The 57,186-nt window shown below is 72.5% G+C and carries 50 protein-coding genes, 1 tRNA gene and 1 pseudogene (1 of these 52 only partly in view); 21 read left to right on the top strand and 31 right to left on the bottom strand.

Annotated features, from left to right (window positions below; genetic code table 11):
- The 3 genes in view from EF918_RS01485 to EF918_RS01475 are tightly spaced (each overlapping or abutting the next) and all read right to left on the bottom strand, a layout consistent with a single transcriptional unit that may run on beyond the window.
- Positions 1-1,569, bottom strand: the 5' end (the start) of a protein-coding gene (locus EF918_RS01485) for a helicase-related protein (RefSeq protein ID WP_125639241.1). The gene continues 1,695 nt to the left of window position 1, outside the view; the window shows 1,569 of its 3,264 coding nt (coding positions 1-1,569); its start codon is at positions 1,567-1,569; its stop codon lies off the left edge, out of view.
- Positions 1,566-3,482, bottom strand: coding sequence for a UvrD-helicase domain-containing protein (locus tag EF918_RS01480; RefSeq protein WP_185921550.1), 1,917 nt, complete (start codon positions 3,480-3,482; stop codon positions 1,566-1,568). Before EF918_RS01480 ends, EF918_RS01485 begins: the two co-directional genes overlap by 4 nt.
- Positions 3,479-8,245 carry a sacsin N-terminal ATP-binding-like domain-containing protein gene (locus tag EF918_RS01475; RefSeq protein WP_125639235.1) on the bottom strand — a complete coding sequence of 1,589 codons (4,767 nt, stop codon included), beginning with the start codon at positions 8,243-8,245 and terminating at the stop codon, positions 3,479-3,481. Before EF918_RS01475 ends, EF918_RS01480 begins: the two co-directional genes overlap by 4 nt.
- A 593-nt stretch (positions 8,246-8,838) precedes the next feature.
- On the opposite strand from EF918_RS01475, the gene EF918_RS01470 reads away from it, so the two are divergent.
- From EF918_RS01470 to EF918_RS01460, 3 genes are read left to right on the top strand one after another with little or no spacing between them, the layout of a single operon-like run.
- Positions 8,839-10,986 (top strand): helix-turn-helix domain-containing protein, encoded by a 2,148-nt coding sequence (locus tag EF918_RS01470; protein WP_125639232.1) that lies wholly within the window; start codon positions 8,839-8,841, stop codon positions 10,984-10,986.
- Positions 10,983-11,987 carry a hypothetical protein gene (locus tag EF918_RS01465; RefSeq protein WP_125639229.1) on the top strand — a complete coding sequence of 335 codons (1,005 nt, stop codon included), beginning with the start codon at positions 10,983-10,985 and terminating at the stop codon, positions 11,985-11,987. Before EF918_RS01470 ends, EF918_RS01465 begins: the two co-directional genes overlap by 4 nt.
- Positions 11,984-12,895: a DUF6339 family protein gene (locus EF918_RS01460; RefSeq protein WP_125639226.1), complete on the top strand. Its 912-nt coding sequence runs from the start codon at positions 11,984-11,986 to the stop codon at positions 12,893-12,895. The genes EF918_RS01465 and EF918_RS01460 overlap by 4 nt, the downstream gene beginning before the upstream one ends.
- On the opposite strand, the gene EF918_RS01455 is transcribed toward EF918_RS01460, so the two are convergent.
- The 6 genes from EF918_RS01455 to EF918_RS01425 form a co-directional block, all read right to left on the bottom strand.
- Positions 12,820-14,187 carry a DNA cytosine methyltransferase gene (locus EF918_RS01455; RefSeq protein ID WP_125639223.1) on the bottom strand — a complete coding sequence of 456 codons (1,368 nt, stop codon included), beginning with the start codon at positions 14,185-14,187 and terminating at the stop codon, positions 12,820-12,822. The two genes, EF918_RS01460 and EF918_RS01455, sit on opposite strands and share 76 nt — an antisense overlap.
- Positions 14,188-14,387: 200 nt before the next feature.
- Positions 14,388-15,455 (bottom strand): alcohol dehydrogenase catalytic domain-containing protein, encoded by a 1,068-nt coding sequence (locus tag EF918_RS01450; protein ID WP_125639220.1) that lies wholly within the window; start codon positions 15,453-15,455, stop codon positions 14,388-14,390.
- Between the two features lie 64 nt (positions 15,456-15,519).
- A complete protein-coding gene (locus tag EF918_RS01445; RefSeq protein ID WP_125639216.1) occupies positions 15,520-17,352 on the bottom strand; it encodes a glycoside hydrolase family 15 protein in 1,833 nt (610 codons plus the stop codon).
- A gap of 122 nt (positions 17,353-17,474) precedes the next feature.
- The gene (locus EF918_RS01440; RefSeq protein WP_125639214.1) at positions 17,475-18,170 is read right to left on the bottom strand and encodes a DUF6766 family protein; all 696 of its coding nucleotides are present in this window, start codon (positions 18,168-18,170) and stop codon (positions 17,475-17,477) included.
- 83 nt (positions 18,171-18,253) lie between these two features.
- Positions 18,254-18,709: a hypothetical protein gene (locus tag EF918_RS01435; RefSeq protein WP_185921549.1), complete on the bottom strand. Its 456-nt coding sequence runs from the start codon at positions 18,707-18,709 to the stop codon at positions 18,254-18,256.
- Between the two features lie 232 nt (positions 18,710-18,941).
- Positions 18,942-19,496, bottom strand: coding sequence for a cysteine hydrolase family protein (locus tag EF918_RS01425; RefSeq protein ID WP_125639276.1), 555 nt, complete (start codon positions 19,494-19,496; stop codon positions 18,942-18,944).
- Between the two features lie 104 nt (positions 19,497-19,600).
- Between EF918_RS01425 and EF918_RS01420 the strand changes: the two genes are divergently transcribed.
- Both EF918_RS01420 and EF918_RS01415 read left to right on the top strand, forming a co-directional pair.
- Positions 19,601-20,404, top strand: coding sequence for an SDR family oxidoreductase (locus EF918_RS01420; RefSeq protein WP_125639209.1), 804 nt, complete (start codon positions 19,601-19,603; stop codon positions 20,402-20,404).
- A gap of 61 nt (positions 20,405-20,465) precedes the next feature.
- The gene (locus EF918_RS01415) at positions 20,466-21,467 is read left to right on the top strand and encodes a PHP domain-containing protein (RefSeq protein ID WP_125639273.1); all 1,002 of its coding nucleotides are present in this window, start codon (positions 20,466-20,468) and stop codon (positions 21,465-21,467) included.
- 25 nt (positions 21,468-21,492) lie between these two features.
- Here EF918_RS01415 and EF918_RS01410 read toward each other — a convergent pair whose 3' ends face one another.
- Entirely contained in the window at positions 21,493-22,677 is a 1,185-nt protein-coding gene (locus EF918_RS01410) for a zinc-dependent alcohol dehydrogenase (RefSeq protein WP_125639205.1), read from the bottom strand.
- Between the two features lie 82 nt (positions 22,678-22,759).
- Positions 22,760-23,152 carry a hypothetical protein gene (locus EF918_RS01405; protein ID WP_125639202.1) on the bottom strand — a complete coding sequence of 131 codons (393 nt, stop codon included), beginning with the start codon at positions 23,150-23,152 and terminating at the stop codon, positions 22,760-22,762.
- A gap of 911 nt (positions 23,153-24,063) precedes the next feature.
- Here EF918_RS01405 and EF918_RS01400 point away from each other — a divergent pair.
- The 6 genes from EF918_RS01400 (at position 24,064) to EF918_RS01380 (ending at position 30,412) form a co-directional block, all read left to right on the top strand.
- A complete protein-coding gene (locus EF918_RS01400; protein WP_125639199.1) occupies positions 24,064-25,185 on the top strand; it encodes a polyprenyl synthetase family protein in 1,122 nt (373 codons plus the stop codon).
- Between the two features lie 79 nt (positions 25,186-25,264).
- Positions 25,265-26,275 (top strand): hypothetical protein, encoded by a 1,011-nt coding sequence (locus EF918_RS36680; RefSeq protein WP_185921548.1) that lies wholly within the window; start codon positions 25,265-25,267, stop codon positions 26,273-26,275.
- Positions 26,276-26,379: 104 nt separating this feature from the next.
- Complete coding sequence (locus EF918_RS36675) at positions 26,380-27,747, top strand: cytochrome P450 (protein ID WP_185921547.1); 1,368 nt, start codon at positions 26,380-26,382, stop codon at positions 27,745-27,747.
- A 443-nt stretch (positions 27,748-28,190) separates the two neighbouring features.
- Positions 28,191-28,871, top strand: a complete 681-nt coding sequence (locus tag EF918_RS01390) for a DUF6445 family protein (protein ID WP_125639196.1) — start codon at positions 28,191-28,193, stop codon at positions 28,869-28,871.
- 193 nt (positions 28,872-29,064) lie between these two features.
- Positions 29,065-29,235, top strand: coding sequence for a 50S ribosomal protein L32 (gene rpmF, locus EF918_RS01385; protein ID WP_125639193.1), 171 nt, complete (start codon positions 29,065-29,067; stop codon positions 29,233-29,235).
- 4 nt (positions 29,236-29,239) lie between these two features.
- Positions 29,240-30,412 (top strand): GTP-binding protein, encoded by a 1,173-nt coding sequence (locus EF918_RS01380; protein ID WP_125639190.1) that lies wholly within the window; start codon positions 29,240-29,242, stop codon positions 30,410-30,412.
- Between the two features lie 161 nt (positions 30,413-30,573).
- Here EF918_RS01380 and EF918_RS01375 read toward each other — a convergent pair whose 3' ends face one another.
- Both EF918_RS01375 and EF918_RS01370 read right to left on the bottom strand, forming a co-directional pair.
- Positions 30,574-31,773 (bottom strand): PP2C family protein-serine/threonine phosphatase, encoded by a 1,200-nt coding sequence (locus EF918_RS01375; RefSeq protein ID WP_125639187.1) that lies wholly within the window; start codon positions 31,771-31,773, stop codon positions 30,574-30,576.
- A gap of 254 nt (positions 31,774-32,027) precedes the next feature.
- Positions 32,028-32,930 carry a LysR family transcriptional regulator gene (locus EF918_RS01370; protein WP_260609691.1) on the bottom strand — a complete coding sequence of 301 codons (903 nt, stop codon included), beginning with the start codon at positions 32,928-32,930 and terminating at the stop codon, positions 32,028-32,030.
- Positions 32,931-33,018: 88 nt separating this feature from the next.
- Here EF918_RS01370 and EF918_RS01365 point away from each other — a divergent pair, with 88 nt between their 5' ends.
- The 4 genes from EF918_RS01365 to EF918_RS01350 all read left to right on the top strand — a co-directional run bounded on the left by EF918_RS01365 (position 33,019) and on the right by EF918_RS01350 (position 36,768).
- Positions 33,019-33,420, top strand: a complete 402-nt coding sequence (locus tag EF918_RS01365) for a VOC family protein (protein WP_125639184.1) — start codon at positions 33,019-33,021, stop codon at positions 33,418-33,420.
- Positions 33,421-33,534: 114 nt separating this feature from the next.
- A complete protein-coding gene (locus EF918_RS01360) occupies positions 33,535-33,726 on the top strand; it encodes a hypothetical protein (RefSeq protein ID WP_125639182.1) in 192 nt (63 codons plus the stop codon).
- Between the two features lie 44 nt (positions 33,727-33,770).
- Complete coding sequence (locus EF918_RS01355; RefSeq protein WP_125639180.1) at positions 33,771-34,442, top strand: DUF4097 family beta strand repeat-containing protein; 672 nt, start codon at positions 33,771-33,773, stop codon at positions 34,440-34,442.
- Positions 34,443-34,491: 49 nt separating this feature from the next.
- Entirely contained in the window at positions 34,492-36,768 is a 2,277-nt protein-coding gene (locus EF918_RS01350) for a DPP IV N-terminal domain-containing protein (protein WP_125639178.1), read from the top strand.
- Between the two features lie 209 nt (positions 36,769-36,977).
- Here the strand turns inward: EF918_RS01350 and EF918_RS01345 are convergent.
- A tRNA-Pro gene (locus EF918_RS01345) sits at positions 36,978-37,054 on the bottom strand.
- Positions 37,055-37,160: 106 nt separating this feature from the next.
- Here EF918_RS01345 and EF918_RS01340 point away from each other — a divergent pair.
- On the top strand, positions 37,161-37,640 hold the full coding sequence (locus EF918_RS01340; protein ID WP_125639176.1) for a DUF309 domain-containing protein: 480 nt from the start codon (positions 37,161-37,163) through the stop codon (positions 37,638-37,640).
- A gap of 71 nt (positions 37,641-37,711) precedes the next feature.
- On the opposite strand, the gene EF918_RS01335 is transcribed toward EF918_RS01340, so the two are convergent.
- From EF918_RS01335 to EF918_RS01320, 4 genes are all read right to left on the bottom strand, one after another.
- Positions 37,712-38,107, bottom strand: coding sequence for a VOC family protein (locus EF918_RS01335; RefSeq protein ID WP_125639174.1), 396 nt, complete (start codon positions 38,105-38,107; stop codon positions 37,712-37,714).
- 4 nt (positions 38,108-38,111) lie between these two features.
- Positions 38,112-38,897, bottom strand: a complete 786-nt coding sequence (locus EF918_RS01330; protein WP_125639172.1) for an LUD domain-containing protein — start codon at positions 38,895-38,897, stop codon at positions 38,112-38,114.
- Positions 38,894-40,318: a lactate utilization protein B gene (locus tag EF918_RS01325; protein ID WP_260609690.1), complete on the bottom strand. Its 1,425-nt coding sequence runs from the start codon at positions 40,316-40,318 to the stop codon at positions 38,894-38,896. Before EF918_RS01325 ends, EF918_RS01330 begins: the two co-directional genes overlap by 4 nt.
- A gap of 107 nt (positions 40,319-40,425) precedes the next feature.
- Positions 40,426-41,214, bottom strand: coding sequence for a (Fe-S)-binding protein (locus EF918_RS01320; protein WP_125639168.1), 789 nt, complete (start codon positions 41,212-41,214; stop codon positions 40,426-40,428).
- 30 nt (positions 41,215-41,244) lie between these two features.
- Here EF918_RS01320 and cobF point away from each other — a divergent pair, with 30 nt between their 5' ends.
- Positions 41,245-41,997, top strand: a complete 753-nt coding sequence (cobF, locus tag EF918_RS01315) for a precorrin-6A synthase (deacetylating) (protein WP_125639264.1) — start codon at positions 41,245-41,247, stop codon at positions 41,995-41,997.
- A gap of 35 nt (positions 41,998-42,032) precedes the next feature.
- Here cobF and EF918_RS01310 read toward each other — a convergent pair whose 3' ends face one another.
- Together EF918_RS01310 and EF918_RS01305 are read right to left on the bottom strand one after the other, a co-directional pair.
- Entirely contained in the window at positions 42,033-43,301 is a 1,269-nt protein-coding gene (locus tag EF918_RS01310) for an aminotransferase class V-fold PLP-dependent enzyme (RefSeq protein WP_260609688.1), read from the bottom strand.
- Between the two features lie 196 nt (positions 43,302-43,497).
- A complete protein-coding gene (locus EF918_RS01305; protein WP_125639166.1) occupies positions 43,498-45,093 on the bottom strand; it encodes a glycoside hydrolase family 71 protein in 1,596 nt (531 codons plus the stop codon).
- 318 nt (positions 45,094-45,411) lie between these two features.
- Here EF918_RS01305 and EF918_RS01300 point away from each other — a divergent pair, with 318 nt between their 5' ends.
- Positions 45,412-45,864, top strand: a complete 453-nt coding sequence (locus EF918_RS01300) for a hypothetical protein (RefSeq protein ID WP_125639164.1) — start codon at positions 45,412-45,414, stop codon at positions 45,862-45,864.
- 100 nt (positions 45,865-45,964) lie between these two features.
- On the opposite strand, the gene EF918_RS01295 is transcribed toward EF918_RS01300, so the two are convergent.
- The 5 genes from EF918_RS01295 to EF918_RS01275 form a co-directional block, all read right to left on the bottom strand.
- Positions 45,965-48,190, bottom strand: a complete 2,226-nt coding sequence (locus EF918_RS01295) for an NADP-dependent isocitrate dehydrogenase (RefSeq protein ID WP_125639162.1) — start codon at positions 48,188-48,190, stop codon at positions 45,965-45,967.
- Positions 48,191-48,396: 206 nt separating this feature from the next.
- Positions 48,397-48,753: a DUF805 domain-containing protein gene (locus tag EF918_RS01290; RefSeq protein WP_125639160.1), complete on the bottom strand. Its 357-nt coding sequence runs from the start codon at positions 48,751-48,753 to the stop codon at positions 48,397-48,399.
- 142 nt (positions 48,754-48,895) lie between these two features.
- Positions 48,896-49,270: a DUF3040 domain-containing protein gene (locus EF918_RS01285; protein WP_125639158.1), complete on the bottom strand. Its 375-nt coding sequence runs from the start codon at positions 49,268-49,270 to the stop codon at positions 48,896-48,898.
- 35 nt (positions 49,271-49,305) lie between these two features.
- Positions 49,306-50,415, bottom strand: coding sequence for a glutamate--cysteine ligase (locus EF918_RS01280; RefSeq protein ID WP_125639156.1), 1,110 nt, complete (start codon positions 50,413-50,415; stop codon positions 49,306-49,308).
- An 88-nt stretch (positions 50,416-50,503) separates the two neighbouring features.
- Complete coding sequence (locus EF918_RS01275; protein ID WP_221889679.1) at positions 50,504-51,079, bottom strand: DUF6328 family protein; 576 nt, start codon at positions 51,077-51,079, stop codon at positions 50,504-50,506.
- Between the two features lie 131 nt (positions 51,080-51,210).
- Here EF918_RS01275 and EF918_RS01270 point away from each other — a divergent pair, with 131 nt between their 5' ends.
- A complete protein-coding gene (locus tag EF918_RS01270) occupies positions 51,211-52,614 on the top strand; it encodes an FAD-dependent oxidoreductase (RefSeq protein ID WP_125639153.1) in 1,404 nt (467 codons plus the stop codon).
- A gap of 35 nt (positions 52,615-52,649) precedes the next feature.
- Here EF918_RS01270 and EF918_RS01265 read toward each other — a convergent pair whose 3' ends face one another.
- Positions 52,650-53,204, bottom strand: a complete 555-nt coding sequence (locus EF918_RS01265) for a type 1 glutamine amidotransferase domain-containing protein (protein WP_125639151.1) — start codon at positions 53,202-53,204, stop codon at positions 52,650-52,652.
- Positions 53,205-53,330: 126 nt separating this feature from the next.
- On the opposite strand from EF918_RS01265, the gene EF918_RS01260 reads away from it, so the two are divergent.
- Positions 53,331-53,783, top strand: a complete 453-nt coding sequence (locus EF918_RS01260; RefSeq protein WP_125639149.1) for a hypothetical protein — start codon at positions 53,331-53,333, stop codon at positions 53,781-53,783.
- On the opposite strand, the gene EF918_RS01255 is transcribed toward EF918_RS01260, so the two are convergent.
- The 3 genes from EF918_RS01255 to EF918_RS01245 all read right to left on the bottom strand — a co-directional run bounded on the left by EF918_RS01255 (position 53,726) and on the right by EF918_RS01245 (position 56,031).
- On the bottom strand, positions 53,726-54,700 hold the full coding sequence (locus EF918_RS01255) for an SGNH/GDSL hydrolase family protein (RefSeq protein WP_260609687.1): 975 nt from the start codon (positions 54,698-54,700) through the stop codon (positions 53,726-53,728). The genes EF918_RS01260 and EF918_RS01255 overlap by 58 nt on opposite strands.
- A 150-nt stretch (positions 54,701-54,850) precedes the next feature.
- Entirely contained in the window at positions 54,851-55,285 is a 435-nt protein-coding gene (locus EF918_RS01250) for a subtilase-type protease inhibitor (RefSeq protein WP_260609686.1), read from the bottom strand.
- A 326-nt stretch (positions 55,286-55,611) separates the two neighbouring features.
- Positions 55,612-56,031 carry a CBS domain-containing protein gene (locus tag EF918_RS01245; protein WP_125639142.1) on the bottom strand — a complete coding sequence of 140 codons (420 nt, stop codon included), beginning with the start codon at positions 56,029-56,031 and terminating at the stop codon, positions 55,612-55,614.
- Positions 56,032-56,181: 150 nt separating this feature from the next.
- Between EF918_RS01245 and EF918_RS01240 the strand changes: the two genes are divergently transcribed.
- Positions 56,182-56,418, top strand: coding sequence for a hypothetical protein (locus EF918_RS01240; RefSeq protein ID WP_125639140.1), 237 nt, complete (start codon positions 56,182-56,184; stop codon positions 56,416-56,418).
- A gap of 1 nt (position 56,419) precedes the next feature.
- Here EF918_RS01240 and EF918_RS01235 read toward each other — a convergent pair whose 3' ends face one another.
- Together EF918_RS01235 and EF918_RS37880 are read right to left on the bottom strand one after the other, a co-directional pair.
- Entirely contained in the window at positions 56,420-57,100 is a 681-nt protein-coding gene (locus tag EF918_RS01235) for a UdgX family uracil-DNA binding protein (protein ID WP_125639138.1), read from the bottom strand.
- Positions 57,084-57,186, bottom strand: a pseudogene (locus EF918_RS37880) (hemerythrin domain-containing protein); the annotation flags it as partial. The gene EF918_RS01235 and the pseudogene EF918_RS37880, both read right to left, overlap by 17 nt.

Raw genomic sequence — 57,186 nt, 5'->3', positions numbered from 1 at the left:
GCAAATCAGGATCGCGGCGCGCTCGAACTGCTGAAGGGTGAGCAGCCGCAGCGTGTACCGCATCAGGACGGTGACACCACCGCCCGCCGCACCGAGGCGCTTGCGGCGCAGGAAGGTGGTCAACGCGATCAGACCGAGGTACGCCTCGGTCTTGCCGCCACCGGTGGGGAACCACAACAGGTCGGACACACCCCGGTCGGGGTGCTCGTGGTCGTCGACCCCCGCCAGGCACAGGAGCACGAAGGCGATCTGGAACGGACGCCAGCGCGCGGACGCGAGGTCCGGCTCGCCGACCCGGCCCTTCCTGACCCAGGCACTGCGGGCACGCTGGGTCGCCATCGCGCGGTTGGCCAAGCGGAACGCCCACATGAGGTCGGGCTTCTCCCGCAGCAGTGCCACACCCGTACGGATCCGTTCCAGCGCCTCCACGCAGGCGTCGACCTGCTGGGACGCGGGCTCCTCGTGGGGGGTCCCGGCAAGCGCGGCAGCCTCGATGCGCTTGCGTTCGATCCACCGCTCGTAGCCCGCGGCCAGCTGATCCAGTGCGGCGATCACCTCTGCGTCGGGGGCCTCGGCGAGGCCCAGCATGGTCAGGGCGTCGGCATCGATCTCCGGGTTGGAGTCGGTGAGCAGCACCTCGTGCGTGGGCACGAACTCGGTCCGCACCTCCACCACACCCGCAGGCACCACATCGGTGAGGCCGACCGCCGGCGGGGTCCAGTCCCACACCGCCGCGCAGCCGTGCCCGGTGGCGAACGTGGGCGCGTGCCGATGCAACAGCCTGCTGGTCCTCAGTTCGGGGTCCACGGCGGCGAAGGCGGCGGGGCGCTCCACGAAGGCGGTCCCACCGTTCGCGGCGCGGACCGTGAGCCCGGTCTGGAACAGGGCGAAGGCGTCCTGGAGTTCCCGCTCGCCCACCTTCTGGATGTTGACCAGGGTGACCGTGACGGTGACGGTTCCCGTCTCCGGCGACGGGCGGCGCACGAGCACCTCGAGCCTGGCCGTGCCGTCCATCAGGTCACGTGAGGCGCCGCGTCCGGGGTACGTGAGGTCGACGACGGTGTCCGGCAGGTCGAGCTCCACCCGACGCCAGCGCTCCCGCTGGTCGGCCGTCGTGCGGGCCTCGCTGCGACGGGCCGGCACCTTGCGACCGTCGGCGTCCTCGGGCTCGTACACCGCAGCGCGTGCCGACACGACGATCTCGCGGCACACGGCCATGTCGACGGCGAACGTCAGGCCGACCGTGGACGGGCGCCGCTGACCGGCGTTGGGCCGCTCGGCGACGGGCTCGGACTCGTCGAGACTGTCCGCCCCGGTCACCGGTTCCCCGTCCAGTCCCTCCTCCTCGGCGGCGTCCTCCTGGAGACGAAGTCCGGCTGCCGCGTCCGCCGGGCGGGGGAAGAGCACCCCGATGGGGTACCGGGTGATCGGTGCGTCCTGGTCCAGCACCTCGTCCCGGTCCTCGGCGGAGGCGTCGGTGTCGGGGCCCAGCAATTCCCGGCGGAGGCGCGCCACCAGATCCTCCCGGACCTCGTAGTGCGCAGCGTGCGGCCCTGCGTGAATGGTCATTCCTGCTCCTCCTCGGCCCGGACGGAGTGCCGGAACCGTCCGATTCCGCTGATGCGGGGGGCGATCCACACTCCGTGGTCGCCCAGCCCCGCGTTGGCTCCGGCGGCGGTGCTGCCGGCGACCGACTCCAGACAGTCGATGCGCAGGCCGGTGATCTCCTGGGGCCATCGCAGGTCCCAGGTCGTGCCGACCTTCAGGACGGAGTACAAGGCACTTCTGAAGGCTTCCGACGCTTCCCCGATCTCCCGTCCCTCGTGCAGCAACGCATAACGGGGACTCTGGTCGGGGCCCATGGGGAGGGTGTCGCACAGGCGGAACGTCACCGCGTTCCCGGGCGCCACCCGCTCCAGCAGGTACGCCTGGACGGCAACGGCGTCGTTCAGGGCGTCGGCCGGCTGCTGGGCGCACACGTCGCCCGCCCGCACTTCGATCCCGTCCCGGCGCCACTTGTGTCGCGGGTTGGGGACCCCCCGGTACCAGCGTCCGGTCGGCCGGTGCTTGAGCACCGTGGCCGTGTCCGGTGCGGCGATGCGGTACAGATCCTCCCGCGCCCTCGTCATCGCGACGTACAGGGCCCGGGTCTCCCCCGGCACGTCGAGGTCGTCGGCGCGGCGACGCAGCTCGGCCACGGAAGGCGGGGCGAGGAGCACGACGCGGTCGAACTCCAGGCCCTTGGAGCGGTGCACCGTGGACACGACCACGCGGGCCGGTTCCGGGTCGGCCAGTTCCTCGGGGAACCGACGCTCCACCACCAGTCGGCGCAGCCGCGTCACGTCGACCGTGCCCCGACCGGCACCTCGCGCGCCCACGCGCAGGGCCCGCCACACCCTGTCCAGGTCGGTGCCCTCGGGCAGCGGTGTCCCACCGAGCAGGTCGCGCAACCGTCCCTCGGTGAGGGTCGCGGACCCGGTGCGGCGCAGCAGCTCGGCGGCCCAGTACGGCACCGGACGGTCCTGGAGCGAGCGCCGCAGGACGTGCGGTACGCCCTGGGTGTGCAGCAGCTCCGAGACGAGCAGTGCCTGCCGGTTGTCACGGGTCAGGACCGCGCAGGTGCCGGGAAAGGACCGAAGTGCGTCCAGGGTGAAGGGGTCGGTGAGCGGGCCCAGGTCGGGAAGGTCGAGCAGCAGCTCCCGCAGCTCCCCGTGGAGCCGTTCGGCCGCCACGTCCGCGCCCTCGGGGGCACTGCCGATGCCCTGGACGGCGGGACCGAGCGGGAGCGCAGTACGTGCTTCGGGAGTGACGGCGCGGAAGTTCCGGGTCAGCTCCAGCTCCACCAGGTCGTCGGCGTAGGAGCGACGCACCCAGCGCAGGAAGAGATCGGCGCGGTCGGCGTACTCGGCAGGATCCTCGATCTGGAAGTCGTAGATCGCCTGGGCCGAGTCTCCGACCAGCGTGAACCCGCAGGTGTCCTGGAGGTTGTCGAGCAGCGACTCCACCAGCTCCCGGCGCACGCCGACCAGGTCCTGGACCTCGTCGACGATCACGTGGGCGGGCGGACCCCACTCCAGGCGCGCCAGGTCGCCCTTCTCGATGGCCTCGGTGGCGGCCCGGATGCGTTCGTCGAAGCTGCGCGCCGGCCAGTCGTCGTCCGGGCGTGCCTGCAGCAGCAGGGAGTACGCCCATGAGTCGAAGGTCTGCACGCGCACCCGCCGGGCGTGCTCGCCGTACCGGGCGATCCGGTCCTTCAGCTCGCGGACGGCGGCCCGGGAGAAGCTGAGGACCAGCAGCTCGGAGGCCTCCAGTGCCTCGTCGGGGTCGGTGTGGCCGACGAGCGCGTCCATGCGGCGGACCAAGGTGTGGGTCTTGCCCGATCCCGCTCCGGCGGTGACCAGCAGCCGGGTGTCCCAGGGCTGGTCCACGACGGCCTGCTGCTCGGGGGTGAGGACGGGGCCGTCCTCGGTGGACAAGGTCACTTCCTGCTCCACAGGTGCTCGAACTCGGTGAAGGCGAGGGCGGTGTCGAAGTTCCGGATGGTGTCGCGGACGTTGAGGATCAGGCAGGTGTCCTTGCCACCGTTGCGGGGCCCCCGCAGTCCGCGTCCGATCATCTGCTGGTAGACGTTCGGGCTGTAGACGGGTCGGGCGACGACGACGGCGCGGGTGGCGGGGGCATCGAAGCCCTGGGTGAGGACGCCGTAGTTGGTGAGCACCCGTACCTTTTCGTCGCGGAAGTCCTGGACACGGGCCCTACGGTCGCTGTCCGAGGTGGTGGAGTCCACCGAGGACGCGGAGATCCCCCGGTCCTTCAGACGAGCCGCCAGGTACTTGGCGTGCTCGACCGAGGTGGCGAACACCAGGACCGGCCAGTCCTGCGGCATCGCCTCGATCTCGGTGAGGATGCGGCGGCTGCGGTCGTGGTCGTCTGCCAGCCGCTGCTCGGCCGCCTTGGACAGCAGACTCAGCTGCTCGGCGGTCTCCCGCTCCTGGCGGGACAACTCGATGGTGCCGCCGGTGAGCTCGCGGTGCTCGACCCGCGCCAGCACCCCCAGATCCTGGAGGTGGCCGTAGGCGTCGTCGGAGGGGAAGACGCCCTCGTCCAGCCGGCGCGCGCCGAACCGGTTGACCAGGCGGCGGGTCTCCTCCTCGTTGCGGCCGCGGAACGGCGTCGCGGTGAGGCCCAGGAGGTGTCGCTCGGTCCGGTGCTGCGTCAGCCCGAGCGTGCCCAGGATGTCCGTGTAGCGCGGGCCGGTGGCCACGTGGGCCTCGTCCACCACGACCAGGGCGGCCTCGCGCAGCCAGGCGTAGCGGTCGGTGTCCAGGCACACCTGGAGCTTGGCGTCCGTGGCCACGACGAGCTGCGGTCCGTCGGCGACCGGGGCAGCCTCGTTCGAACTCCACAACCGGTTGATCGTCAGGCGCGCCTGCGCGCCGGCCTTGCTCCACACGAACTGCCAGCTCTGGACGGCCTGTTCGCACAGCTCCTCGGTCTGTGCGATCCAGAGGATCGGGCCGTTCAGATCACCTGCCTGCTTCGCCCAACGGATGACCGCCTCGGCGGTGACCCGGGTCTTGCCGGCACCGGTGGGCAGCGACAGCATGGCGCGCTGTGGAGCCAGCCGGTCCAGCATCTCGAAGATGTTGAGGGCGAGTCGCTCCTGGTACTCGTGCAGGCGCGGGAAGTCACGGGGGCCGTCCACCGTCAGGCTCTGGTCCAGCGACGGGATCCGGTAGCCCGCGAAGGGTGCCGGCAGGTCGAGGTCGGCGACGAAGGAGACGGCTGCCGAGCCGCCCGTGTAGGACGACGGGGCGCTCGGGAAGCGCTCCTGGATGTCGCGGGCGTGGATCTTGAGCACGGCGTCCTCGTGCGCGTTGAACGCCATCTGCGCGATCCGGCGCCCTGAGGGTTCCTGCCCGCCGAGCTCCTGACGCTCGGCCTCCATCAGTCCTGCGGGCAGCCGGTCGCGCAGCGCCTCCGCACCGATCAACAGTTCCAGCTTGGCCGTCACGTCCTCGGCGTCACGGATCGCCTTCAGCTCGGACCTCACCTTCTGGTCCTGCTCCTGGCGGGCCTGGGCCTCCAGCACCGTACGGCACCCCGCTTCACCCATGCGCAGTCCGAGCTCGCGGTCCACGGCACGGAGCGTGCCGAGCCGGTCCAGCGAGTCCACGACCTTGACCACGTTGCCTTCTCGGGCACTCTCCAGCGACTTCGCCCGTGCGCCGTGCGGAGTGCGGACGACCTCTTCGAGCGTGGCGCAGCGCAGCAGCGAGTACGTGGTGACGGCAGCTCCCATCTTCTGGCGCAGCGTGGGGAACTCCTCGGACAGCGGCACCGCCTCCACCGTCGCCTCGTGCCGCGTCTCCCGGCTCACCGCCGCGTCGTAGCGCAGCATGTGCCACTGCTCGACCATGAGGTCGGCCGACTCCTGGTCCGGCATCAGCAGCGCCGGGACCCGTTCGGCCCGGAGCGAGCGGTACTCCTCGGGGTTCGCGGCGACCGCGATCTCGCCGTCCTCGCGGCTGTCCCAGGTGTCGCCGATCCGGCATCGGGTGAGGACACCGTCGGGGAAGTCGATCGCCAGTCGGGTCAGAAGGGCGTACGTGGAGCCCACGAAGGCGTCGTCCTCGCTCTCCTGGAGCTTCTCCACGAGCTGTTCCCACTGCTCCGGGCGGACCTTCTCCACGCTGTCGGCGAGTTTCAGCTTCCGGGCCTTCTCGATGCTGACCGAGGCCACGGGCAGCACGTCGCGGTAGGCGGCGAGCTGGGGGCCCACCGCCTCCTTGAGGGGCTTGACGCCCTGGGACGTCTCGACGCGGCCGTGTCGGGAGAGCATCCACCGGATCGGCGACGCGGCCTGCTGCCGGGTGGAGACCTGAGCGCCGATCTGCAGCGTCCAGTTCTCGATCAGCCCTTCCTCCGGGAGCACGCGCAGGAAGGCTGCGCGGGCCTGTTCGGAGAGCCGGGGAAGGAGGTGCAGGGGCCCGCCGACGGCCGCTCCGTCGACCTTGGTCCGGGCCAGGGTCGGCCGACCGGCCCGGTCGTCGAGCCGGCGGCAGTAGGCCGCGTGGACGGCCTCCCGGTACTCCTCGAACCAGGCCTCGCCCTCCGGCCGGTGCCCGAGGCTCGGGCGCTCGCGCAGTCCCACCTCGCGGAAGAAGGCCATGTCGTCGGAGTGGAAGCCCATGTCCACCGCGATGCCGGGGTCGCTCTGCGCCGTGACGACGGCACCCGGGAGCATGCAGTCGCGCATGGTGCGGAAGCCGGCGTCGGCGGTGCGCACCATGAGCGTGTTCCTCGCGTCGGGCACCCGAGCGATCACCTCGTGACCCACGGCAGCGGTACCGGCCTGGTGGAACAGCTCCCAGAACCGGGTCCACTCCTGCGGCCCGTAGGCGCCGAAGCCCTGGTCCAGGACGCTCAGGAACCGCCCTCGGACGTCGGCCTCCTGGATCCCGAGGACGGTCAGCTCGGACGACAGCGTCGGGTCGTCGGACAGGGCGCGGTCGACATAGACCAACGACTCCCGCAGGCCGTCCTCCTCGGTGCGCCGGAAGACCTTTCCGCGTACCGGAGCGACGAGACCGGCCTCCTCCGTGAGGACGATCCTGGCGGTGCGCGCCTCCTCCGCGCAGGGTGCGTTCGACGTGACCATGTCGGCGACGATCCGGATCGCGGTCGCCGAGGCCTTCGCCGAGCCGTCGGAGACGAGCGCCTCCAGCCACTCGCGCACCGTTGCGCGCGGCCGGCCGGCCGCGGCGAGCACGTGCTGGATCTTGCCGGAGCGCAGGTCCGTCGCCTCGACCGAGGGGTGCACCCAGTCGCGTGGCCGGCCGGCGTACGAGTGCCAGATCCGCAGCCAGCGGTTGAGCAGGGTCCGGTCCTTCCCGAGGTCGGGGTGGATGTTCAGATCAGCGGGAACCCGCAGGATCCCGTCCTGGTCGGGCAGCGACGGACGTACCGCGGCGGCTGCCCAGATCTGTTCCGTGAGCAGACGGTCGGCCCAGCTGATGACCTCCACGCCCTTGGTACGCCCGGGCAGCAGCGGGAGGTACGCGCCGGGGTCCTCCTCGGGGGCCAGCTCCGGGAGCGACTCGACCACCAGTCGTGCCGCGACCTGGATCATCTCGACGTTGAAGGGTGAGGAGTCCAGCAGGTTCTGCCGGTCCTCGTTGGTCTTCCAGGCGCCGTTCAGGATGCCGCTGAGGGTCATCTCGTACTTGGTGGGGAAGAAGGACCAGAACCTGCCGCGCCCGCGTGCGTCGGCGGCGCTGAGCAGGCCGCTGCCCTCGTCCCGGCGGTAGGCGGGCACGGCCCAGGCCACGTCGATGGACACCCGGTCGTGCAGCTCCCCCGCGTCCCGGCGGGCGGTCACGGTCGGCTCGTGGGTGTGTGTGAACACCTGCCACCGGGACGTGGTCGTCGGCCGGCCGACGCGCTCCTCGTGGATCGTTCGCCGGCTGCCGACATGCTCGGCACGAAGAGCCCGACGGACACCCCGGTGGGACCTGCGGTCCTCCAGGACCACCTCGCCCACGTGCGGGGAGAACAGATGGAATCCGGTGGGGAACTCCTCGCGCGTCTCGTGACTGGCCCTGCCCTGGTGGCCGTGCATGTCCTTGCCCAGCCGTTCGGCCGCTCCCGGCAGGAGCGGAAGTCGGACGACCGTCGTGGCCCACTGCAGCAGTTCGTCCAGCGTCCGGTCCGCTTGCCGTTCCGAGGCCATGTCCAGCTGGCGGGCCATGCGCAGGACGGGTGCCTCGAAGTCCTCGCCGTGGTGCTCCCGTACGCCGGGGACGTTCCTGATCAGCTCGTACGACCAGGTCCGGTCGAAGCCGAAGCTGCCGGTGCGGCTGAAGAATTCGGGGGTGTCGGTGACCACGAGGACCGACTTGACGCCCACGCCGAAACGTCCGATCTGCCCTCCGCGTTTGCGGGACATGCTCATGCGCAGGATGGTCTCCGCGCCCTCGGGGGTCACGGGGGTTCCTTGGTTGGCGCAGTACAGGTGACTTTCCGTGAGGACGACCTGGATTCGACCGCCGGGCTCCTCCCGGATCTCGTCGGCCGCGTTCTGGACCAGCTCGAACAGCTGCCGATCGCCGTAACCGCCTTGTGTGATGCGGCGTTCGCCGTTGGCGTGCTCAGGGATCAGGCCCGGATCGACACGGTAGGTCTCCAGGACACGAAGGGACTGCTCGACAACGGTGCGGATCACAGGGGACTGCAGGTCGGCCACGAATGGTTCCACTTCAAGACCAGGGGCGGGCAGGGAGGGACGACGGGCGTGTCGTCAACGAGCAGATGGTGCAGTGGACATGCGGCTGGAGACGCACCTGGTGGGCGACCGGGTTCCAGGTCGTCACGCGGGGATGCTGCAGGCGAGGCAGGAAGGGGTCCGCGCAGGCCGTTCTGAATTCCAGGGGGGAATTCCGGTCGGCTTGGCGGAAATGAGGGTCCTCCGACGTTCGGGTCCGGGCACCGCGGAAAGCTCCCCCGTTTCGTCGCTCGCAGCGCCCCCGCGACGACACCTCAAGACACAACTGTGCCCTGGTGAGGGAGAAGTTGCCCCCAACTACTGTCGGGACGACCGGGATCGACCTAACCACGGGAGCCACGACATGCACAAGGGGATCGAGCAGGATTCAGGGCATCGGAACCGCAATTCGGCACGTCTGAGATGGAATTCGAAGTTCCCTTTCCATGTGGCCCGAACAGCAGCCGGATAGCAGCTTCCTGACTGTCAAACAGCCTTTGACAAGCCGACCATGGCGTCAACAGCGGTGCGGTACGGTTCTCCCACCCCGTGGGACGAGCAGAGGCAGGTGGGACGTGAAGGCGGCTGAGGACTTCGGCCCCTGGCTGGCACGCCAGCTGAGGAACGCCAGGAAGAGCCAGACCGATCTGGCGGACGAACTGGGCATGACCCGGGCCGCCGTCTCGGCCTGGATCGTGGGCCGCTCGGTCCCTCGCGACGAGACGATCAGGCGTATCGCAGAGGTGCTCGGCACGGACCTGGAGACCATCCACACGCGCAGCACCGACGCCCAGGCAGGGCTGCCCGTGTCGTGGTACCACCGGCCGGCCCACGCCGACGGCGGGCGCGAGTACGGCAATGCCGCCGCATTCGCCTTCGAGGCCGATGTCTCCGTCCTCGCCCGCGAGGCCACCCAGAACAGCCTCGACGCACGCCTCGATCCCGCAGAGCCCGTCCGGGTCCGCTACACCCTGCACGAACTCACCGGCGAAGCCCTGGCCCGCTTCCTGGAGGCCATCGACTGGGAGCGCTTGGTGCCGCACTACGAGGCGCTCACCGGCGAGGGCGGAAGGCAGGGCAAGGTCTCACGGACGATCTCGGCCGGTCTGCGCGACATGTACCAGCACGACCGACTCGTACTGCTCCGGGTCGACGACTACAACGCCACCGGCCTCACCGGCGGCGACTACGACAACGGGCTCTTCGCCGCCGTCGTCCGCCGACAACTGGACAGCCACAAGAAGGACTCCGGGGCGGGCGGCTCCTACGGGCTGGGCAAGGCCACGCTCTGGGGCACCAGCCGGCTCGGGCTCGTACTGATCAACTCCACCCTCTCAGAACCCCATGAAGGCCGCACCGAGCGCCGTCTGATCGGCCGGCTCGACCTGCCCTGGCGCGAGGTCGACGGCCAGGAGTTCGCAGGCCCCGCCTGGTTCGGACGCCCAGACCCGGACGCCAGGTCCGCGGATGTCGCCCGGTCCTGGTGGGCCGACGAGGAGACCGTCGAGCAACTCCACCTCACCCGGGAGAGTGCGTCCCCGGGTACTTCCTTCCTCATCGTCGGCGCCCACGACGTCGCCAGCCTGGTGTCCCCCGTCGCCACCCTCGACGAGGATGCGAGCGCCGAGGACGACGACTCGGTCCACCGCATGCACGCCCGCCTCGTCGAGGCGCTAGGCCGCAACTTCTGGGCGGCGATGACCGGCGGCGGCGACCACAAGCCGCACCTGGAGGCGTCCGTCCGCACATGTCGCAACGGTGAGGTCCTCATCGCCGAGGAGCGCGTGGACCCGACGGTCACCCAGCCCTCCCGCACCCGCGCCCTGCGCGCCTTCCTGGAGGGCGACACCGTCGACCGCCTCACCGCGCCCGGCCAGGTCGCCCGTGCCACCGTGCAGCTGAACGTGCCCCTGCACGGTGGTCAGGTGCGCGGCGGCGTGCCCCACGACGCGGTGCTCCTGGTGACGCACGCCGAGGACGCCGACGGTCGCCCCAACCGGCTGGTCTCCATGCGGGGCAACCGCATGACCGTCAGGGACAGCCCGGTCACCAACGTGCCGGTCGGCACCAATCCCTTCCAGGCGGTGCTCCTCACCGGCCGGGCAGCAGGACGGGACGTCCCCGGCGCCGAGGAGGCCGAGGAGTTCCTGCGCGCCTCCGAGCCGCCCGAGCACGACAAGTGGGGTCAGACGGAGGAGCTCCGTCTCGTCTACTCGCCCTCCGCCTACCGGCGCATCGCCGCCCTGACCGCTGCGGCCAACAACGCGGTGCGCGAGCTGGTCGCCGTTCCCCGGGCGAAGCGCCGCAGCGGCGGCGAGGCCAAGATCGCCGGACGGCTCAAACTGGGCGGCACCCCTGCGCGAAAGGGCCGCCCCGCAGGAACCGCCGCCCTGCCCGAACTGGACAACGTGGACGCGCTGGTCGACGAGGACGGAGCCTGGTCGGTCACCGTCGACCTGCGGGTGTCGGCCGGGGTCGACACGGACCGTCCCGTCCTGCCGGTCGCCAAGTTCGACGTGCGGTCCGGCCCGCGACCCACCGCACCCTGGAAGGACCTGGTCGCCATCAGCGGCTGCGAGGTGGTCGACGGCGCCCTGAGCCTCGTCCCCGGCGCCCGCAAGGCCGTCTTCCGGGGCATCACCGACGTGTCCCGCCACCCGGTCCGGGCCCACCTCACCGGACTCGTCGTCGAACTCCGTACCGGAAAGGGGGAGCAGGCGTGAAGGTCTACCCCTACCGGCGGCTCACCGGCAACCTGTCCTGGCGTGTCGAGAGCGCCCAGCTCAAGGCCGAGGGCGAGCCCTGGGAGGACGTGGAGAGCAAGTACGTCTCCACCGTCGAGCGCGTCGTGGCCCTGGGACCCGACGAGGACCGCCCCGACTGGGCACAGGCGCGCCTTCGCCTCACCGCCGGCCTGCCGGCCAGGGCGACGGACCCCACGGGACCCTGGCAGGACGTGAAGGTCCTCGCCGTTCTCACCGAGCGCGCCACCAACCTGCGGACGTCCGTCGAGCTGTCGCCGACCTCCGAGGACGGGCGCGAGCGGACCGGCGAGCTGTACCTCCACCGCAACGACCTGCTCGACCGCGCCTCCCTCACCGTGCACGTCGTCGCCAGCGTGGGGGGCGTCCCCGGTCGGGTGATCGCCACCTCCGACGTCGAGTGGTTCGTCGACGTCATCGAGGCCACCCCCGCGCTCGCCCGCGAACTCGACGTCAAGATGGTCGGCTTCGCCTCGGGGGCCAGCCGGCTCCACCGGTTCCGCGACTCCCCCTGGCTCGTCGACACGACCGGGCGCATCCCGGCCGTACGGGTCAACACCGACTTCGAAGGTCTCGGCGACCTGATCGGGGCGGACGGCGGCAACGGTGCGGAGAAGACGGTCCGGGAACTGCTGCTCGCCCAGATGTGCTCGGAGGTCTGGACGGCCGTCTTCCACTCCGCCGTCGCCGACCTGGAGATCGAGGAGGACGGGACCCCTCTGTTCCCGCACGGCTGGCAGGGCGAGGTGCTGCGGGAGATGCTCCCCGACATGTACCCGTCCCACGAGGCGGAGGACGCTCTCCGCGAGGTTCACACGGCCCGCACCGGGACCTCCGCCACCGGCTGGGGGGAACTCCAGCCCCGGATCCACTTCGCCGCCTCCCGGCGCGCGGGTGTCCCTCGGACGCTCTCCACGACCATTCGCGACCTGGAACGACTCACACAGGGGGACGACGCATGACCGACCGGCCCAGCCACCTCCCGGAGCGCCTCGCACTGCTCCCCAACGCGGACGCTGCGGAATTCCTCACCGAGGGACTGCTCACCGGCCACGAGGACGTGCCGAGCATCAAGCTCAACCAGGTCGCACAACCACTGCCGCACGCCGATCGGCGCGGCGATCTGCAGCCCGTCCGGGACCTGGCCGAAGACGCCATGGCCTACTGCCGGAACAACGGGCTGAAGGCCACACAGGCCGATGCCTGGCTGGCCCCCCGCCTGCACGCCGCCCTCAGGCTCACCCGCCGAGAGGCGGCCGACCCCGGTCTGTGGAACTACCTGGCCCTCGGGGTCGCCCCGGACTACGTGGTCTGGCGACACCTCACGGAGCCCAAGGACGGCAAGGAAGGCAAGGCCGCAAAGGTGGCCACGGAGCGCTTCCGGGGGCAGTACCACAAGCAGGCCTTCGCGCGCCTGTGGTGGGCTGCCGAGCTGTTCCGCGACGGCCCACACTACGACCCCGTGGTCACGGCCTGCGGCAACCAGGACATCCTCAACTCCGCCCTGCGCCTGTCCGTGATCAACCACCGCCCCACCGCGCAGGCGATCGTCCGGCTCGTCGACAAGGGCGTGGTCGGCACGGGGCGTGAGGTCAACGCACTCGTGGGAGCCGTCAACGTGTCGGCGGCCACGCTCATGTACGACGTGATCGCACCTGACGCCGAACGCGAGTCCCGCCCGCTGCTCGACTGGATCGACGAGGCCGAGACCGCCCGCCAGGTCTCACGGAACGCCCTGCCGTCCGGCCCCGACGAGGAGCGGGCACCGGAACTCTCCGTGAGCACGTTGGTGGACTACTTCTCCGACCTCTTCGCGGACGCGCGGGTCCGCGGACGGGACGAGCCGGAGGAGCCGGAAGGAGAGGACTGATCCTTCGGCTCCGGGCAGTCGGGACCGCAGCCGTCCGGGGCGCCGCAGCCTTCCTTGCGCAGCGTGGCGCGGTCCTCCTCGGTGGCGATGCGCCAGTCCTCCCTGAGCCCTTCCTCCGGCGGGAGCGGCAGCGACAGGGCCGCAGCGAGCACGTGCATCCCGAACAGCGGGGGCACGGCATTGCCGACCTGCTGCGACCGGTCACCGCCCTCCCAGGGGTAGTTGGGCGGGAAGGTCTGGAGAATGCCGGCTTCGGTGATGGTCAGGCGGTCGGGATCGGGCTGGGTGCTGCTCTGCGGGTACCGGACGGCGTTGCGGGAGACCTTCCCCGTCACCGTGAAGGACGGCTGGCGGTCCGTTCGGATGCCCCGCTTGCTCGGGTCACCGCCGCTTCCGTAGTTCGACCTGATCTCGAACGGTGCCCTCAGGCCGCCGGGTCTGCCCGCCGTCGCCCGGGCGAGCACCTCACCCATCGCGACCCAGGGCCGGGGCGTCGGGTCGGTGCCCTTCTCGGCAGGCAGTGTCGCCGCCGGGTCGTCAGGGCCGCCCTGGACGGGATTGCGCAAGTTGTAGGCGTGGTGCGTCGCGACGGGCAGCGGAGGGACTCCGTGCTCCTGGAGCCGCGCGATCAGGATCGTCCTGCGGCGGGTCTGGGGGACTCCGTAGGCCTCGGTGTGCAGGGTCTTGACCGCGGCGACCTCGTACGGCACCCGTGATCCGTCCGGGCGCGGCAGCCCCTCCTTCAGAGCACTCCGGTAGACCTCCCAGAGCTCCTTGACCTGCGGTACCTGCTCCAGGACGATCACGTCGAAGGGGCGCCCCGACCGGTTGTCGGAGTGGAGGGCCTTGATCGCGTACCGAAGGGGCTCCAGGACCAGCGCGGTCCGTGGGTCGCCCCCCTTGCTCTCCAGTTCCTTCAGCTCGGCGTCGATGCCCTCCTCGTCGACGCGGCCCACGACCAACTCGTGGACGAGCCTCTTGACCTCTTCCAGGGCCTTGCGCCCGGCACCGTTGCCGGCGACCGAGTACGTCTGGCACGGCGGGCCACCGGCCAGTACGTTCAGCTCCTTGGGCAGGTCCTCGAACCGGCGCTGCCGTACGGCGCTGACGTCGGCGTGCCACGTCGCAAGTCCGGCCATGTAACGCGTCTCACACGCGTCCTTGTCCCATTCGATGCCGAGCGACGGTACGTCGAGCATGTGCGCGGCTACGTCGAGACCACCCGGACCAGCGAAAAGATCCAAAATGTATGGATTCTCAAGAATTCGAGAGGCTGCGTCCGAGCTGGTCATGTGGCGAAAGTTTAGCCTGCGGCAACCGATGCGAGACACGAAGCCGAGCCCTCCACCTCCCGGCCGCCCGCCCGTCACCGACAGCCGGCCGAGAAATGGCAGCAAAACGCACGATACGCCACCGTCACCAGCCCTGTGCAGGAGCCGACTTGCCGGACGTCCTGAGCCCCCCCGCCCGCAGCGCTTCGGGGCGGACCGCCTCAGCGGCCCGTGGTGACGACCATGCGGAAGCGGGCCTTTCCGGTGGTCATGCGGTCGACCGCGGCGGCCGTCGCCTCCAGGGGGACCTCCTCGGTCCAGGCGCGTACGCCGGTCTGGGCGGCGAAGCGCAGGGTGTCCTGGGTGTCGACGGCGGCGCCGGAGGAATGGGCGGAGATCCTGCGGTCGCCGTGCATCAGCTGAAGCCCGGTGATCTTGAGCTGGTCGGGCGAGACGCCGACGATGATCAGTTCGCCGCGGCGGCCGAGCCCGTCGACGGTGGCGGACATGGCGTCCGCGTCGGTGACGGTGGCCAGGACGACCTTGGCCCCGCCGAGCGCCTGGAGCTGCTCGGCGACGGCGCCCCCGGTGCTGTCGACGTAGTGGGCGGCGCCGAGCTGTCGGGCCAGGTCCTTCTTCTCCTGGCCGCGGGCGACGGCCACCGTACGGAATCCCATGGCGCGGGCGAACTGCACGCCCAGGTGCCCGAGTCCGCCCACGCCCAGGACGGCCACGGTGTCGCCGGGGCGGGCCGCCGAGCGGCGCAGGGCGTTGAAGACGGTGACGCCGGCGCACGCGAGCGGGGCGGCCTCGACGGCGGTCAGCTCGTCGGGGATCGCCGCCAGCGCCATGGCGGGCACGACGACGGAGTCGGCGTAGCCGCCCGGGTAGGCGGCGCCGGGCACCGCCAGGTCGGGGCACAGGATGGCGTCGCCGTCCCGGCAGGCGTCGCAGTGCCCGCAGCTCCCGCCGTACCAGCCGATGGCGACCCGGTCCCCGACCTGCCGGCCCTCCACCCCCGCGCCGAGGGCGTCGACCCGGCCGGCGATCTCGTGGCCGGGCGTGACGGGGAACGTGGTGCCCGGTAGGGCCCCGGCGGCGACGAGGAGGTCGGAGTGGCAGACCCCGCACGCCTCGACCGTCACCCGTACGGCGCCCGGACCGGGCTCGACGGCGGCGACCTCGGTCAGCCGGGGGACGGCCCCGGGCTCGGGGACCCGTACGGCGCGAAGGGGGCCGGTGGGAGCGGCCGCGGCGGCCCGGGCAGAGGGAGAAGCAGAAGCAGACATCGGGTGATCCTTCGCAGCAGGGGGCAGCAGCGACTGTCGCCGCGTTGCGGTGCGTCCATCGGGCCTAGCCGAGGGCGCGGTCGAGGTTGAAGGCGGCGCTGATCAGGGAGAGGTGGGTGAACGCCTGCGGGAAGTTGCCGAGTTGTTCCCCGCTGCGGCCGATCTCCTCGGCGTAGAGGCCGACATGGTTGGCGTAGGTGAGCATCTTCTCGAAGGACAGCCGGGCCTCCTCCAGGCGGCCGGCGCGGGTGAGCGCCTCGACGTACCAGAAGGAGCAGATCGAGAACGTGCCCTCGGCCCCCCGCAGCCCGTCCGGGCTGGCCTCGGGGTCGTAGCGGTAGACCAGGGAGTCGGAGACCAGGTCCGTGGTGAGGGCGTCCAGGGTCGAGAGCCACTTGGGGTCCGTGGGCGCGATGAACTTGGCCATCGGCATCATCAGTACCGAGGCGTCGAGGACGTCCTCGCCCAGCGCCTGCACGAACGCCCCGCGCTCGGCCGACCAGCCCTCCTTCATGATCTGCCGGTAGATCGCGTCCCGGTTGCGCTGCCAGCGCTGGAGGTCGGCGGGCAGGCCGCGCCGGTTGGCCATCCGGACCGCCCGTTCGATGGCCACCCAGCACATCAGCCGGGAGTAGACGAAGTTCTTCCGGCCGCCCCGGGTCTCCCAGACGCCCTCGTCGGGCTGGTCCCAGTGGTCGCAGAGCCAGTCCACCACGGCACCGACCTCGTCCCAGTGGCCACTGCTGATGGGCCGGCCCCATTTGTCGTACAGGTAGACGGAGTCGATCAGGGCTCCGTAGATGTCGAGCTGGAGCTGCTCGGTGGCGGCGTTCCCCACCCGGACCGGAGCGGAGCCCAGGTGCCCGTCGAGGTGGGGCAGCACGGACTCGGGCAGGTCGCTGCGGCCGTCGATGCCGTACATGATCTGCAGCGGATCGCTGCCGGCGGCTCCCCGTCCGATGCACCGCTCGGACAGGAAGCTCATGAACGCCTCGGCCTCCGAGGTGAAGCCCAGGCGGAGCATGGCGTAGACGCAGAAGGCGGCGTCGCGGACCCACACGTACCGGTAGTCCCAGTTGCGCTCGCCCCCGATGCCCTCGGGCAGGCTGGTCGTCGGCGCGGCCACGATCGCCCCGGTCGGCGCATAGGTGAGCAGCTTCAGGGCCAGCGCGGAGCGGTGCACCATCTCCCGCCACCGGCCGCGGTAGCGGGAGCGGCCGAGCCACCGGGACCAGAACCGGACCGTCGCCTCGAACTGTTCCTCCGCCTCGGCGTGCGGACAGGCCCGCGGGCGCAGGTCACCCTCGAGCCGGTCCAGGGCGAACACCACGGACTCGCCTTCGAGGAGTTTGAACTCCGACCACACGTCCGTGCCGTCGGTCTCCAGCGGCACGGTGGCGGTGAGCGCCAGGGTGAGCGACGGGGACTCGAAGACGGCCTCGTGGGCCCGCGCACGGACGGTGTGCGGCTCGGCCCCGTAGCCGAAGCGCGGGGCGATCCGCGTGGCGAACGGCAGGGTCCCGCGGACGCACACCACCCGCCGGATCAGCCGGTGCCGGTCCGCCTCGCGCGACTCGTCGACCACCGGCATGAAGTCCTGGATCTCGGCCACGCCGTCGGGGGCGTAGAACCGGGTGATCAGCACATTGGTGTCGGGGAAGTAGAACTGCCGGGTCCGCGCCGGCACCTCGGCGGCCAGTTCCCACGAGCCGCCCCGGTCGGCGTCGAGGATGGCGGCGAAGACGCTCGGCGCGTCGAAGCGCGGGCAGCAGTACCAGTCGATCGTGCCGTTGTTCCCCACCAGCGCGGCGGTACGGAGATCACCGATCAGGCCGTGCTCGGAGATCGGCAGGTACCGCGGGCCTCCGCCGCGCCCGGATCCGTTCCCGACGTCCATGCGGGCCTCCCTACCGTCTCACTGCGGGCAGGTACGGGGATCAAGAGGACCTCGTCTTTCATGGTAGTGCGCCCCCGGACGGCGGCACGGCGGACCGACGAGGGTCATCGAACGCGTGTTCGTCAGCCTTCGACCCCGGTGGCCGCGTGGGAGGCGCCGACCGGCTTGGACTCCGGGGACCCGCGCTGGCGGAGGTAGATGGACAGGACGACCATGGCGGCCACCGCGAGGAGTTCGGACTGCCAGTTCTGCAGGGTCCGGTTCCAGAAGTCGGGGGTGACGACGTAGCCGCCCCAGCTCACCGGGTCCTCCAGTTGACGCAGCTGCTGGTCGTTGTACGCGGCGGTGCCGGTGATGGACTGGGCCAGCCAGGACAGCACGAACAGGGTGCCCATGACGGTGCCCAGGGAGCGGGCGTAGAGGGTCTGGCGCCAGTCCTTGGTCCCCGCCCAGCGGGGCGAATCGGGGCGCGCGTGGTCACCCATGCGCTGCTCCCGCTCGCTCTCGGGGCCGGTCTTGTGGACCTCCTTGGACTCCGGGGAGCCGCGCTGGACGAGATGGACCGTGCCGAAGATGTAGAGGAAGAACTGCAGGAACTCCGACTGCCAGTTCTCGGTCACGTCCACGGCGAAGTCCGAGGAGGTGAGGTACTCGGGGAAGCTGAGCGGCTGCAGGCCGTCCACCGTCATCTGTTCGTTGAACTCGGCGTGCCCGGCGACGGCCTGGCAGGCGAGCACCACCAGGAAGGCGATGCCGAACGCGAGGGTGAGGCTGTTGTCCCGCCAGAAGCGCCTGCGGGGCGTGCGGCCGTCGGTCATCGCTGGAGCACCCCGATGGTGAGGAAGTAGCCGAGCCCGCCGAGGATGATCGTCAGACACGCGACGAACAGGAACCGCACGCCTCACGCCCCCTTGAGCAGACAGTCGTACGGCCGCTCGGGCCGCGGAGTGCAGCCGGCGGCCACCACCTTCCAGCCCGCGGTGAACAGCGACAGGAACAGGGTGTCGCCCGTCATCCGCACCATCGCCTGCCGCCCGTACGCCTCGACCCCCCGGACACCGCGGGCCCTGGGCAACTCCTGCGAGGCGAACGCCGAGGGGCAGTTCTTCCGCTCGTTCTGCTCCAGCTCCTGGCGGGTCTGCGGCGCCAGCAGTGCACAGGCCCGGACGTGGTCGCCGGCCGTGACGGCGGCTGCGAAGGCGGCTCCCACCGCGGCGGCGGCGTCCTCCCGCGCGGCCGGCCCCCCGCATCCGGACGCCGCGAGCACCACGGCCGCCACCAGGGGCAGCCCGCACCAGGGGCGCCGCCCGGCCGGTCGTCGTCGAGGCGGGCCCTTGAGCTGTCTGCGTGCGAGCACCGGGGACTCCTGGGGGGCGGGGCCGGTCGAGCCCCAGCACCCTTGCACGGCGCTTCCGGCCCCTGGCCCGCACACGCCGCCGGCCACGGCGTCCATCACTCGGTCGGGCGCGGGTCGCCTTCCCGCGTACGGGGCGCCCTCCGCGTACGGGCCCCGTCGCGGCCCGCACCTCCGCGGCCCGCACCTTCGCGGCCCGCACCTCCGCGGCCCGCACCTCCGCGCCCCGCGGTCGTCAGCCCGCCGGAGCGTCCTCGAAGGTGATCCCGGCGCTCGTGCGCAGCTCGGCCGACATGTTGCGTTCCATCATCCGCAGGGCCGCCTCGGCGAGACCGGGGTCGATGTGGGCGACCGCGTCGAGGGCGACGACGACGTCGAGGTGGCGGATGTGGGCGTCCAGCGCCGAGTAGAGCACGCACTGCTCGGTCACCTGCCCGCACAGCACCACCCGCCGCGCCTCCAGCTGGCCCAGCAGGTAGGCCAGGGGCGTCTCGAAGAACGCCGAGTGCCGCGCCTTGACGACGAACAGGGACTCCTCGTCCGGGGCGATCGGCTCCACCAGGTCGGCGTAGCGGCCGGCCAGGGCGGCTTCGAGGATCTCGCCGTGGTGGGAACGCCAGCGGCCGAAGTTGTCGTTCACGTAGACGACCGGGGCGCCGGCCTTCCGCGCCCGCCCCAGCAGCGCCTCCACGCCCGGCAGGGCTTCACGGACGGACCGCACCAGGACCTCGGCGTCCTCGTGGTCGTAGGTGTTGAGCATGTCGATCACGATCAGCGCCGTCCGGCCCATCTCGCCGCCTTCCGTCACGCCGGGCGCCTGCCCACGGCGCCGCCTGCCAATCGCAGCGCCAGTGTGGCCCGGGTACGACGGCCCGGTCCGGGTAGACGCGCCGCATGACCCGGAACCGAGAACTTGCGGTGGTGACCGGCGCGTCCAGCGGGATCGGCTTCGAGCTCGCCCGGCAGCTCGCCGAGCGGGGTTTCGACCTGATCGTGAACTCCGCCGACGAGGAGCGCCTGAGCCACGCGGCGGAGGAGATCCGGCGGCGGACGGGAGCGACGGTGCAGGCCGTGGCGGCCGACTTGCGGAGCTACGACGAGGCGGAGCGTCTCGTCGCCGTGGTGGCCTCCTGCGGGCGGCCGGTGGCCGTGGCCGCGCTGAACGCCGGCGTGGGAGAGGGCGGAGCGTTCCTCGACACCGACCTGGCGGACGAGTTCGGGATCATCGATCTGAACGTGCGCTCCACGGTGCACCTGGCCAAGCGGCTGCTGCGGTCGATGGCCGCTGCGGGGCGGGGACGGATGCTGATCACGTCGTCCATCGCCTCCACCATGCCGGGCTCGTTCCAGGCCGTGTACAACGCCTCGAAGTCGTTCCTGCAGTCCTTCGCACAGGCGCTGCAGAACGAGCTCGAGGACTCGCCGCTGACGGTGACCGCCCTGATGCCCGGGCCCACCGACACCGACTTCTTCCGCCGTGCCGACATGGGCGACACCAAGGTCGGCCGGGGCGAGAAGGACGATCCCGCCCAGGTGGCCGAGCAAGGGCTCGACGCCCTGTTCGCGGGCAGGGACAAGGTGGTGGCCGGATCGCTGAGGACCAAGGCGCAGGGCATGGCCGACAAGGTCCTGCCGGACGCTCTCAAGGCCGAAGCGCACCGCCGGATGGCCGAGCCCGGCTCGGCCGACCCCCGGTAGTCGCCGCCGGCGGAACGGCCCCGCCAACGCCCCCGCCATGACCCTGGACGAGGCTGCTGCCATGACCCCCGACGAGGCGCTGCGCCGGATCGCCTTCCTCCTCGAATGGCGCGGGGCGTCCCCGTACCGGGTGCGGGCCTTCCACACCGCGGCCGACGCCGTACGCGACCTGCCGCCGGGCCCGGTGGACGCCGCCGAGGCCGCACGGCTCCGGGGCGTGGGCCCGGTCACCGCCGAGGTGATCGCCCAGGCGTCGACCGGCGCGGTGCCGGGCTACCTCGCCCGGCTGGAGTCCGAGGCCGGCCCGGACGCCCGTGCCGGCTGGGACCTCGCGGCCGCGAGCCTCGGGGACTGTCATCTGCACTCCGACTGGTCGGACGGCGGCAGCCCGCTCGAGGACATGGCCGACGCGGCCCGTGCCCTGGGCCACCGGTGGGCCGTGCTGACCGATCACTCGCCGCGGCTGACGATCGCCCACGGCCTGAGCGCCGAGCGGCTCGAACGCCAACTGGAGGCCGTGGCCGCCGTCAACGCCCGGCTGGGCCCCGGCTTCCGGCTGCTGAGCGGCATCGAGTGCGACATCCTCGACGACGGCTCGCTCGACCAGGACGAGGACCTGCTGGGCCGGCTCGACGTCGTCGTGGCCTCGGTGCACTCCAAGCTCCGCTCGGAGCCCGGGCCGATGACCGCCCGTCTGCTGGCCGCCGTACGCAACCCGCACGTCGACGTCCTGGGGCACTGCACGGGCCGGATCATCACCGGCCGGGGGCGCCCGCAGTCCCGCTTCGACGCCGAGGCCGTGTTCGCCGCGTGCGCCGAATCCGGCACCGCCGTGGAGATCAACTGCCGCCCCGAACGGCGCGACCCGCGGGACGACCTGCTCCTGCGGGCCGCCGCCGCGGGCTGCCGCTTCGCCGTGGACACCGATGCCCATGCCCCCGAACAGCTCCACTGGCAGAGCACGGGCTACGCCCGCGCAGCACGGATCGGCCTCGGATCAGACCGGCTGATCACGAGCTGGCCGCTCGGGCGGCTGCTGGGGAGCAGGACCGGCCGGCGATGACGCGGCCGGCCCGGCCCGCCGGCCCTCAGGGACGGAAGAGGACCTTGACCACGTTGTCCCGCTTCTTCTGGAAGTCCGCGTACGCCTCCGGCGCCTGCTCCAGGGACAGCCGGTGGGTGGCGAAGCCTTCCACGCCGAGGGGGTCGCCGTCGGTCACCAAGGGCATCAGGTCGTCCACCCAGCGCCGGACGTTGGCCTGGCCCATGCGCAGCTGGATCTGCTTGTCGAACATGGTCAGCAGCGGCAGCGGGTCGGCCGCGCCCCCGTAGACGCCGGAGACCGAGATGGTTCCGCCGCGGCGTACGAGGTCGATGGCCATCTCCAGGGCGCCCAGCCGGTCCACGCCCGCCTTCTTCATCAGCGCGGCCGCCATGGCGTCCGGGAGCAGGCCGGTCACGGTCTGGGCCGCCTTGGCGCCGGCACTGCCGTGCGCCTCCATCCCGACGGCGTCGATCACGGCGTCGGGGCCGCGCCCACCGGTCGCCTCGCGGACCGCGTCGACGAGCTCGTCCCCGTACTGGGCCAGGTCGAACGGCTGGACGCCGTGGCCGGCGGCGCGGGCGAGGCGTTCGGGCACCAGGTCGATGCCGATCACCTGGCCGGCCCCGCGATGGGCGGCGATGCGGGTGGCCATGTCCCCGATGGGCCCGAGGCCCAGGACGGCCACGCTGCCGCCGGGCGGGACATCGGCGTAGGCGACGGCCTGCCAGGCGGTCGGCAGGACGTCCGACAGGTACACGAACCGCTCGTCCGGCGGGCCGTCGGGCACGCGGATGGGCAGAGTGTCGGCGAAGGGGACGCGCAGGTATTCGGCCTGTCCGCCGGGCACCTGGCCGTAGAGCTTGGTGTAGCCGAACAGGCTCGCGCCGGTGCCGTACTCACGGACCTGGGTCGTCTCGCACTGCGAGTGCAGGCCGCGCTCGCACATGAAGCAGGTCCCGCAGGACACGTTGAACGGGACGACCACCCGGTCGCCGACCTTCAGCTCCTCGACCCCGGACCCCACTTCGGCGACCACTCCCATCGGCTCGTGCCCCAGGATGTCCCCGGCGTCCAGGAACGGCCCCAGCACCTCGTACAGGTGCAGGTCGGAGCCGCACAACCCGGTGGTCGTCACCTTGATCACGGCGTCCGTGGGGTCGACGATCTGCGGATCCGGAACGTCTGCCACCTCGATCTTGCGGCGGCCCTGCCAGGTCACGGCTCTCATCACGCCTCCTCTGTGACATGTGCGTACGCACGCCGGCGCCTCGCCGCGGCCTCGCCGTCGGCCGGCCGGCCCACAGGTCCGGTCAGTGCGCCGGTCCCCCGTGGGCGGGTTCCTGGGGGTCGACGCCGGTGACGGCGCGCGCGTCCCGGGTCCCGCTGGGACGCCCGCTCCGGCCCCGCGGGCCGGTGTCGTGCATGCCCTTGTCGTCGCTCCCGGCCTTGGCCTGCCGCTCACCGCGGCGGCCCGTGCTCTTCACGGGCTCCCCGTGCGGGTTGCCGGCCTCCTTCTCGGAGACCTGGCGCCCGGTGCCCTTCTCCGGGGCGTGCTCGTCCGGGTGGAACGAACGCCGCGCGCTCGGGTTCTCCTCCGTGTGGGTCACATCGACGTCGCGGGCCCAGCCGTGCTGCGCGGTCCCCTTGTGCGGACTGGCTGCACCCTCGCCGTGCTTGGGGTGCGACCTCGGTTCCTCGGTCATGACGCTCACCTGCCTTCCGGTCCGCCGGTCGCCCGGTCCCCCGGTCGTTTCACCGACCCCGCGGATCGTCCGGGGCCGGGACTCGGGCACGGACCTGCTATGCGGCGGCTGTCCATTCACGGCCGACCCATGCCCCGGCCGGCGAGGTGTTTGCTCCGACCCCCTCGAACGTCGCGCTGGGACAGGCGCCTGCGGCGCTGGCCGGCGCGGCCGGGGCCGTGCCGGCCGGGGTCATGGCTCCAGTGCTGTCGCAGGGCGTCGGCGGGACGTGATCCCGAGCTTGCGGAAGGTTTTCTCGAGGTGGTACTCCACGGTGCCCGCGCCGAGGAACGGGTGCGTGGCGCTCTCCTGGTTGGAGGGCGCCCTGGGCGGCCGTGCGGGCGATGCGGGACTCCTGGGGCGTGAGCTGGTCGTCGGTGCCCGCTGTGCGCCTGCGGGTCTGCCGGCCGGTGGCGCGCAGTTCCGGCCGGGCGCGCTCGGCGAAGGCGGCCGCGCCGATGGACGTGAACCCCTCGTACGCCTCGCGCAGGCGTGTCCGGGCCTCGCCCTTGCGGCGCCGGCGGCGCAGCCACTCCCCGTGGAGGAGGGCGGTGTGTGCACGTTCGGTGCGCAGGGGGGCGGCCGGAGGAGCATGCAGCGCGACGAGCACGGTGCGTCGCCGCCCGTTACGGCACCGGGCCGTCGGAAGGGATGCGCGGTGAGGTGGTGATGGTGCGGTGGCGGCCATGCCCGTGGGCGGCCCCGGCGCCGTGAGCCTCCCGTGCTCCAGGTAGGCCCTGAAGTGACGTTTCTGCACCGGCCGGATGGGCAGGCCTGGTCGAGGCAGTGCCTCCTCGGACGGATTGGACGTGACGCCCCATGACGGTGTCGGCTGTGGATGCCTTACCGCGCGACGCCCGGCGGAGGGGGGAATGACCGCGGGAGACACGGTGGCCCCGGTCCGGTCCCGAGGCGGGGTCGACCTGGCCGCGGCCCGGGCCGCCGTCGACGGCGTCCTGGCCGACTTCTTGGCCGAGAAGGCCGAGACCGCTGCGGACGGTCGGCTGCCTGCCGAGGTCACCGAGCTGCTCAGCGGGTTCCTCGCGGCCGGCGGGAAGCGGCTGCGCCCCTTGTTGTGTGTGACGGGCTGGCACGTGGCGGCCGACGCCGATGCCATTGCGCCCCCGGCCGTCGTCCGGGCAGCCGCCGCGCTGGAGATGTTCCACGCCTTCTGTCTGATCCACGACGACTTCATGGACCGGTCCGCGACCCGCCGGGGCCGGCCGACCCTGCACCGCACGCTCGCCGCCCGCCGCACGCGGCTCGGACCCCGCGCGGCGTCCCTGGTCGGGGACTCCTGCGCGGTCCTCATCGGTGACCTCGCCCTGTGCTGGTCGGGCGAGCTCCTCCACACCGCAGGCCTGTCCCCGTCCCGGCTGTCGGCCGCTCTCTCGCTGATGGACACGATGCGCACCGAGGTGATGTGCGGCCAGTACCTCGACGTCACCCACTCCTGCACCCCCGCGGGGGCCGGTGCGCACGAGGGGGGCCTGGACGTGGCCTTGCAGACCATCCGCTACAAGACCGCCAAGTACACCGTCGAGCGCCCCCTGCACCTGGGCGCCGTCCTCGCCGACGCGCCCGGCGCCCTGCTGGACGCGCTCACCGCGTTCGCCCTCCCTCTGGGCGAGGCGTTCCAGCTACGGGACGACCTCCTGGGTGTCTTCGGCCACCCGGACACCACGGGCAAGCCGCGCCTGGACGACCTGCGCGAGGGCAAGCACACCGTCCTGCTGGCACTGGGCCGCTCGTACGCCGGCCCCGGCGACCGCGACGAGATCGATGCGCTGGTCGGCGACCCGCACCTGGACGAGGCCGGCGCGGCCCGTATCCGCACCCTCCTGACCTCGACGGGGGCCCGCCGCAGGGTCGAGACGATGATCAGCAGCCGCCGCGACGAGGCCCTGGCAGCCCTCGCCCACGTGGCCGCGCCCGATCCCGTGCTGGCGACCTTGCGCTCCTTCGTCGAAGCCGCCACGGAGAGGACGCACTGAGCCCGCCCGGCCGCGTCCTTCCCCCTCTCTTCCCCCGCGGGCTCCTCAGGCTCACCGGTCTCCTTCAGGCAGGAGCAACATGCCCTTCGTCACCGATTTCCGCATGCCTTTCCGCTACTCCACCAACCCCCACCAGGAGGAGGTGACGCCCTTGGCCCGGCAGTGGATGTTCGCGCGCGGTCTGCTGGACGAAGGCACCGTGCCCGAGTACGAGATGGCCCGGATCCCGGAGCTGATGTCGGGTGCGTACCCGGCGATCAGCCACGAGGACCTGAGTCTGTCGTGCGACGCGATGGGGGTGATGTTCACCCTGGAGGACGAGGACTGCGGGAGCAACCCGCGCCCCACCCTGGACGGCGTCGCCGCCCGCTGCAAGGCCATGGCGGCCCTCATGCACGGCGAGGAGTCCGGGGAGGAGACCGGCGGGGACGACCCGGTCGTGACCGCCTTCGGGCAGGTGTGGCAGCGGCTGTGCGAGGGCATGCCGGAGAGTTGGATCGACCGGCACCGCACCCACTGGCGGGAGTTCCTCGACAACCACTACGACTGGGAGATCGTCGTGGTCGACCGGCACGGCATCCCCACCTACGACGACTACCTGCGCGACCGCGGCACCGCCACCGGCATGCGCGTCCTCTACGACTGGTCCGAGCGCCTGCACCGCACCCACCTGCCCGCGCCGGTCCTGCAAGACCCGCGCCTGGCCCGGCTGGGCGAGCTCGTCATCCACACCATCATCGGCATCAACGACGTGCACTCCTTCGAACGGGAAAGAAGACGCGGCGAGAAGGTCCCCAACCTGCTCAGCGTCCTCATGCACCACGAGGCGCTCACCCAGGACCAGGCCGTCGCCCGCGCTCAGAAGCTCGTGGCCGACGCCGTCGGGGAGTACCTGGACCTGGAAAGCGCTGTGCTGTCCTCGTGGTGGCGCGAGGGCCTGTCTCCGGAACGGATGACCGCACTGGAGCACTACACGACCGCCTTGCGGAACTGGATGAGGTCGAACTACCAGTGGCACCTGTTCGTCCCGCGCTACGGCCACGTCCCCCCGGACGCCGACCGCGACCGGGCAGTCACCGACCCGGTGTGACTCCACCCGCGCACCGCGCTCCGTCCGAACCGCCCCGCGACCACCCCGCGCCGCCGTCCATCCGGCCGTGTCCCGCCGCCTCGCCGACCACCAGGAGCTCGCCCGTGACTCGACGTACGACGAAGGAAGACAGCAAGCGGTGGCGTGTGGGTGCCGCCCCCGGGGCCCTGCCCGTGCTCGGCCACGCCCTCGCCCTGCGCCGGACCCCGCTGTCCTTCATGACGTCCCTGCCCGCCCACGGCGACCTCGTCCGCATCAAACTCGGCCCCGCCACCGCCTACATGGTGTGCGCCCCCGACCTGGTCCACCAACTCCTCTCCCGACCGAGCGTCTTCGACAAGGGCGGCCCCATCTTCGACCGCGCCCGCGAAAGCATGGGCAACGGCCTGGGCACCAGCCTGCGCAGCGACCACCGCCGCCAGCGCGCCCTGATGCAACCGTCCTTCTCCCCGCAGCGCCTGGCCGACTACGCCGCCGTGATGCAGCAGGAAGCCGACCGCCTGACCGCCGACTGGACCGACGGACAGGCCTTCGACGTGGCCGAGCTGCTGACCGCGACGACCGCCCGCATCACCATCCGCGCCCTCCTCGGCGCCCACCTCACCGACGCCGAACTCGCCGACCTCCCCGGTCACCTGGAACGCTTCTTCCACCTCTCCTACCGGCGCCTGACCACCCCGCTGCCGGCCCTGAACCACCTGCCCACCCCCGCCACCCGGCAGTTCAACGAGAGCGTCACCTTCATCCGCGCCCTCGCCCGGACCTGCATCGACCGACAGCGCACCAGGGGAGGCAACACCGACTCCCTGCTCGCCTCACTCGTGGGCGCCACCACCGCCGAGGAAGGGTCCTTCAGCGACGAGGAGCTCACCGACCAGATCGTCACCCTCTTCTTCGCCGGCGTCGAAAGCAGCCAGACGGCCCTGAACTGGACCATCTACCACCTGGCCCGGCACAGGGCCGCACACGAGGCGCTGTACCGCGAGCTCGACGAGGTCCTGGCCGGCCACCCCGTCGCGTACGAGCACCTACCCCGCCTCGAACACCTCGACCGCTGCATCACCGAGTCGCTACGGCTGACCCCGCCGGGCTGGTTCTTCTCCCGGACCGTGACCGAGCCGGCCGAACTCGCCGGCCATCACCTCCCCGCCGGCACCGCCATGTTCTGGAGCCCGTACCTCCTGCACCACCTCCCCGACGTCTTCCCCGACCCCCGCCGCTACGACCCGGACCGCTGGCTCCCCGAACGCACCTCACGCCAGCAGTCCAGGGCCCTGGTGCCGTTCGGCCACGGCGCCCGCAAATGCATCGGCGACACCTTCGGCATCACCGAAGCCACCCTCGTCATCGCCACCATCGCCTCTCGTTGGCACCTCGTCCCCGACCCGGACGCACCCCCGCCCCGCAAGGGCATCGGCCTCACCCTCAACCTCCGCTCCTTCCACGTCAGGGCGTACCGCAGGAAGTCCTGAGACGACGCCCCTTCCGCAGGCCGCCCGCCCGGGCACCCCTCACCGGCGCCGCGCCGGGCGGCCCGACCCTGCGCGGGTGGGCGGTACGTCGCGCCGGCCGCCCCGACCTTCTGCGCGCCGGCCGACAGCGAAAGGAGGACACGAGCCCACCGGGGCTAGGGAGGCACCACCTCCCCCGCCGGCGACGACCGAAGAAGCTCCTGGCGGGTTGGCTCGCGGTGCCCTGGGCTCGGGTCACGTCCGGACACCAGCAACCGCGTTCGCTCACGTCGCGCGCGTGGGCGACATGGCGGAGCGGGGGGGGCGAGCGAAGGGACGGGGACGGGGACGAAGCGGCGGTGGGCGCGTGGAGGGTCGTCGGCGCCTTACGTCCAACGGAATTGACGGAAGATTGACCCGTTCGCGGAAGAGCGCTTGACGCACGCGACTCTAAGGTCTGCCGCATGCCCTCACACCCCCCACGCGGCCGGGCGCTCCCGGTACTCCCCTATCGCAAGCCCACCCGCGGCCGCGACTACTGGGTGCTCGACGACGCGCTGCCCGACGCGGACGCCGTACGGGCCCGCTGTCTGGCCAGGACCGACTGGACCGAAGGCTATCCCCACAAGCCCGAGGCCTGGCCCGGGCTGCGCACGATGCCGGGGCTCGAAGCGGACGAGCTCGCGCAGGTCGAGCGGCTGGTCAGGAAGGCGACCGGGGCGAAGGAGATATGGGCGCTGAAGGACCCGGGCGGGGGCACCTTCAACCACAACTGCGTCCAGGTCGTCGGCCAGGACGAGTGTGAGCCGCGCCCTCACACGGACTCGCGCAGCCTCTGCCGTTACGCCGCGGTCCTGTACCTCAATCCGGACGTGCCCAAGGACTGCGGGACGAGCTTCTACCGGCAGAGCCTGCCGGGCGGCCTCCTCGGCGGCAACATGGTGACGGCGCCGCACGACAACCTCGTCGACGCCCTGGGCACGCGGTTCGTCCCGCCGGACTCCTTCACCGAGGACATCCGCGTCCCGCACCGCTACAACCGGCTCCTCCTCTACACCGCCAACATGATCCACACCGCCACGGGTTACTGGGGCACCACCCTGGAGGACAAGCGCATGACGGCGGTCTTCTTCTGGATGGCGTGAGAGCCGGGGCGGCAGCGGGGGCCCGCTGCCGCCGGGCCGTCATGCGGGGCACGCGCCGGCTGCCCGTTATTGAAAATGATTACCGTTAATGGTTAGGGTGTGGGGGTCCGTGTGCGGCCTGCCGCGCGCAGACGGACGAGTCAGCCGTGCCGTCACGGCGGAGCAAGCGATCAAGCGAGGCGAGGAGCTTCACATGGCCGTCCCCAAGCGGAAGATGTCCCGCAGCAACACCCGTCACCGCCGCGCCCGGTGGAAGGCGACCACGTCCCAGCTGGTGCCGGTCACCGTCGACGGCTCGGTGCACCAGGTGCCGCAGCGCCTGGTGAAGGCGTACGAGCGCGGTCTGCTCCGACCCGAGGGCTGAGTCCATGACTTCGTACGACCGCCTGCCGGTGACCGTACTGTCCGGCTTCCTCGGCGCGGGAAAGACCACCCTGCTCAACCATGTGCTCGGCAACCGCGACGGCCTCCGGGTCGCGGTGATCGTCAACGACATGAGCGAGGTCAACATCGACGCCGCGCTCGTGCGCGGCGGCGCGGCGGCGCTCTCGCGCACCGAGGAGCGGCTGGTCGAGATGACCAACGGGTGCATCTGCTGCACCCTGCGCGACGACCTGCTGGAGGAGGTCGACCGGCTCGCCCGCGAAGGCCGCTTCGACTACCTGCTCGTCGAGTCAAGCGGTATCTCCGAGCCCATGCCGGTCGCCGCCACCTTCTCCTTCCCCCGGGACGACGGCGCCACCCTCGGCGACCTCGCCCGTCTGGACACGATGGTCACGGTGGTCGACGCAGCGAACTTCCTGCGCGAGCTGGAAGGCGGCGACGAGCTGGCCGCGCGCGGGCTCGCCGCGTACGAGGACGACGAGCGCACCCTCAGTGATCTCCTCGTCGACCAGGTCGAGTTCGCCGACGTGCTCATCCTCAACAAGCTCGATCTGGTCAAGCCGGACCACGCCATACGCCTGCGGGCCGCACTGACCCGGCTGAACCCGGCCGCCCGCATCGTGCCCGCCGTGCGCGGGCACGTCGCCCTCGAACACATCCTGGACACGGGATTGTTCGACGTGGAGAAGGCGCAGCAGGCGCCGGGCTGGGTGCAGGAGCTCAACGGCGACCACGTCCCCGAAACCGAGGAGTACGGGGTCTCCTCGGTCGTGTTCCGCGCCGACACCGCCTTCCATCCGGGCAGGCTGTGGACGTTCGTCACCAAGGACCTCGACAGCGGCACGTTCGGGCGGATCCTGCGCTCCAAGGGATTCTTCCGGCTCGCCAGCCGCCCCCACGTGACCGGCCTGTGGTCCCAGGCCGGAGCCGTCGCCCGCTTCGAACCCTCCGGCATCCGCGGACCGGGCACCACCCAGGGCCAGGAACTGGTCTTCATCGGCACCGGCCTGCGCCCCAAGGCGCTGCTGGCGGCGCTCGATGCCTGCCTGCTCGCACCGGACGAGGCCGCACCGGCCGGCGACGAGTTCCCCGCCTGGGCGACGTACGGAATCGACGACGCCTGCGACGTCCACGAGCACAGCCCGGCGGAAGCCTGAACCTCCGGGCCGGCCGGTGGTCGCAGCCGTCCACCACGAAGGCCCGTACGGAAGAGTGCTCTGCCTGCGCGGTCACCTCCGCATGTCGCGGGACCTGGGCCCGAGAGGTTTCGAGAGGGGCTTGGACGGCGACGCCTGTGGGCCGACGTGCCCGGGCCCCGTCATCCGCGCCACTCGACCAGGACGAGGGTGGCGTCGTCCGAGGTCACTTCGCCACGGGCCCGCTTGAGCGTGTGGGAGAGGTCCCGTGCCACCGCGCGGACCGCCCGGTCCGTCTCCTCCAGTTGGTTCACCCAGTCGATCAGCTGATCCTCACCGAACTGCTCCTGCCCGCTCTCATGCTCCTCGATCAGCCCGTCGGTGAAGCAGAGGATGCGGTCCCCCGGTTCGAGCGCCACCTCACCGAGCTGCGGCTGCGCCCCCCCGAAGCCGACGGGCAGGGTCGTGGGACTGTCCAGGCGGCCCACGACCCGGTGCCCGCGGATCAGCATGGGGGCGGGGTGGCCGGCATTGACCCACTGCATGCGGCCCGTGTCGGTGTCGAGGCGCATCATCTGGGCGGTGACGAAGTGGTCGGGTGCGAACTGCTCGGCCACCGCCCGGTCCATGAAGAGGTAGATCTCGGAGAGCTCGATGCTGATCCGGCGGGCGTGCCGGTACGCGCCGATGGCCACCGTGGCCAGGGTGGCGGCGTTGAGGCCGTGTCCCATGGCGTCGATCATCGCAAGGTGGAAGGTGTCCCCGTTCAGCGCGTAGTCGAAGCTGTCGCCGGCCACGTCGTAGGCGGGCTCCAGGACTCCGGCAACGGTGACGCGCGGCGTCACCATGACCAGGGGCGGCATCAGCGACCACTGGATCTCCGCGGCCACGCTCATCGGCTCGCCGCGCCGGGTGCGGAAGAACAGGTCGGTGCAGCCGTTCCTGGTCTCCATCATCTCGCCGACGAGCCCCGCGATCCTGCGCAGGAGCCGGCGGTCGTCGTCATCGACCCGGTCCAGCGTGACGGCCAGGACGCCCGCCTGGTCACCACCGTTCCGCAGCGGCACGAAGACCCGGACCCCTTCGTCCAGCACCACCTCGACCGGCCGGGAGGTGAGAAGACACCGGCCCGCACCCGAGCGGTCGATCCACAGCGGTTCGCCACCCTCCAGCCCCTCGCCCGCCAGGGGAACCAGCTGCTCCTGCCCGTAGTCCTGGAGGAGGATCTGCACCTGTCGCCCTCCCAGCCGGGCCACCGTGCCGGCCACGGCCGGACCGACCAGATGGGGCGGTAGCTCCGTGGCAAGCTCCAGGAGCCCGCCCAGGAGCTCTTCCCCGAAGCTCTCGGAGCGATCCGACGCCCCGCACTGTCCGGCTGCCATCCAGGTGCCTCCCACCACGCGGGCTGCGCAACCCTGTCCGGCACTGCCGTGAACGACGCGGGCTCCGGGCTCGGGCTTCCAGGAGCGGGCCCGGAGCCGGTCGGCCACCTGACCCGAACCGGGGGCTCACCCACAAGAATGCCCCTCGCCGGCCCGGCAAGCCACACCACGGCCGGGAACGACACCGCCGCGGCCGGCTCGCCGCCGGACTCCGGGCTTGCCGTCACCAGCTGCCCGCGGCGGCGGAAGGCGGCTCAGAAGGACATGGGGCCGAGTTCGCGGGCGATGCGTACGAAGGACCGGACCATCGGGTTGTCGTTGTCCGACCGCCAGACCAGGCCCCACCGCAGCATCGGCGCGTCGTGGAGGTGCACATAGGTGATGTCGGGACGGACGTGGAAGCGGGTGACCTGGGACGCGAAGGAGTGGACCGCCTCACCCGAAGAGATGATCATGAAGAGCGAGTCCAGATCGGTGGCGACGCAGAAGTTCCGCTCGATCTTGCGGCCGCTGGGCGTGTAGAAGGGCATGAACGAGTTTTCCCAGTAGTCGGGCTGCAGCGACTCCCCGCCGATCACGCCGTTGTCGGCGAACACCTCCAGGGACACCGAGGACCGGACCGCCAGCCGGTGGTCGGACGCCACGGCCGCGACCCGGGGCTCCTCGAACAGCACCGGGCCCACGGTGAGGTCCGGTTCCTCGACGGGGAGCCACGCGAGCAGCAGGTCCGCTTCGCCCCTGCGCAGCGGCCCGAACGGATCGATGAAGCCGTTGTAGCGCAGCCGTATCCCGCACGTCGGGTTCAGGGAGCGGAACGCGTCCCAGAAGGGCCGCAGCTCCTGTGCGTTGGAGACGAGCAGGTTGATCCGCAGGACGTCCGTCTTGCCCTGGGCCGCGAGCCGCGCCCGGTCCACGCTCGCCTTCAGCCCCCGGAAGACGGGGAGCAGATCGTCACGAAGCTGCTCGCCCACCGGTGTGAGCCGTACCTGGCGGCTGGTCCGCTCGAAGAGCTCGGCCCCGATCGACCGTTCCTGCTTCTTGATCGCCTGGCTGACCCTCGCCGCCGATACGTGCAGCCGTTCGGCGGTCCGTCCGAAGTGCAGCTCCTCCGACAACGTCAGAAAGATCTCGATGTCGCGCAGCTCCACGCGCCCCACGTCCCCGCATGTTCGTTAACCCCAGGCTCAACCAGCGTTGCATGATCATCCGTTGATCACCCTCTTGTCCACACCGGATGCTCAGTGCATGAACGTCGTCACTACCAAGGTGTCCCTGACCGTGGATGACGTGGACGCCTCCAGCCGGTTCTTCACCACTCATCTCGGCTTCCACGAAGTCGAGTCGGCGCAGGGATACGTCTGCCTCCGCCGGGACGACACCTCCGCCGAGATCGCCCTGACCGAGCGCGACCCCGAGCAGTCGCCGCGGGCCCGGCGGGGCCAGGGGCTGGCCGATCTGGCCGTGACCTTGATCGTCACGGACCTCACGGCCGCGTACGAACGGCTCCGCCGCGAGGGAGCCGCCATCGACGGCGGCATCCGCCGGGAGCCGTGGGGTGAGCAGCTGTTCCAGCTCACCGATCCCAACGGCGTCGTGGTCCAGCTCACCTCATGGGTGCCGCCGGCCGGCGCCCCCGAACGCTCCTAGTCGAAGGGCTTTTCGTCTTCCGTGGAAGAGACAAGACACCCGCAGCGGTCCGATCCGCGCCGCCGCCGACCCGCTGGGCATGGCGCTGTCCGGCGCGGGCCACTGACCACCGCGATGCTCCTGGTCGGTGTCTGCGCCGTGCTGGGCGCCCCGCTGCTGGCCCTCCGCCTCCTGCGGAGCCGCGAGGCGGAGGCCGCCGCCAAGGAGGACGCGGGGCGGGCCGCCCGGAAGGCGGCGGCCGAAGGAGCCGCCGCCGGCGGACCCGCGCCGACCCAGGACCAGTTCGCCCCGGTCGCCGGGCCCTGACGCACGACCCCGCCATCAGGAACAACGAGCTCGAGGAGAGCACCATGCAGAAGTTCGACACCCCCGGCACGCCGGCCGCCGTCCTGGACGTCCCCGCGGGACGCATCCGGTTCGTCGCCGCCGATCGGACCGACACCACCGTCGAGGTCCTGCCCGCGGACGCCTCGAAGGCACGCGACCTGCGCGCGGCGGGGCGGACCACCGTCGCCTACAGCGACGGCGTCCTGCGGATCACGGCCCCCGCGGTGAAGAACCAGGTCCTCGGCGACTCCGGATCCGTCGAGGTGAACGTCCACCTGCCCGCCGGCTCGCGCGTCGAGGCGAAGTCGGCCGCCGCCGAGTTCCACGGTGTCGGACGGCTCGGCGACGTCGCCGTCGAGGCTGCGCAGGGCACGGTCGAACTCGCCGAGACCGCGGGCGCACGCCTCGTGCTCCAGGCCGGAGACGTCTCGATCGGCCGCCTGGGCGGCTCCGCCCACGTCAGCACCCAGAAGGGCGACATCCGCATCACCGAGGCCGTGACCGGCACGGTCACCCTGACCACGGAGCACGGCGAGATCTCCGTCGGCGCCGCCCACGGGGTCTCCGCCTCGCTGGACGCCGGAACCGGCCACGGCCGGATCCACAACGCGCTCGTCGACACCGGCGGTGCCGACGCCGGCCTGAAGATCCGCGCGACCACCTCCTACGGCGACATCACCGCCCGCAGCCTCTGACCACGACCCTGCCACCCCCGACATCGGAACCCACGAAGGAACAAGAACGATGACCACCACACAGGACTACCAGGCCGCGGAGCAGCTGCTGCGCCGGGTCGCCGCCCCGGGCGAGCTGGTGACCGGCGACAAGGTCCGGCCGCAGTGGACCGGCGGGGGGACCCGCTTCTGGTACGCGGTGAGCAACGGCGCCGGCAAGCGGTTCGTCCTGGTCGACCCGGCCGCGGGCACCCGCGAGCCCGCCTTCGACCATGCCCGGCTCGCCGCAGCGCTGGCCGCCGCCTCAGGACAGCTCGCCGACCCCGAGGCCCTGCCCTTCACGGGCATCGCCCTGCTCGACGACGCCGTCGAGTTCGACGCGTTCGGCGGGTACTGGCGATGCGACCTGGCGGAATACCACTGCGAGCAGGCCGAGTTCACACCGCCCGGCAACCCGCTGGAGGTGATCTCGCCCGACGGGAAGACCGCCGTCCACCGGGTCGGCCACGACCTGTGGGCCCGCTCGCTGTCCGACGGCAGCCAGTGGGCGCTGACCGCCGACGGCGCCCCCGGCCACCCGTACGGCACCGGCCCCGAATGCACGGCGAACAGCACCCTGCTGCGCAAGATCGGCCTGCCGTACCTGCCGCCCGCGGTGGCCTGGTCACCCGACTCGACCAAGGTCCTCACCCACCGCACCGACGAGCGCGAGGTCCGCGAGACGCACCTGATCGAGGCCAGGCCCGCCGACGGCGGCGCGCCGCGTACGCACAGCCAGCGGTTCGCCCACCCCGGCGACGCACACGTACCGCGGGCCGAACTGGTCGTGCTGGACGTCGCCTCGGGCACGGTGGTCCGCGCGCAGGCCGAGCCGCTGTTCATGCCCGTGATGTCTCCCGTGACCGCCCAGTGGGCGTGGTGGGCTCCGGACGGCTCGGCCGTGTACTACCTGGGCCGGCCCCGCGACCAGCGCACGCTCACCCTGCACCGGCTGGACCCCGCGACCGGCGAGGTCGCCACCGTGCTCAGCGAGACCGGCTCCACCCGGGTGGAGCCCAACCAGTGGGCGTACGAGCCGCCGATCGTACGGGTGCTGACCGACGAGGTGCTGTGGTACTCGCAGCGGGACGGTTGGGGCCACCTGTACCGGTACGACCTGCGCACCGGCGCCCTGCTCGGACAGGTCACCTCCGGTGAATGGGCAGTGCGGCAGATCCTGCACGTCGACGAGGCGGAGCGGGCGGTGTACTTCACCGCCTCCGGCCTGGTCGACGAGGACCCGTACCGGCGCACGGTGTGCCGGGCCGGTCTCGACGGTTCCGGCTTCGCCAGGGTCACCGACGACGACCTGGACCACGTCGTCACCCTCCCGGGTGACCGGGCGTACTTCATCGACTCCGCGTCCACGGTCGACACCCCGCCCGTGACGACGGTCCGCGACTGGAGCGGGAAGGTGCTGGTCGAGCTGGAGCGCGCCGACGTCACCGGGCTCGCCGCCACCGGTTGGACGCCGCCGGAGCGGTTCCGCGTCAAGGCCGCCGACGGGGAGACGGACCTCTACGGGGTGCTGTACCGGCCGCGGGGCTTCGACCCGGACCGGCGCCACCCGGTCGTCGACCACGTCTACCCGGGCCCCCAGCTCACCCGCGTCACCCCTTCCTTCGACCCCGGCGGGATGGGCATCGACGCGGAACCCCTCGCCGCGCTGGGCTTCGTCGTGGTGGCCCTGGACGGACGGGGTACCCCTGGGCGGAGCAAGGCCTTCCACGACGCCTCCTCCGGCCGGCTGGCCGACGCGGGCAACCTGGCCGACCACGTCGCCGCGCTGCGGCAGCTGGCCGAGACCCGGCCGTGGATGGACCTGGACCGGGTGGGCGTGTTCGGCCACTCCGGGGGCGGGTTCGCCGCGGCGCGGGCGATGCTGGACTTCCCCGAGGTCTTCAAGGTGGGGGTCGCCCTCTCCGGCTCGCACGACGCCCGCCACTTCAACGCCGGTTTCGTGGAGAGCTACGACGGTGCGGACGACCCCGAGGCCTGGGCCCGCACGTCCAACGTGGAGATCGCGGACCGCCTGGCGGGCCGACTGCTGCTGATCCACGGCGAGATGGACGACCAGGTCCACCCGGAGCAGAGCCTCCGCCTCGCCGACCGCCTCGTCGCCGCCGGCAAGGACTTCGAGCTGTTCGTCCTGCCCGGCGCCGAGCACACGTTCATCGACCACCTGTCCTATGTCCGCACACGCTGCTGGGACTTCCTCGTGCGCGAGCTGTTGGGCGAGCGACCCCCCGCCTACCGCCCCGCACCGATCCCGATCGGCCCGCAGCTGCTCGCGGACCTGTTCGGCTGAGCCCCACCGGCCCGCCCGGGCGGGACGCCGATGCACGCCCCCAGCACGGGGCGCGCACCGGCGTCCCGCCCGGGCGGCGGGGGCCCACCACGACCAGGACCGGCCACGGAGCGCGCCGCCCGGCACGGCTGCGGTCACCATGGCCCCGGACACACGAAAAGGCCGCCCTCCCATGGATGAGAGAACGGCCTCCGACCTGCGTTTCCGCGTGGTCGGGACGACAGGATTTGAACCTGCGACCCCTTGACCCCCAGTCAAGTGCGCTACCAAGCTGCGCCACGTCCCGGTGCCCCTCACCTGGGGTTTTCCCCGGGTGGCGGTGCAGGAAGAACATTACCCCACGCCAGGGGGTGAGTGCGCACGGGTGACCGTGGTGGGGGCAGGATGGTGGCGTGGAGGCGAAGAGGCGGGATCGGGATCCCGAGGGGCGGGCGCGGAGTGCGCGGCCGCGGGACGGGCTGGGGCGGCCGTTGCCGTACGGGGCCCAGGGGGTCGAGCGGCAGCCCGAGGGGGTGGTGCGCACGCCCGCCGGGACGGTGGCCGAGGCGCAGCGGCTGCTCGATGCGGGGATGCCGTTCCATGCGCACGAGGTGTTCGAGGACGCGTGGAAGACCGGGCCCGCCGGCGAGGCCGCGCTGTGGCGCGGCCTCGCGCAGCTCGCGGTCGGGCTGACGCACGCGGCCCGGGGCAATGCCGTCGGCGGGGCCCGGTTGTTGCGCCGCGGGGCCGCGGGGGTGGCGGCGTCGGGCGGCGGGCACGGCATCGACGTGCCCGGCCTGGTGTGCTGGGCCGAGGCCCTGGCCGGGCGGGTCGAGTGCGGGGAGCCGGTCGACGCCGTGGCGGAGGCGCCGCGGCTGATGTCCTCCGCGTGAAGCCCGGCAGGCGCGCCGGGCGCATGACGCCCGGCAGGCCTGCCACGGGCGCGTGACGCCCGGCAGGTCTGCTACGGCTGCTTCGGCTGCAGGAGGTCCCAGCGGTTGCCGTAGAGGTCTTCGAAGACGGCGACCGAGCCGTACGGCTCGTGGCGGGGGGTCTCCAGGAAGTGGACGCCTTCGGCGGTCATGCGGGTGTGGTCGCGGGTGAAGTCGTCGGTGCAGAGGAAGAAGCCGACCCGGCCGCCGGTCTGGTCGCCCACGCGGGCACGCTGGGCGTCGTCCTTGGCGCGGGCCAGCAGCAGGGCCGATTCCCGGGCGCCCGGCGGCCGCACGACCACCCAGCGGGAGCCGTCCGGGCGGGGCGTGTCCTCGACGAGGTCGAAGCCGAGGGCGCGGGTGTAGAAGTCGATGGCCTCGTCGTAGTCGGCGACGACCAGGGCGGTGAGGGCGAGGTGGGAGGGCATGTCCCTAATCCTGCCCGAGCAGGACGACGTCGAGCGTGCGGGGGCCGTGGACGCCTTCGACCCGGTCGAGTTCGATGTCGCTGGTCGCCGAGGGGCCCGAGATCCAGGTCAGGGGACGGGTCGGGTCCAGCAGGGGCAGCGCTCGGGGGACGGAGTCCACCACCTGGTCCGGTACGCGGACCACGCAGATGTGGTGGTCGGGGACGAGGGTGATCCGGCGGCGGCCCTGGTCCGCCGAGCCGTCCAGGACCAGGGTGCCCGTCTCGGCGACGGCCAGGGCGCAGCCCGTCACCACGCTGTCCACCCGGTCCAGGTCGTAGGGGGTGGAGGTCGGGTCGTCCGGTACGGGGGTTGCCGCCGTGGCGCTCAGCCAGGGGTCGGGCAGGGCCGGGGGCACCAGGACCGTCCGCGCGCCGCGTTCCGCCAGGAGCCGTGCCAGGAGTGCGGGCAGGGCCTCGGGGTGCGTGCGGTGGACCCGGGCCCGGTACTCGGTGAGGTTCGCCGCGAGCAGGTCGACGCGCTCGGCCGGGGTGCGGTCCCCGTGGTGGAGGAGGTAGTCGCGGGGGATGCCGGGCTCCGGCCGCGCAGCCGGCTCCGGCCCCAGGGCCGGGTCCCAGGGCCCGCCAGGCTCCGGCCCCAGGGCCGGGTCCCAGGGCCCGCCAGGCTCCGGCCCCAGGGCCGGGTCCCAGGGCCCGCCGGGCTCCGGCCGCCGGGCCGGGTCCGCCGGCCCGCCGGCCGGCTCCTCCAGGGCGCGTCGGATGCGGCCCAGGATGCGGTGCTTGCTGCTCATCGGTCCGTCGTCCCCCGTTCCCGGATCCACCAGTCACGGAACGGCTCCGCGGGCGGTTCCGGCAGTGCGCGGGTGGTGGTCCAGGCTCGGGCGGGGCCCGGGAGGTGCTGGGGGCGGAAGCCCAGGCGGCGGGCGCGGGCCAGGAGGCGTTCGCCCGCGCGGAGCACGCCCGGGTGGTCCAGCAGGTGGCGGGCGGCGCGCAGGGCGGCGCGTTCGGCGGCGTGGCCGCGGGCGGGGCGGATGCGGACGCGCAGGCCACCGCGGGTCACCGGGCCGCCCTGGGCGATCCGTTCGCGCAGGTGGACCAGGACCTCCGGGATGTCGATGGCCACCGGGCAGACGTCGTAGCAGGCGCCGCAGAGGGTGGAGGCGTACGGGAGCGAGGCGTCGACGGCAGTGTCCGTGCCGCGGAGTTGCGGGGTGAGGACGGCGCCGATCGGGCCGGGGTAGACGGAGCCGTACGCGTGGCCGCCCGCGCGCTCGTACACCGGGCAGACGTTGAGGCAGGCGGAACAGCGGATGCAGCGCAGGGCCTGGCGGCCCACCGCGTCGGCGAGGGTGTCGGTGCGGCCGTTGTCGAGGAGGACCAGGTGGAAGGCGGACGGACCGTCGCCGTCCGTGGTTCCCGTCCACATCGTGGTGTACGGGTTCATCCGCTCGGCCGTCGAGGAGCGCGGCAGGAGCTGGAGGAAGATCTCCAGGTCCCGCCAGGTGGGGATCACCTTCTCGATGCCGACGACGGAGATCAGGGTCTCGGGGAGGGTCAGGCACATCCGGCCGTTGCCCTCGGACTCCAGGACGACCAGTGTGCCGGTCTCGGCGACCATGAAGTTGGCGCCGGAGACGGCGACCTTGGCCCGCAGGAACTTCTCCCGCAGGTGCAGCCGTGCCGCCTCCGCCAGTTCGGCGGGGCTGTCGCCGAGGTCGGCCGGCGCCGGGCGGCCCCACCGGGCCATCTCCGCGCGGAAGATGTCGCGGATCTCGCCGCGGTTGCGGTGGATGGCCGGGACCAGGATGTGCGAGGGCCGGTCGTGGCCGAGCTGGACGATCAGCTCGGCCAGATCGGTCTCGTACGCGGCGACGCCCGCGGCCTCCAGGGCCTCGTCGAGGCCGATCTCCTGGGTGGCCATCGACTTGACCTTGACCACCTCGCGCTCGCCCGTGGCGAGGACCAGGTCCGTCACGAGGCGGTTGGCCTCGGCGGCGTCGGCGGCCCAGTGGACCGTGCCGCCGGCGGCGGTGACCGCTTCCTCCAACTGGAGCAGGTAGCGGTCCAGGTGGCGCAGGGTGTGGTCCTTGACCGCCTTGCCGGCCGCGCGCAGCCGGTCCCAGTCGGCCAGTTCCGCGACGGCCCGGGCGCGTTTGTCGCGGATGGTGCCGGTGGCGTGGCGCAGGTTGGCGCGGAGCGTCTCGTCCGCCACGGCCGCCCGGGCCGCCTCCGGGAACGGCGGGGCCGGCGGAGCCGGCCGAGCCCGCCGAGTCGGTGGCGTCCGCCGCGTCGGTGGCGTCTGCGGAGAGGGGGTGCTCGTCATCGTGCCGGGGCCTCCTCCTCGTCCGTGGCCGCCAGGATCTCGGCGATGTGCAGCGTGCGCAGGGGGCGCAGGGTACCCGGGGTGTGCACGTGGGGGTCCTGACGGCGGAGCATGCCGTCGAGGTGGGTCAGGCAGGAGTTGTCGGCGCCGCACAGGACGGCAGCGCCCGTGGCCCGGGCGTGGCGGAGCTTGTCGGCGCCCATCGCGGCCGAGACGTCGGGGTTCTTCACGGCGAAGGTCCCGCCGAATCCGCAGCATTCCTCGGCGCCGGGCAGTTCGACCAGCTCCAGGCCCCTGACCGCGGCGAGCAGCCGGCGCGGCCGGTCGCCCAGCCGCAGGGAGCGCAGACCGTGACAGGAGGGGTGATAGGTGACGGTGTGCGGGAAGTAGGCGCCGACGTCGGTCACCCCGAGTACGTCCACCAGGAACTCGGTCAGCTCGTACACGCGGGGCGCGAGTTGCTCGGCGAGCTCCGCCAGGTCGTTCCCCCGTCCTTCCGCCGCCGCGCGGCGCCCGATCCGCGGGTAGTGCTCGCGCAGCATCGCCGCGCAGGACCCGGACGGGGTGACCACGTACGGGTACCCGGCGAAGGCGGCCGCGGTGCGGCGCAGCAGCGGCTCGGTCTCGTACCGGTAGCCGGTGTTGTACTGCGGCTGGCCGCAGCAGGTCTGGGCGGCCGGGAAGTCCACCTCCACGCCGAGCCGCTCCAGCAGCCGGACCACCGCGACCCCGGTGGACGGGTACAGCGCGTCGTTGACGCAGGTGACGAACAGGGCCACTCGCATGACGGGCAGAATAGCGGCGTGACTAGTGGCGTGAAGAAGTTCTCAGTGATCGGCATAGGCGCGGGCGACCCGGACCACCTCACCCTGCAGGCGGTCAGGGCGATCGGCGCGGCGGACGCGTTCCTCATCCTGGAGAAGGGCGAGGAGAAGGCGGACCTGACCGGGCTGCGGCGCGCCATGCTCGACGCGCACGCCCGGCCGGGCCATCGGCTGGTGGAGGGCCGCGACCCGGACCGTGACCGTGATCCCGCCGAGTACGCCCCGACCGTCGACGGCTGGCGCAGCGCCCGGGCCGCGATCTTCGAGCGGTTCATCGCGGAGGACCTCGCCGACGGCGAGACCGGCGCGTTCCTGGTGTGGGGCGACCCGTCCCTGTACGACTCCACGCTCGCGATCCTCGACGAGGTGCGCGAGCGCGGCCGGGTGGCGTTCGAGCACGAGGTGGTCCCGGGCATCAGCAGCATCTCGGCGCTGCTGGCCCGGCACCGGACCACCCTGAACCGGGTGGGCCGTCCGGTCCAGATCACCACCGGGCGCCGGCTCGCCGAGGGCTGGCCGCAGGACGTGGACGACGTGGTGGTGATGCTGGACGCCCGGCACGCCTTCACCCGCCACCTCGACCAGGACCTCCACATCTACTGGGGCGCGTACGTGGGCACGCCCGACGAGATCCTGGTCGAGGGCAAGCTGGCGGAGGTCTCCGACCGGATCGAGCAGGTGCGCAGCGAGGCCCGGGCCCGCAAGGGCTGGATCATGGACACCTATCTGCTCCGCCGGAACTGACCGGTCCGGTCCGCCGGGGCGGCGGCCCGGACGGCCTAGAGGTACGTCCGCAGGGCCGCGGCCAGGCGTTCGTAGTCCTCGGCGCGGTTGTAGACCTGCCCGCAGACCCGGATGCCGCCGCCCCCGGGCCAGCCCCAGACCAGCACCCGGATGCGGTGCCGGGCCGCGATGTCCTCGCGGAGGTCGCGCGCGGCCTGCGCGTCCTCGGCCGTGCCCGGCGGCAGCCGCAGGGACCGCATGGCGAGCCCGGGCGTGGACGGCAGCGGGCGCAGCCCGGGTACGTCGGCCAGCAGGGCGGCGGCGTACCCGGCCAGGGCGCTGTTGTGGGAGCGGACCTTGGTGGCGTCGAGCCGGGCCAGCAGGTCGAGTCCCTCGGGGGCGGCCAGCCAGCCGGTGTAGTCGACGGTGGCGCGGTTCTCGACCGAGCGCGGGAAGCCGTGGTGGTCCTCCCAGGAGGGCACCAGCGGCCGGATCCGCGCGCGGTACGGCTCCGCGACGGCGATGACGGCGGTCCCGGAGGGGGCCCAGCCCCACTTGTGCAGGTTCCCGAACCAGATGTCGGGCCGCCCGGCCAGCGGGTCGGCCAGCATGCCAGGGGCGTGGGCCCCGTCGACCACGGTGGTGATGCCGCGGGCGGCGAGGTCGGCCAGCAGCCGGGGCGAGGCGATGACGCGGGCGGTGGGCGAGCTGATGTGGTCGAGCAGGGCCACCTTGGTGCGCGGGGTGAGGCCGGCGAGCACGGCCTCGCGGACGGCGTCCTCGTCGGGCAGTGCCGGGTCCAGGGGGACGGTGGTGATCCGGGCGCGGCGGGCGGCCGCGGCGACGACCGTGCCGTAGCCGTGGTCGGTGACGAGGACCTCGTCGTCCTCGGTGAGCGACAGCGCGTCGAGGGCGAGGTTGGCGGCCTCGGTGGCGTTGGAGACGAAGGCGAGGCCGGCCGGGTCGGTGCCGAGGTGCGCGGCCACGCGCTCCCGGGCCGCCTCGATCCGCTCGGGGACACCGACGAAGAAGGTGTCCGGGTCGGCGTGCAGCTCGGCGAGCAGCGCCGCCTGGGCCTCCTGCACGGGGAGGGGCACGGCGCCGAACGAGCCGTGGTTGAGGTGCGCGATGTCCGGGTCCAGGCGGAACAGGGCGCGGCCACCGGGGAACTCGCCGGGCCGCCCGGCGACCGCGGACGGCGCCGAGGGCGGGTCGGTCGGATCGGTCGGGCCGGCCGGATCGGTCAGGCCGGTCGGATCGGTCAGGCCGGCCGGATCGGTCAGGCCGGCAGGGTCGGTCGGGTCCTTCGGTGCGAACGCGGTCACGGGACCTCCGGGTCACGGGGTACGGAACACGGGTACGGCGGGAGGGGCGGTACGACGGGGATCTCCCGCCGGGATCATCCCCCGCCACCGCCCTCGGGCGGTAGCCCGCCGAGAGGCAGCCGGCCGGGTACGCCACCGGCCTGGCCGCGGGCGCAGCCACGCCAGGACCGCCCCGCCCCGGCCGCGGCCCCGGCCGTCAGGGTCTGCGACCGCTGGTCGCCGCCTGGTACTGGAGATCCTGGACCGTCGGCTGCTGCCGTACCGGGTACGGCAGTTCCACCGTGGCCACGCTGCGGCCCTCGCGGAGGGCCTCGGCCGTGCCGGTGCCCGGGCGGAGGGGCAGGAGCGTGGTGTGCGGGCCGACCGGAGCCTCGTACGTGTGCGCGGCCGTGCCGACGGTCGTCCGTACGCTCGCGGGGGCGGTGAGGAAGCTGAGCACCTCCACCGTGTCCCGGGCCGGCGCGCTGCCCGGCCGCAGGGCCATCAGCACGCTCTGGCCGCCGGTCGGGGCGGCCGCGGCGAACTGGGTGCGCGCGGTCAGGTACAGCACGTCCCGGACGATCCTGGGCCAGCTGCCGGTCTTGAACCGGGTCAGGTAGTACGCGCTGATGTCCAGGTAGGCATGGCCGTGGTGCACCGAGGGGGCGAAGTGGCTGCCCTCCGCGTAGTCGTTCCACGTGGTCAGCTGGACCCAGTCGGCCTCGTCCTCGATGGCCCGGGTCCAGGTGGTGCGCAGGGTCGCGGTGTTGCCCGCCTCGTCGTAGACGCCCTGGAGGGGGCGGGTGTCCTGGACGGAGACCGGCTGCATCCAGATCTTGCCCGCGCCATGGGCCCGGCGGACGTCGCGGGCGGAGCCCTCCTGGCCGACGTAACTGCGGCTGCCCCACTCCGAGAAGCCGTGGCTGATCGGCGCGAAGGCCGCGGCCCGGGCGTCGTCGAGGTCCAGGAACAGCGGGACGAGGGCGGTGCGGATGCCGTGCCGGGTGCGCAGGGCGTCGAGGAAACGGGTCCACCAGGCGACGTCCTTCTCCTCCGCCTTGAACGGGGAGACCACCAGCCGCCCGTCGGCGAGGCGGTGCGCGGACGGCTGCGCGCCGAGCGCCGCGACGGCGTCGGCGAGGACGCCGGGGTCGTCGGTGCGCAGGGCCGTCATGTCCGGCATCAGCATGACCTTGAACTGCGGGTCGACCGAACGGGCCGCCCGCATCATCAGCTCGGCCCGGTCGCGGTGCGGGCCGGACAGCGCCAGCAGGTCGAGGGTGAAGCCGTCGAGGCCGGCCGCGCGGGCGGTGCGCACCTCCTGCTGGAGGTTGGCCAGCTCCCAGTCGCCGGGCCGCGGGGGGACGGGCAGCGGGCGGTCGCGCAGCAGGCCGCCGTAGGCCTGGTGCCGGCCGTTCTCGCCCGCGGGGTCGAGGTAGTTGCGGGCGTAGTAGTCGGTGGCCGGGTCGGCGTTGTCGAGGGAGAGCGGGTACGGGGTGAAGTAGTGGGCGAACACCAACTTCGGGCCGGCGCGCAGGGTGGCGGTGCCGGGGAGGTCGAACGGCAGGGCCCGGCCCGGGAGTTCGTCGCCGGGGCCGGCCGCGGCCGGTCCGTCGCCGACGGCCACGGTCCCCCGGCCCTCGCCGGCCGCCGGAGGCCGGGTGGTGGGGAACCGGTCCCAGGCGATGCCGGTGGCGGCGCAGACCCCGACGAGGAGGAAGGCGGAGACGAGGAAGGCCAGCAGCGGTCCGACGATCCCGAACCCCCTCCGGCGCCGGTGGGACCCGGACCGGCTGCGCCGCGGCTCGCTCATCGTGGTCCGCCCTCCCTGCATATGCCCGCGTTCCGGACTGCACAGCAGTAGAGCGGACGGCCGCGGGCCGGACAACCGTTCCCCGGGATCCCGGCCGGGGCACGTACGTCACCCGGGCGACCGCGTCTACGTCGGACGCAGGCCCCGGACCGGTCCCGGGGTGGCCGGAGGACCGCTCCCGCACGACATCTGACGGTGAATCCGTTCAGCCCCTGGCCTTGGACCGGGTCTGGCGGATAATCATCTGGTGCGGCGCGAAACATCCCTTGTGGCCGCAACGGCGTCACGCATGCAGTGGGGGGCATCGTGTCGATGGTGATGTCAGGGGCTCCACCCTCCCGTGTCCTGCCGGCGACCTCGGACGAGCTGTCGCGGCTGCTCACGGCGGTGCGGCGGGGCCGGGTACTGACGGTGACCGGGCGGTTCCGGGAGCCGCGCAGTCTGCTGGTGCGGGAGATCGCCCGGCGGCTGTCGTCCAACTTCTACGACGGGGTGGCCCTGGTCTGTCTCGAACGGCCCTCCGGGGTACGGGACCTGGTCGACGGGCTGGGCTGTGTGCCGGGCCTGGCGTACCTGCCGTGCGGCACGGCCAACGCCGCGTCCTGGCTGGCCGAACGGGACCTGCTGCTCGTCCTCGACGGCAGCGACCAGCTCGACGCGGGCGCGCGCCGCTGGCTGCGGACGCTGCTGGGCGTGGCGCCGGGCCTGCGGATCCTGGCCGCGGGCCGGACCGCGCTGGGCCTGGAGCAGGAACGGATCCACCGGCTCTGACACCGCGGCGCCGGAATGCCGTAGCCCCGGCGCCCCGGACACGCGACCGCCCCGGCCGGGCAGCGGTGCTGCCGGCCGGGGCGGGGACGCGCGGTGCGGCTCAGCCCAGGAGGGACAGGGCGTTGTTGAAGGTCGCGGACGGGCGCATGACGGCCGCGGCCTTGGCCGGGTCGGGCTGGTAGTAGCCGCCGATGTCGGCCGGCTTGCCCTGGACGGCGATCAGCTCGTCGACGATCGTCTGCTCCTGCTCGCCGAGCGTCTTGGCGAGCGGGGCGAACGCGGTGGCCAGCTCGGCGTCGTCGGTCTGCTTGGCCAGCTCCTGGGCCCAGTACAGGGCGAGGTAGAAGTGGCTGCCGCGGTTGTCGATGCCGCCGACGCGACGGGTCGGCGACTTGTCCTCGTTGAGGAAGGTGCCGGTGGCGCGGTCGAGGGTGTCGGCCAGCACCTGGGCGCGGGCGTTGCCCGTGGTGGTGGCGAGGTGCTCGAAGCTGGCGGCCAGGGCGAAGAACTCGCCGAGGCTGTCCCAGCGCAGGTAGTTCTCCTTGACCAGCTGCTGGACGTGCTTCGGGGCGGAGCCGCCGGCACCCGTCTCGAACAGGCCGCCGCCCGCCATCAGCGGGACGATCGACAGCATCTTGGCGCTGGTGCCCAGCTCCAGGATCGGGAAGAGGTCGGTCAGGTAGTCGCGCAGGACGTTGCCGGTGACCGAGATGGTGTCCTCGCCGCGGCGGATGCGCTCCAGGGAGAACTTCGTGGCCTCGACCGGGGACAGGATCTTGAGGGTCAGGCCCTCGGTGTCGTGGTCGGCGAGGTAGGTGTTGACCTTGGCGATCAGCTGCGCGTCGTGGGCGCGGGTCTCGTCGAGCCAGAAGACGGCCGGGGCGCCGGTGGCGCGGGCACGGGTGACGGCCAGCTTGACCCAGTCCTGGATCGGGGCGTCCTTGGTCTGGCAGGCGCGGAAGATGTCGCCCTCGGACACCTCCTGCTCCAGCACGACGGTGCCGGCGGCGTCGACGAGGCGGACGGTGCCGGCCGCGGCGATCTCGAAGGTCTTGTCGTGGGAGCCGTACTCCTCGGCCTTCTGCGCCATCAGGCCGACGTTCGGGACGGAGCCCATGGTGGCCGGGTCGAAGGCGCCGTGGGCGCGGCAGTCGTCGATGACGGCCTGGTAGACGCCCGAGTAGCTGCTGTCCGGGAGGACGGCGAGGGTGTCGGCCTCCTGGCCGTCCGGACCCCACATGTGGCCGGAGGTGCGGATCATGGCCGGCATGGAGGCGTCGACGATGACGTCGGACGGGACGTGCAGGTTGGTGATGCCCTTGTCCGAGTCGACCATCGCCAGGGCCGGGCCCTCGGCGAGCTCGGCGTCGAAGGAGGCCTTGATCTCGGCGCCCAGGCCGTGCGGGATGGCGTCCAGGCCGCCCAGGACGGTGCCGAGGCCGTCGTTCGGGGAGAGGCCGGCGGCGACGAGCACCTCGCCGTACTTGGCGAAGGTGTTCGGGAAGAAGGCGCGCACGGCGTGACCGAAGACGATCGGGTCGGAGACCTTCATCATCGTGGCCTTGAGGTGCACCGAGAACAGCACGTCCTCGGCCTTGGCGCGGGCGACCTGCTCGGAGAGGAAGGTGCGCAGGGCGGCGACGCGCATCACGGAGGCGTCGACGACCTCGCCGGCCAGGACCGGGACGGACTCGCGCAGCACGGTGACGGCGCCGTCGGCGGCGACGTGCTCGATGCGCAGGGTGCCGGCCTCGGCGACGGTGGCGGACTTCTCGGTGGACCGGAAGTCGTTCTCGCCCATGGTCGCCACGTTGGTCTTGGACTCGGGGGACCAGGCGCCCATGCGGTGCGGGTGGGTCTTGGCGTAGTTCTTGACGGCGCCGGGGGCGCGGCGGTCGGAGTTGCCCTCGCGCAGGACCGGGTTGACCGCGGAGCCCTTGACCTTGTCGTAGCGGGCGCGGATCTCGCGCTCCTCGTCGGTCTTCGGGTCGTCCGGGTAGTCCGGCAGCGCGTAGCCCTGGCCCTGGAGCTCGGCGACGGCGGCCTTGAGCTGCGGGATGGACGCCGAGATGTTCGGCAGCTTGATGATGTTGGCGCTGGGGGTCTTGGCCAGCTCGCCCAGCTCGGCGAGGGCGTCATCGATACGCTGCCCGGCCTCCAGGTGCTCGGGGAAGCTGGCGATGATGCGGCCGGCCAGCGAGATGTCCCGGGTCTCCACGCCCACGCCGGCCGTCGAGGCGTACGCCTGGACGACGGGCAGGAACGAGTAGGTCGCCAGGGCCGGGGCCTCGTCAGTGTGCGTATAGATGATGGTCGAGTCAGTCACCGGGTGCTCCGCTCCGCTCTCCACGTCTGCAACATTGCTCGACATCAAGATATCTCGTGTTCGCGGCTGCTCCGACAGTCCCCCGGCCACCGCTTCGGCAGGATCTACGAGAGACATCTCTCACCACGGCCCCGGGCGCGGGCCCGGGAACGGCGGAGCGCCGCCGCCGGCGGGGTGCCGGCGACGGCGCTCGGGGTCCGGGCGGCTCAGGCGGCCGGAGCGTACTTCGGGTTCGGGCCGTACTTGTTCGGGTTCGGCTCGCCCTCGGTGGCCCAGAAGACGATCAGCACGATGGTGCCGATGAGCGGCACGATGGCGATCAGCTGCCACCAGCCGGAGCGGCCTGTGTCGTGCAGCCGGCGGGCACCGACGGCCAGCGAGGGGATCACGATGGCGAGGGAGTAGATCGCGCCCAGGATGCCGTTGGTGCCGAGGACGGCGTCGAGGACCGCCAGAACGATGCTGACGAGGATGCTGAACAGCACGAAGAGCCAGAATTCCTGGCGGCGGGCGCGCCCGCTGAACACCGCGTACTTCTTGAGAACGTCGAGGTACTGGTTCATGTGTCCCCCCAAGTGGACGGTTCGTCGGCCCGTCCAGGCGGAGCAAGCCGAGGCAGAACTTATGCCCCGCTTATGTGGCGGTCAAGCCACTTCGCAACACATGCGAAGGCCGACGTTCATCCGGTTCCGGGAGCAACCGGGATCACTCGAACGGACCCGAGGAGTCCGGGGCTGCGTTCCGTCCCGCGCGGCGCCGGCAGGACTGCCACACCAGCCGGAGCACGCACACCAGGGTCAGCACCCAGGCGGCGGCGAAGCCCCAGATCAGCGGGGGCGAGGAGGTGGCCGCCGCGGGTACGAACAGGACGAGCGAGGCCAGCCCGGCGAGCCATGCGGCCCAGGCCAGCCGGTGCGCGCGCACGGCGGCCACGACGGCCGAGGGCCCGGTCCACGGCCGCGCGCCGCGGCGCATGGTGCTCAGCCGGCGGGCCAGGAGCCCGTCCGTCTCCAGGGTCCGCTCGATCTCTCCGAGGATCTGCCGCTCCCGCGGGGAGAGTTCCCGGCCTTCCATCGTCATCCACTCCCCTGGTCGGTGCCGGCCGCCGGGTCCGTTCACGCGGCGGCGGTGGCCGCCACCAGGGTGTCCACCACGTCGCCGAGCGAGCCACGGCGCTGGTAGGCCGCACGCTGCCGGGCGGCCCCGCTGCCTTCCTTGTGCAGCCGTCGCAGCAGGTCCTGGACGAGCTCCAGGTCGCCGGTGGCCTCCAGGGCCGGCGCGGCCCGCTCGACCAGCCGGTCCACCAGCCGTACGGCGGGCTGCTCCTGGCCGTCGACGGGGTCCAGCCCGGTCCCGGTCAGTCCGTGCGCGGCGGCGCAGCGATGCGCCGCGCGCAGCTGCCGGTCCGTCACCACCGGTGTCGGTACGCCCTGTTCGACGTCGGCGAGCAGGACGCCGGACAGTCCGCGGACCAACGCGGCGAGCAGCACCACGGTGTCGAGGTCGGCGTTGGCGTCCGCGACCCGGACCTCCAGGGTGGGCACGTGCTCCGAGGGACGGGCGTACCAGTAGATCATCTTGCGGTCCAGCAGGACCCGGTCGCGCACCAGACCGCTGACGACGTGTTCGTACTCGGGCTCGCACAGCACCGGGGTGGGTCCGACGGTCGGCCAGCGGGCGAACTCCACCGACCGCCAGCTCTCGAAACCGGTGTCCGCGCCTTGCGCGAAGGGCGAGTTGCCGGTGAGCGACTGGATCACCGGCAGCCACGGCCGCATGTGGGCGGCCAGGGACAGGGCCTCGCACCGGGTGAGGGTGCCGATGTGGACGTGCGTGCCGCAGACCAGGCCGTGGTAGCCGTCGACGAGCGGCGCGAACCGGGTCGCCATCTCGCGGTAGCGCGCGCAGTCGGTGATGGTGAGCGGGCGTGCGGGCGGCACCACGGGGGTGCCGGTGGCCATGATGCGGCAGTCCGCCGCGGCGGCGGCCTGCGCGGTGACCCGGCGCAGCCGGGCCAGATCGGCCCGCAGGGTGGCGAGGTCGGCCACGGGCTCGGTGCAGACCTCCACCTGGGCGGTGAAGAACTCGGCCTGCACCAGCGGGCCGAGTTCGGCGGCCGCCGCGGCGATGACCTGCGGTGCCCGGCCGGCGGGCGCGGAGGCCGCGTCCCCGTCGGCCTCGACCAGCAGGAACTCCTCCTCCACCCCCATGGTCAGCAGTCTCATCGGACCTCCTCGCCCTGTGCGCGGCGTGTACCCGGCTGCGGAGGTCCGATGCGCGCCGGGCCGGTCGGGATCGGGCCGGCGGCACGGCTCACCTGGGGGTCGTGTGCCGGCGCGCCCACAGCGGGACCGCGAACCAGCAGACCGCGAACCAGACGGCCATCCCCGCCACGAGCCACAGTGCCAGCGGGCTGCGCAGCGCCACCCGCATGATCAGCAGCATGGCCGAGACCGTGGTCAGGAACAGCAGCGCCAGGCCCAGGATCGTCAGCCGGGAGGCCCAGGTCACGGCCTCCGGCTTCAGTCTGCGCCGGAAGAACAGCCGATGGAAGGCGACCGGCCCGACCAGGACGCCGGTGGTGGCCGCGCCCAGCAGGACCGTGACGACGTAGATGCCCCGGTCCAGCGCGTCCAGCTCGGTGAAGCGCGGCTGGAAGGCCACGGTCAGCAGGAAACCGAAGAGGATCTGTACGCCCGTCTGGGTGACGCGCAGCTCCTGGAGCAGCTCGTTCCAGTTCCGGTCGGCACGTTCCGCCTCGGACTCGCCGCGCTCCGGGTCCACGGTCGGCGGCCCGGAGCCTTCCTGCGGCTCCCGGCCGGGGGTGCCCGGCTGCCGGCCGGGCCCGTCCTGCTCAGGGGCGCGAGCGCCCCGCTCTTGGTCGGACATGCCCCGCACCTTCCCGTAAGGGCGCCGGCTACGCACCCCGCGCCCGGCCGAAGGGGTGGCCGCCGGGCGGGCCGGGCGCGGGTGGAGGACGCTGTTCGAGGGGACCGCGTACGGAGCGGAGGAGCCTCGCCATGCGCTCGTACTGGATGGACAGCACCGCCGACGCCCCCGCGCATCCGCCGCTCGACGGGGACCGCACCGCCGACGTGGTGGTCGTCGGAGCCGGGATCACCGGGCTGTGCGCGGCCCGGGAGCTGGTCCTCGCGGGCCGGGAGGTGCTGGTCCTGGAGGCCGGGCAGGTGGGCGGCGGGGTCTCCGGGCACACCACGGGCAAGCTGACCGCGCTGCACGGGCTGCGCTACGCCCAGCTGACCGCCGAGCACGGCCCCGAGGCCGCGGCCCTGTACGCCCGGTCGCAGGAGGAGGCGCTGCGGCACGTGCTCGCGCTGTGCGGGGAGCTGGGCATCGACGCCGAGGCGGAACGCCTGCCCGCCTACACCTGGACCTCGGACGAGGAACGGGCCGGGGAGTTCCTCGCCGAGGCGGAGGCGGCTCGGACGGCGGGGCTGGACGCCCGGTACGTGACCGAGACCGGCCTGCCGTTCCCGGTGGCCGGGGCGGTCCGGGTGGAGGACCAGCTCCAGTTCCACCCGCGCCGCTTCCTGCTGGGCCTGGCCCATGACCTGGTCGGGCGCGGGGCGGCCGTCCACGAGGGCACCCGGGTCACGGGCCTGCGGGAACGGGCCGACTGCCGGCTCACCCTGGCGGGCGGCGGCACCGTCCACGCCCGCGACGTCGTCCTGGCCACCCACTACCCGCTGGACTGCCACGCCTCGCTCATGGCCCGCCTGACCGTCCTGCGCGAGCTGGTGGTGGCCGCGCCGGTCGCCGCGCACGAGGTGCCCGAGGGCATGTACCTGACCCCGGAGGAGGGCGTGCGCTCGGTGCGTTCGGCGCCGTACGGGGACGGGCGCCGGCTGCTGATCGTCACGGGCGAGTCGTTCGTACCGGGCACGGACGACGCCGCCGGGCGGTGGGCGCGGCTGGCGGACTGGGCGCACGGGCACCTGCCGGGCTTCCCCGGCGGCCGGCCGCCGTACCGGTGGGCGGCGCAGGACGTGCACTCCGTGGACCACCTCCCCTACGTCGGCCACGAGCACCCGGACACCCAGCACGTGTTCCTGGGCACCGGCTACGGCGGCTGGGGGCTGAGCCACGGGGTGATGGCCGGGCGGCTGCTGGCCGCGCACGTCACCGGCCGGCCGCGGCCGGCGTGGACCGAGCTGTTCGACCCGCGCCGGACGCTGCCGCTGCGGGAGGTCGGGGACGTGGCCCGGGAGCAGGTCTCGGTGGCCCGGCACTACGCGGCCGGGTTCGGCCCCGGGCCGCGGTGTACGCACATGGGCTGTGAGCTGGGCTTCAACGAGGCCGAGGACACCTGGGAGTGCCCGTGCCACGGCTCCCGGTTCGCGGCGTCTGACGGCCGGGTGCTCCAGGGGCCGGCCACCCGGCCGCTGGACGTGCCGGGTGGGTGACGTACGCGCCGGGTACGGCCCGGGTGACGGCGGGCTCAGACCCGGTGGCCGTGGAGGTGGAGGTCGAACTCCTCCAGCAGCGCCCCGCAGAACGCGTCGAGGTCGGCGGGCTTGCGGCTGGTGACCAGCGTGCCCGGAGCCGCCCGGCACACGTGCACCGGCTCGTCCACCCAGGTGCCGCCGGCGTTGCGGATGTCCGTCGCCAGGCTGGGCCAGGAGGTGAGGGTGCGGCCGCGCAGCACATCGGCCTCGACCAGCGTCCAGGGGGCGTGGCAGATGGCCGCCACCGGCCGGTCGACCCCGAAGAAGTGCCGTACGAAGCCGACGGCCCGCGGGTCGGTGCGCAGGGCGTCGGGGTTGGCCACGCCACCGGGCAGCACCAGGGCTCCGAAGTCCTCGGCCGGGGTGTCGGAGGCCACGTCGTCCACGGGGAAGGTGTCTCCGCGGTCCAAGTGGTGGAAGGCCTGGATCCGGCCCGGCTCGGTCGACACCAGTCGGGGCTCCCAGCCCGCGTCCAGGACGGCCTTCCAGGGCTGTTCCAGTTCCACCTGTTCGACGCCCTCGGGCGCCATGAGGAACGCCACGCGCATGGCCCCTCACTCCTCTCGCACTGCGTCTCCACCCGGTCCCCGAAGAGGCGCCTGCCCTGGACCATTCGCACCAAACCGTGACAGTCTCTATGTATCGGGAGGGCCCCGACAGGGTAGGCGTGTGACATGACGGACACGGACGTGCGGTTCGAGCTGCTCGACGTGCACCTTGAGTCGGAGAGCTTCGGCAGGGTGGCCGTGCCCTTGGACGGCGGCCTCTCGGATGTGCCGTTCGCCCTGCCCGAGGGCGCGCTGTTCACGGTGAGCATCACCTTCCGGCTCACCGCGGACGTGGACGGGTTGGTCTACGTGGACGCGCGGGAGTTCGGCGACTGTTCCTTCCCCGCGGTCTCGACACCGTTGGGGAGCTTCCGCAGCGGCGGCCCGTACGAGGTGGTGCTCCCGCCCGAGAAGCTCCCGGCCGGGCGGCAGACGCACGGCATGTACACCGTCACCGGCACCTTCCTCGACGGCACCGGCGAACCGCTCGCCCACGAGGCCTTCCGCTTCCGGCTGACCCATCACGAACGGCCGGTCGCCCGGCCCGTCGGCCGGGCGGGCACGGGGGCCCCGGCCTGAGCTCGGCGCAGGGACGCCAGCACGGCCTCCGCCATGACCTGCTCGCCCCGCGCGTTGGGATGCACGGACATCGCCGGCTGGTGCGGCAGCACGCCCTCGATCCAGCGCTGCGCGGGCGCCTGGCAGATGTCGTGCCCGAGGGTGGGGGTGTGGACGTCGGCGTACGTCGCACCGTTCGCGCGGGCCCGGTCGGCGATCTCGGCATTGAGCCGCTTGATCACGTCGCGCAGGTAGGCGGCGTCGGAGCGGGTGACGGGCTGGCGGAACAGGCAGTCCCCCGGGTTCTCGGGCAGGATCGCGGGATACCCGGTGACGACCACCCGGGCCCGCGGGGAGCGCCGGTGGATCTCCTGGAGCGCTGCGGCCAGCCGCGGCCCGGCCGCCTCGATGCGCCGGTCGAGCGAGTCGCCGTACGCGGAGCGGCACGGCGAGCCGAACGGATGGACGACGGCGACCGTCACGCAGGTGACGACGATCTCGCCCATGCCGAGCAGCCCCTCCCCCATGTCGTTGCCGCCCAGGGTCATCGTGACGAGCCGGGTACCGGGTGTCAGCGCGTCGAACTGGGCGGCATTGACCTGCCCGAGGACGGGGTAGCGCTGAGGTTCGGTGAGGTGGGCGAGCTTGGCCGCGCCACAGGTCACGTCCCGTACGACGGCGGGCCGCAGCCGCTCGGCGACGACGCTCGGGTAGTTGCGGTCGGAGCGCAGGCACAGCCCGGCCGACTGGGCCGGGACGCCGGCTCCCGCGGCGTACGAGTCCCCCAGGGCGACGTATTCGCCGTACTCGCCGTGCCCGGCGGCGGGTGCGGCGGCGGCCGGGGTGAGGGCGCCCGCGCAGGCGGCGAGCGCCAGGCCGAGGGCGAGCCCGAGGCGGGCGAGGGGGCCGGCCTGGGAGGTGGCACGGGAGGTCGGCACGGCGGCTCCTGAGGCGCTGGGGGCGGTAGGAAACGCCAGGATGCGACCGTGTTACCGCCGGGTACAACCGGCCGGTAGGTAAAGAAACGATCAAGCGACGGACAGGGGCCGTGCCGGAAGCCTCGGCTTCCGGCACGGCCCCGCCGCGACTCAGAACGACAGGACGGCGTTGCCGTTCACCGTCGCCGCCATGGTGCAGGAGTTGGCGAAGGTGTGCTTCCAGGAGACGCGACTGCCCTGCCAGACACCGTCCATGGTCACCGTGACGGGGGCGTAGATCATCGGACAGGCACGGTTCGGGTCGGGGGCGGACAGCAGGCGGTCGAAGGAGCCGTCCGTGGAGTTCAGCGCCGCACACGCGGCCTGCGGGTCGGGGTGCGTTCCCTGCGCGGACGGCGCACAGCTGAGCGTGGTCGCCCGGACGACGGTGCCGGTGGCGGCGTCCCCCTTGGCCACGGTGAAGACCAGCGCGGAGGGGGCGTAGAGGCTCGTGGGCCGGGCCTCGGCCACACCGGCGGCGCCGGCGGCACCCGCCAGGCAGAGCAGGGAGGCGGCGGAAACGGAAGCAACGCGACGGAGACGCACGACTACACTCACTTTCGATTCGAAGGCTGGACCCGATTGACGCTTACGATCTCGCGCCCTGACGTCGGTGACTTTGCCTGATCCCCAGTGCAGTTGCACATCCATCGCCGATTTACGGACAGTGCGTTCGATAGTCGGATAGCTGTCCGGTCATTCGCGCAGCTCACGGCCCCACTCCCGCTCCGTAGCCGGGCGCGGACACAGGGTGAACGGGGGCGGCGACCTGCCTCGCCGCCCCCGTTGACCTGCTGTCGGCCGGGCCTGGTTCACCCAACGTCCACTCAGCTTGACCGGATCCGCTCGGTGCCCACCGGCCCGACGGGGTGTCAGTTGTTCGGTGCGGCCCCGCTGATGTCCGCCAGCGCGGACGTGTCGTCACGCTCCACGGCCAGGTCGCCCAGCGAGACGATGCCCACCAGACGCTCCTTGTCGGTGACGGGGAGCCGGCGCAGCGCGTGGGAACGCATCAGCGTGACCGCCTTGTCGATGTCGTCGTCCGGCGAGACGGTGACGGGATCGCCGCTGCAGACCTCGGCGACGGTGGTGTCGTCCGCCGGCTTGCCCTCGGCCATCACGCGGACGACGAGGTCGCGGTCGGTGAGGACGCCCTTGAGGTGCCCGTCGTCGACGACCAGGACGTCCCCGATGTCGTCGTCGCGCATGCGGCGCGCGGCGTCCGCCACCGATACCTGAGCCGCCGTGGTGACCAGCCGCTCGGTCATGATTTCTCGGATCTTCTGGGCCATCAGTACTGCCTCGCTCTCGCACGTCCGTTGTGCCTTCCCTCGTGGGCGCGCCTGCCCGGACCGACGGCCCGGAAACAGGTGGTTTATCCATCTTCTGACCGGTAAGCAGCCAGGTAGCGGGAGGGGCAGGAGCAAGGAGTGTGAACCGTCATGGCCGGTGACAGGCAGCAGGACGGCGGCATGGGCGACAAGCGGCAGGCACCGGGCAAGGGCCGTGAGGAACAGATCCGCGGACGCTCACCGGAACCGGACCGGATGCGGACGGGCGGACGCCCGCGCAGCCCGGAGGAGGTCACGCACGAGCGCGGCCGGGAGGACGCGACGATGCGCGACGTGATGCGCGACCTGCGCGAAGGGGACCTCGACGAGATGCGCGACGACCGCTGACTCACGCTTCCAGGGCCCGGCCCGCAGCCCGGAGGTCCTCGACCAGGCCCTGGTAGAGGGCCTCGCGGTCGGTGCCCCGCAGGACCGCCGACGGGTGGATCGTGGCCAGCCCCTGGCCGTGCAGCGGGCCGTCCCCGAGGTCCGGCAGCGGGACCAGCATCCCGCGGCGTTCGCCGACCCGGAAGCCCGGTCCCCACAAGGCCTTGCCCGCCGTCGCCCCGAGGGCGACCACCAGCTCCGGGTCGACCAGGCGCAGCTCGGCGGTCAGCCACGGCCGGCACGCCGACAGTTCCCGCAGGCTCGGCGGCTTGTGGATGCGGCGCTTGCCGCCACCGGCCGGCTGCCACACGTACTTGAAGTGCTTGACGGCATTGGTGACGTAGGCGCCGTCCATGTCCAGCCCCGCCTCGGCCAGGGCCCGCCGCAGGAGGCCACCGGCCGGGCCGACGAACGGCTCGCCCTTGCGGTCCTCCTGGTCACCCGGCTGTTCCCCGATCAGCATCAGCCGGGCCGCACCGTCCCCGGCCCCGAAGACCGTGCCGGTCGTGCCCTCGTACAGCGGGCAGCCCCGGCAGCCGGCCGCCGCCCGCCGGTGCGCGGCGAGACCGCCGCGCACCGGCAGGAACGGCCCGGCGTCGTACCGCGACGCCGCGCCGATCGCCTGCTCAGGCTGCCTTGCCACGGCCGGTGACGAAGTCCCGCGCCCGGTCCACCAGGCCCAGCCCCGGGGCGAGGAGCTTGTTCGCCGGAGGGGTGGAGGGGGAACCC

The sequence above is a fragment of the Streptomyces sp. WAC06614 genome, assembly GCF_003949795.1.
Lineage (GTDB): Bacteria > Actinomycetota > Actinomycetes > Streptomycetales > Streptomycetaceae > Streptomyces.
Note: the sequence above shows the minus strand (reverse complement) of the source record. Positions and strands in the feature narration are given on the sequence as shown.

Coding starts and splice junctions, on each gene's coding strand:
- EF918_RS01305 (WP_125639166.1), bottom strand. CDS start 45,093: ATGAGCGAGCCGCGGCGCAGCCGGTCCGGGTCCCACCGGCGCCGGAGG.
- EF918_RS01355 (WP_125639180.1), top strand. CDS start 33,771: ATGCAGAAGTTCGACACCCCCGGCACGCCGGCCGCCGTCCTGGACGTC.
- EF918_RS01275 (WP_221889679.1), bottom strand. CDS start 51,079: ATGTCCGACCAAGAGCGGGGCGCTCGCGCCCCTGAGCAGGACGGGCCC.
- EF918_RS01240 (WP_125639140.1), top strand. CDS start 56,182: ATGGCCGGTGACAGGCAGCAGGACGGCGGCATGGGCGACAAGCGGCAG.
- EF918_RS01375 (WP_125639187.1), bottom strand. CDS start 31,773: ATGGCAGCCGGACAGTGCGGGGCGTCGGATCGCTCCGAGAGCTTCGGG.
- EF918_RS01300 (WP_125639164.1), top strand. CDS start 45,412: ATGTCAGGGGCTCCACCCTCCCGTGTCCTGCCGGCGACCTCGGACGAG.
- EF918_RS01265 (WP_125639151.1), bottom strand. CDS start 53,204: ATGCGCGTGGCGTTCCTCATGGCGCCCGAGGGCGTCGAACAGGTGGAA.
- rpmF (WP_125639193.1), top strand. CDS start 29,065: ATGGCCGTCCCCAAGCGGAAGATGTCCCGCAGCAACACCCGTCACCGC.
- EF918_RS01415 (WP_125639273.1), top strand. CDS start 20,466: ATGACCCCCGACGAGGCGCTGCGCCGGATCGCCTTCCTCCTCGAATGG.
- EF918_RS01280 (WP_125639156.1), bottom strand. CDS start 50,415: ATGAGACTGCTGACCATGGGGGTGGAGGAGGAGTTCCTGCTGGTCGAG.
- EF918_RS01330 (WP_125639172.1), bottom strand. CDS start 38,897: ATGAGCAGCAAGCACCGCATCCTGGGCCGCATCCGACGCGCCCTGGAG.
- EF918_RS01365 (WP_125639184.1), top strand. CDS start 33,019: ATGAACGTCGTCACTACCAAGGTGTCCCTGACCGTGGATGACGTGGAC.
- EF918_RS01450 (WP_125639220.1), bottom strand. CDS start 15,455: ATGTCTGCTTCTGCTTCTCCCTCTGCCCGGGCCGCCGCGGCCGCTCCC.
- EF918_RS36680 (WP_185921548.1), top strand. CDS start 25,265: ATGCCCTTCGTCACCGATTTCCGCATGCCTTTCCGCTACTCCACCAAC.
- EF918_RS01420 (WP_125639209.1), top strand. CDS start 19,601: ATGACCCGGAACCGAGAACTTGCGGTGGTGACCGGCGCGTCCAGCGGG.
- EF918_RS01445 (WP_125639216.1), bottom strand. CDS start 17,352: ATGGACGTCGGGAACGGATCCGGGCGCGGCGGAGGCCCGCGGTACCTG.
- EF918_RS01290 (WP_125639160.1), bottom strand. CDS start 48,753: ATGAACCAGTACCTCGACGTTCTCAAGAAGTACGCGGTGTTCAGCGGG.
- EF918_RS01460 (WP_125639226.1), top strand. CDS start 11,984: ATGACCGACCGGCCCAGCCACCTCCCGGAGCGCCTCGCACTGCTCCCC.
- EF918_RS01440 (WP_125639214.1), bottom strand. CDS start 18,170: ATGACCGACGGCCGCACGCCCCGCAGGCGCTTCTGGCGGGACAACAGC.
- EF918_RS01360 (WP_125639182.1), top strand. CDS start 33,535: ATGCTCCTGGTCGGTGTCTGCGCCGTGCTGGGCGCCCCGCTGCTGGCC.
- EF918_RS01270 (WP_125639153.1), top strand. CDS start 51,211: ATGCGCTCGTACTGGATGGACAGCACCGCCGACGCCCCCGCGCATCCG.
- EF918_RS01390 (WP_125639196.1), top strand. CDS start 28,191: ATGCCCTCACACCCCCCACGCGGCCGGGCGCTCCCGGTACTCCCCTAT.
- EF918_RS01245 (WP_125639142.1), bottom strand. CDS start 56,031: ATGGCCCAGAAGATCCGAGAAATCATGACCGAGCGGCTGGTCACCACG.
- EF918_RS01285 (WP_125639158.1), bottom strand. CDS start 49,270: ATGACGATGGAAGGCCGGGAACTCTCCCCGCGGGAGCGGCAGATCCTC.
- EF918_RS01380 (WP_125639190.1), top strand. CDS start 29,240: ATGACTTCGTACGACCGCCTGCCGGTGACCGTACTGTCCGGCTTCCTC.
- EF918_RS01410 (WP_125639205.1), bottom strand. CDS start 22,677: ATGAGAGCCGTGACCTGGCAGGGCCGCCGCAAGATCGAGGTGGCAGAC.
- EF918_RS01350 (WP_125639178.1), top strand. CDS start 34,492: ATGACCACCACACAGGACTACCAGGCCGCGGAGCAGCTGCTGCGCCGG.
- EF918_RS01400 (WP_125639199.1), top strand. CDS start 24,064: ATGACCGCGGGAGACACGGTGGCCCCGGTCCGGTCCCGAGGCGGGGTC.
- EF918_RS01335 (WP_125639174.1), bottom strand. CDS start 38,107: ATGCCCTCCCACCTCGCCCTCACCGCCCTGGTCGTCGCCGACTACGAC.
- EF918_RS01425 (WP_125639276.1), bottom strand. CDS start 19,496: ATGGGCCGGACGGCGCTGATCGTGATCGACATGCTCAACACCTACGAC.
- EF918_RS01405 (WP_125639202.1), bottom strand. CDS start 23,152: ATGACCGAGGAACCGAGGTCGCACCCCAAGCACGGCGAGGGTGCAGCC.
- EF918_RS01260 (WP_125639149.1), top strand. CDS start 53,331: ATGACGGACACGGACGTGCGGTTCGAGCTGCTCGACGTGCACCTTGAG.
- EF918_RS01320 (WP_125639168.1), bottom strand. CDS start 41,214: ATGCGAGTGGCCCTGTTCGTCACCTGCGTCAACGACGCGCTGTACCCG.
- EF918_RS01455 (WP_125639223.1), bottom strand. CDS start 14,187: ATGACCAGCTCGGACGCAGCCTCTCGAATTCTTGAGAATCCATACATT.